56 protein-coding genes (2 of these 56 cut by a window edge) are annotated in these 57,671 nt (G+C 51.5%); 39 read left to right on the forward strand and 17 right to left on the reverse strand.

The features are described from left to right. The 7 genes from ACETK5_RS22425 to ACETK5_RS22455 form a co-directional block, all read left to right on the forward strand. Positions 1 to 630, forward strand: partial view of a helix-turn-helix domain-containing protein gene (locus ACETK5_RS22425; RefSeq protein ID WP_394057960.1) — the end only. Its footprint begins 1,611 nt before the window's first position; the window shows 630 of its 2,241 coding nt (coding positions 1,612-2,241); the start codon falls outside the window, past its left edge; the stop codon is at positions 628 to 630. Between the two features lie 21 nt (positions 631 to 651). Further along, positions 652 to 1,677: a zinc-dependent alcohol dehydrogenase gene (locus tag ACETK5_RS22430; protein ID WP_394057961.1), complete on the forward strand. Its 1,026-nt coding sequence runs from the start codon at positions 652 to 654 to the stop codon at positions 1,675 to 1,677. 324 nt (positions 1,678 to 2,001) lie between these two features. Then, positions 2,002 to 3,225 carry a glycosyl hydrolase family 8 gene (locus ACETK5_RS22435; protein WP_394057963.1) on the forward strand — a complete coding sequence of 408 codons (1,224 nt, stop codon included), beginning with the start codon at positions 2,002 to 2,004 and terminating at the stop codon, positions 3,223 to 3,225. A gap of 276 nt (positions 3,226 to 3,501) precedes the next feature. Further along, on the forward strand, positions 3,502 to 5,907 hold the full coding sequence (locus tag ACETK5_RS22440; RefSeq protein ID WP_394057965.1) for a LamG-like jellyroll fold domain-containing protein: 2,406 nt from the start codon (positions 3,502 to 3,504) through the stop codon (positions 5,905 to 5,907). 290 nt (positions 5,908 to 6,197) lie between these two features. Continuing rightward, positions 6,198 to 6,602, forward strand: coding sequence for a DoxX family protein (locus ACETK5_RS22445; RefSeq protein WP_090910112.1), 405 nt, complete (start codon positions 6,198 to 6,200; stop codon positions 6,600 to 6,602). A gap of 22 nt (positions 6,603 to 6,624) precedes the next feature. Next, complete coding sequence (locus tag ACETK5_RS22450) at positions 6,625 to 7,254, forward strand: nitroreductase family protein (protein WP_100539915.1); 630 nt, start codon at positions 6,625 to 6,627, stop codon at positions 7,252 to 7,254. A gap of 167 nt (positions 7,255 to 7,421) precedes the next feature. Next, positions 7,422 to 8,528: a hypothetical protein gene (locus ACETK5_RS22455; RefSeq protein ID WP_394057968.1), complete on the forward strand. Its 1,107-nt coding sequence runs from the start codon at positions 7,422 to 7,424 to the stop codon at positions 8,526 to 8,528. A gap of 84 nt (positions 8,529 to 8,612) precedes the next feature. On the opposite strand, the gene ACETK5_RS22460 is transcribed toward ACETK5_RS22455, so the two are convergent. From ACETK5_RS22460 to ACETK5_RS22485, 6 genes are all read right to left on the reverse strand, one after another. Continuing rightward, the gene (locus ACETK5_RS22460; RefSeq protein ID WP_100539916.1) at positions 8,613 to 9,047 is read right to left on the reverse strand and encodes a DUF6376 family protein; all 435 of its coding nucleotides are present in this window, start codon (positions 9,045 to 9,047) and stop codon (positions 8,613 to 8,615) included. A gap of 145 nt (positions 9,048 to 9,192) precedes the next feature. Further along, positions 9,193 to 9,690, reverse strand: coding sequence for a hypothetical protein (locus ACETK5_RS22465; RefSeq protein WP_394057970.1), 498 nt, complete (start codon positions 9,688 to 9,690; stop codon positions 9,193 to 9,195). A 264-nt stretch (positions 9,691 to 9,954) separates the two neighbouring features. Next, positions 9,955 to 10,605 (reverse strand): amino acid ABC transporter permease, encoded by a 651-nt coding sequence (locus ACETK5_RS22470; protein ID WP_076322351.1) that lies wholly within the window; start codon positions 10,603 to 10,605, stop codon positions 9,955 to 9,957. Between the two features lie 42 nt (positions 10,606 to 10,647). Continuing rightward, complete coding sequence (locus tag ACETK5_RS22475) at positions 10,648 to 11,307, reverse strand: amino acid ABC transporter permease (protein WP_394057972.1); 660 nt, start codon at positions 11,305 to 11,307, stop codon at positions 10,648 to 10,650. Between the two features lie 136 nt (positions 11,308 to 11,443). Further along, positions 11,444 to 12,253 carry a glutamate ABC transporter substrate-binding protein gene (locus ACETK5_RS22480; RefSeq protein ID WP_100539920.1) on the reverse strand — a complete coding sequence of 270 codons (810 nt, stop codon included), beginning with the start codon at positions 12,251 to 12,253 and terminating at the stop codon, positions 11,444 to 11,446. Between the two features lie 105 nt (positions 12,254 to 12,358). Then, the gene (locus ACETK5_RS22485) at positions 12,359 to 13,132 is read right to left on the reverse strand and encodes an amino acid ABC transporter ATP-binding protein (RefSeq protein ID WP_100539921.1); all 774 of its coding nucleotides are present in this window, start codon (positions 13,130 to 13,132) and stop codon (positions 12,359 to 12,361) included. A gap of 147 nt (positions 13,133 to 13,279) precedes the next feature. Between ACETK5_RS22485 and ACETK5_RS22490 the strand changes: the two genes are divergently transcribed. From ACETK5_RS22490 to ACETK5_RS22540, 11 genes are all read left to right on the forward strand, one after another. After that, a complete protein-coding gene (locus ACETK5_RS22490; protein ID WP_100539922.1) occupies positions 13,280 to 14,461 on the forward strand; it encodes an acyltransferase in 1,182 nt (393 codons plus the stop codon). Between the two features lie 225 nt (positions 14,462 to 14,686). Then, positions 14,687 to 16,327 (forward strand): glycoside hydrolase family 5 protein, encoded by a 1,641-nt coding sequence (locus tag ACETK5_RS22495; RefSeq protein WP_394057975.1) that lies wholly within the window; start codon positions 14,687 to 14,689, stop codon positions 16,325 to 16,327. Positions 16,328 to 16,355: 28 nt separating this feature from the next. Then, entirely contained in the window at positions 16,356 to 16,820 is a 465-nt protein-coding gene (locus tag ACETK5_RS22500; RefSeq protein WP_394057977.1) for a pyridoxamine 5'-phosphate oxidase family protein, read from the forward strand. Between the two features lie 303 nt (positions 16,821 to 17,123). Beyond that, positions 17,124 to 17,324, forward strand: coding sequence for a cold-shock protein CspD (cspD, locus tag ACETK5_RS22505; protein ID WP_006207896.1), 201 nt, complete (start codon positions 17,124 to 17,126; stop codon positions 17,322 to 17,324). A gap of 96 nt (positions 17,325 to 17,420) precedes the next feature. Then, positions 17,421 to 17,657 carry a cold-shock protein gene (locus ACETK5_RS22510; protein WP_071222231.1) on the forward strand — a complete coding sequence of 79 codons (237 nt, stop codon included), beginning with the start codon at positions 17,421 to 17,423 and terminating at the stop codon, positions 17,655 to 17,657. 188 nt (positions 17,658 to 17,845) lie between these two features. Next, positions 17,846 to 18,019, forward strand: a complete 174-nt coding sequence (locus ACETK5_RS22515; RefSeq protein ID WP_165789739.1) for a hypothetical protein — start codon at positions 17,846 to 17,848, stop codon at positions 18,017 to 18,019. Between the two features lie 338 nt (positions 18,020 to 18,357). After that, entirely contained in the window at positions 18,358 to 19,347 is a 990-nt protein-coding gene (locus ACETK5_RS22520) for an ABC transporter permease (RefSeq protein WP_394057980.1), read from the forward strand. A 31-nt stretch (positions 19,348 to 19,378) separates the two neighbouring features. Beyond that, on the forward strand, positions 19,379 to 20,260 hold the full coding sequence (locus ACETK5_RS22525) for a carbohydrate ABC transporter permease (protein ID WP_100539926.1): 882 nt from the start codon (positions 19,379 to 19,381) through the stop codon (positions 20,258 to 20,260). Between the two features lie 136 nt (positions 20,261 to 20,396). Then, positions 20,397 to 22,061: an extracellular solute-binding protein gene (locus ACETK5_RS22530; RefSeq protein ID WP_207797520.1), complete on the forward strand. Its 1,665-nt coding sequence runs from the start codon at positions 20,397 to 20,399 to the stop codon at positions 22,059 to 22,061. 183 nt (positions 22,062 to 22,244) lie between these two features. Next, complete coding sequence (locus ACETK5_RS22535) at positions 22,245 to 24,170, forward strand: cache domain-containing sensor histidine kinase (RefSeq protein ID WP_394057982.1); 1,926 nt, start codon at positions 22,245 to 22,247, stop codon at positions 24,168 to 24,170. Next, positions 24,145 to 25,728: a response regulator gene (locus ACETK5_RS22540; protein ID WP_394057984.1), complete on the forward strand. Its 1,584-nt coding sequence runs from the start codon at positions 24,145 to 24,147 to the stop codon at positions 25,726 to 25,728. The genes ACETK5_RS22535 and ACETK5_RS22540 overlap by 26 nt, the downstream gene beginning before the upstream one ends. A gap of 151 nt (positions 25,729 to 25,879) precedes the next feature. Here ACETK5_RS22540 and ACETK5_RS22545 read toward each other — a convergent pair whose 3' ends face one another. Then, a complete protein-coding gene (locus ACETK5_RS22545) occupies positions 25,880 to 26,647 on the reverse strand; it encodes an ArsR/SmtB family transcription factor (protein WP_326111447.1) in 768 nt (255 codons plus the stop codon). Between the two features lie 250 nt (positions 26,648 to 26,897). Here ACETK5_RS22545 and ACETK5_RS22550 point away from each other — a divergent pair, with 250 nt between their 5' ends. The 4 genes from ACETK5_RS22550 to ACETK5_RS22565 all read left to right on the forward strand — a co-directional run bounded on the left by ACETK5_RS22550 (position 26,898) and on the right by ACETK5_RS22565 (position 29,636). Then, positions 26,898 to 27,449: an NADPH-dependent FMN reductase gene (locus ACETK5_RS22550; protein ID WP_394057986.1), complete on the forward strand. Its 552-nt coding sequence runs from the start codon at positions 26,898 to 26,900 to the stop codon at positions 27,447 to 27,449. 126 nt (positions 27,450 to 27,575) lie between these two features. Beyond that, positions 27,576 to 28,769 carry an SGNH/GDSL hydrolase family protein gene (locus ACETK5_RS22555; protein ID WP_100539931.1) on the forward strand — a complete coding sequence of 398 codons (1,194 nt, stop codon included), beginning with the start codon at positions 27,576 to 27,578 and terminating at the stop codon, positions 28,767 to 28,769. Between the two features lie 49 nt (positions 28,770 to 28,818). Further along, a complete protein-coding gene (locus ACETK5_RS22560) occupies positions 28,819 to 29,166 on the forward strand; it encodes an ester cyclase (protein ID WP_326119056.1) in 348 nt (115 codons plus the stop codon). Positions 29,167 to 29,234: 68 nt separating this feature from the next. Continuing rightward, on the forward strand, positions 29,235 to 29,636 hold the full coding sequence (locus ACETK5_RS22565; RefSeq protein ID WP_100540248.1) for an ester cyclase: 402 nt from the start codon (positions 29,235 to 29,237) through the stop codon (positions 29,634 to 29,636). 143 nt (positions 29,637 to 29,779) lie between these two features. Here ACETK5_RS22565 and ACETK5_RS22570 read toward each other — a convergent pair whose 3' ends face one another. Both ACETK5_RS22570 and ACETK5_RS22575 read right to left on the reverse strand, forming a co-directional pair. Continuing rightward, positions 29,780 to 29,932: a hypothetical protein gene (locus tag ACETK5_RS22570; protein WP_164817478.1), complete on the reverse strand. Its 153-nt coding sequence runs from the start codon at positions 29,930 to 29,932 to the stop codon at positions 29,780 to 29,782. 183 nt (positions 29,933 to 30,115) lie between these two features. Beyond that, positions 30,116 to 30,985: an AraC family transcriptional regulator gene (locus ACETK5_RS22575; protein ID WP_127593753.1), complete on the reverse strand. Its 870-nt coding sequence runs from the start codon at positions 30,983 to 30,985 to the stop codon at positions 30,116 to 30,118. Positions 30,986 to 31,141: 156 nt separating this feature from the next. Between ACETK5_RS22575 and ACETK5_RS22580 the strand changes: the two genes are divergently transcribed. Further along, positions 31,142 to 32,533, forward strand: coding sequence for an MATE family efflux transporter (locus ACETK5_RS22580; protein ID WP_394057989.1), 1,392 nt, complete (start codon positions 31,142 to 31,144; stop codon positions 32,531 to 32,533). Between the two features lie 73 nt (positions 32,534 to 32,606). On the opposite strand, the gene ACETK5_RS22585 is transcribed toward ACETK5_RS22580, so the two are convergent. Continuing rightward, on the reverse strand, positions 32,607 to 32,945 hold the full coding sequence (locus tag ACETK5_RS22585; protein ID WP_394057991.1) for a TipAS antibiotic-recognition domain-containing protein: 339 nt from the start codon (positions 32,943 to 32,945) through the stop codon (positions 32,607 to 32,609). A gap of 25 nt (positions 32,946 to 32,970) precedes the next feature. Continuing rightward, positions 32,971 to 33,177, reverse strand: a complete 207-nt coding sequence (locus ACETK5_RS22590; protein ID WP_100539936.1) for a cation transporter — start codon at positions 33,175 to 33,177, stop codon at positions 32,971 to 32,973. Positions 33,178 to 33,405: 228 nt separating this feature from the next. Between ACETK5_RS22590 and ACETK5_RS22595 the strand changes: the two genes are divergently transcribed. The 13 genes from ACETK5_RS22595 (at position 33,406) to ACETK5_RS22655 (ending at position 48,604) form a co-directional block, all read left to right on the forward strand. Further along, positions 33,406 to 34,020 (forward strand): TetR/AcrR family transcriptional regulator, encoded by a 615-nt coding sequence (locus tag ACETK5_RS22595; protein ID WP_326111438.1) that lies wholly within the window; start codon positions 33,406 to 33,408, stop codon positions 34,018 to 34,020. Between the two features lie 159 nt (positions 34,021 to 34,179). Continuing rightward, positions 34,180 to 34,722, forward strand: a complete 543-nt coding sequence (locus ACETK5_RS22600; RefSeq protein ID WP_394057993.1) for an RNA polymerase sigma factor — start codon at positions 34,180 to 34,182, stop codon at positions 34,720 to 34,722. After that, entirely contained in the window at positions 34,712 to 35,527 is an 816-nt protein-coding gene (locus ACETK5_RS22605) for a hypothetical protein (protein WP_100539939.1), read from the forward strand. Before ACETK5_RS22600 ends, ACETK5_RS22605 begins: the two co-directional genes overlap by 11 nt. 471 nt (positions 35,528 to 35,998) lie before the next feature. Beyond that, positions 35,999 to 37,219: an asparaginase gene (locus tag ACETK5_RS22610; RefSeq protein WP_100539940.1), complete on the forward strand. Its 1,221-nt coding sequence runs from the start codon at positions 35,999 to 36,001 to the stop codon at positions 37,217 to 37,219. A 315-nt stretch (positions 37,220 to 37,534) separates the two neighbouring features. Then, positions 37,535 to 38,572, forward strand: coding sequence for a LacI family DNA-binding transcriptional regulator (locus ACETK5_RS22615; RefSeq protein ID WP_100539942.1), 1,038 nt, complete (start codon positions 37,535 to 37,537; stop codon positions 38,570 to 38,572). 334 nt (positions 38,573 to 38,906) lie between these two features. Continuing rightward, positions 38,907 to 40,220 (forward strand): ABC transporter substrate-binding protein, encoded by a 1,314-nt coding sequence (locus ACETK5_RS22620; protein WP_100539943.1) that lies wholly within the window; start codon positions 38,907 to 38,909, stop codon positions 40,218 to 40,220. Positions 40,221 to 40,299: 79 nt separating this feature from the next. Then, positions 40,300 to 41,181, forward strand: a complete 882-nt coding sequence (locus tag ACETK5_RS22625; RefSeq protein ID WP_394057996.1) for a carbohydrate ABC transporter permease — start codon at positions 40,300 to 40,302, stop codon at positions 41,179 to 41,181. Next, positions 41,174 to 42,004 (forward strand): carbohydrate ABC transporter permease, encoded by an 831-nt coding sequence (locus ACETK5_RS22630; RefSeq protein WP_009591862.1) that lies wholly within the window; start codon positions 41,174 to 41,176, stop codon positions 42,002 to 42,004. The genes ACETK5_RS22625 and ACETK5_RS22630 overlap by 8 nt, the downstream gene beginning before the upstream one ends. 16 nt (positions 42,005 to 42,020) lie before the next feature. Beyond that, the gene (locus ACETK5_RS22635) at positions 42,021 to 43,262 is read left to right on the forward strand and encodes a Gfo/Idh/MocA family protein (RefSeq protein WP_394057998.1); all 1,242 of its coding nucleotides are present in this window, start codon (positions 42,021 to 42,023) and stop codon (positions 43,260 to 43,262) included. After that, a complete protein-coding gene (locus ACETK5_RS22640; RefSeq protein WP_394058000.1) occupies positions 43,259 to 45,379 on the forward strand; it encodes an alpha/beta hydrolase family protein in 2,121 nt (706 codons plus the stop codon). Before ACETK5_RS22635 ends, ACETK5_RS22640 begins: the two co-directional genes overlap by 4 nt. Beyond that, a complete protein-coding gene (locus ACETK5_RS22645; protein ID WP_394058002.1) occupies positions 45,372 to 46,646 on the forward strand; it encodes a Gfo/Idh/MocA family protein in 1,275 nt (424 codons plus the stop codon). Before ACETK5_RS22640 ends, ACETK5_RS22645 begins: the two co-directional genes overlap by 8 nt. 45 nt (positions 46,647 to 46,691) lie before the next feature. After that, a complete protein-coding gene (locus tag ACETK5_RS22650; RefSeq protein WP_394058004.1) occupies positions 46,692 to 47,429 on the forward strand; it encodes a glucosamine-6-phosphate deaminase in 738 nt (245 codons plus the stop codon). A 14-nt stretch (positions 47,430 to 47,443) separates the two neighbouring features. Next, positions 47,444 to 48,604: an N-acetylglucosamine-6-phosphate deacetylase gene (locus ACETK5_RS22655; RefSeq protein ID WP_394058006.1), complete on the forward strand. Its 1,161-nt coding sequence runs from the start codon at positions 47,444 to 47,446 to the stop codon at positions 48,602 to 48,604. A 107-nt stretch (positions 48,605 to 48,711) separates the two neighbouring features. Here ACETK5_RS22655 and ACETK5_RS22660 read toward each other — a convergent pair whose 3' ends face one another. After that, positions 48,712 to 50,715 carry a prolyl oligopeptidase family serine peptidase gene (locus ACETK5_RS22660; RefSeq protein ID WP_394058008.1) on the reverse strand — a complete coding sequence of 668 codons (2,004 nt, stop codon included), beginning with the start codon at positions 50,713 to 50,715 and terminating at the stop codon, positions 48,712 to 48,714. 304 nt (positions 50,716 to 51,019) lie between these two features. On the opposite strand from ACETK5_RS22660, the gene ACETK5_RS22665 reads away from it, so the two are divergent. Together ACETK5_RS22665 and ACETK5_RS22670 are read left to right on the forward strand one after the other, a co-directional pair. Beyond that, the gene (locus ACETK5_RS22665) at positions 51,020 to 51,604 is read left to right on the forward strand and encodes a nitroreductase family protein (RefSeq protein WP_394058010.1); all 585 of its coding nucleotides are present in this window, start codon (positions 51,020 to 51,022) and stop codon (positions 51,602 to 51,604) included. A gap of 101 nt (positions 51,605 to 51,705) precedes the next feature. After that, complete coding sequence (locus ACETK5_RS22670) at positions 51,706 to 52,077, forward strand: hypothetical protein (protein ID WP_100539951.1); 372 nt, start codon at positions 51,706 to 51,708, stop codon at positions 52,075 to 52,077. A gap of 104 nt (positions 52,078 to 52,181) precedes the next feature. Here the strand turns inward: ACETK5_RS22670 and ACETK5_RS22675 are convergent, their stop codons facing one another. Further along, positions 52,182 to 52,373 (reverse strand): hypothetical protein, encoded by a 192-nt coding sequence (locus ACETK5_RS22675; RefSeq protein ID WP_100539952.1) that lies wholly within the window; start codon positions 52,371 to 52,373, stop codon positions 52,182 to 52,184. Between the two features lie 209 nt (positions 52,374 to 52,582). Between ACETK5_RS22675 and ACETK5_RS22680 the strand changes: the two genes are divergently transcribed. Next, entirely contained in the window at positions 52,583 to 53,413 is an 831-nt protein-coding gene (locus ACETK5_RS22680) for an aldo/keto reductase (protein ID WP_394058013.1), read from the forward strand. A 107-nt stretch (positions 53,414 to 53,520) separates the two neighbouring features. Here the strand turns inward: ACETK5_RS22680 and ACETK5_RS22685 are convergent, their stop codons facing one another. The 4 genes from ACETK5_RS22685 to ACETK5_RS22700 all read right to left on the reverse strand — a co-directional run. Then, positions 53,521 to 54,102: a PadR family transcriptional regulator gene (locus ACETK5_RS22685; RefSeq protein ID WP_394058015.1), complete on the reverse strand. Its 582-nt coding sequence runs from the start codon at positions 54,100 to 54,102 to the stop codon at positions 53,521 to 53,523. A 4-nt stretch (positions 54,103 to 54,106) separates the two neighbouring features. Continuing rightward, entirely contained in the window at positions 54,107 to 55,609 is a 1,503-nt protein-coding gene (locus ACETK5_RS22690; RefSeq protein ID WP_100539955.1) for an MDR family MFS transporter, read from the reverse strand. Between the two features lie 246 nt (positions 55,610 to 55,855). After that, the gene (locus ACETK5_RS22695) at positions 55,856 to 56,263 is read right to left on the reverse strand and encodes a VOC family protein (protein WP_394058017.1); all 408 of its coding nucleotides are present in this window, start codon (positions 56,261 to 56,263) and stop codon (positions 55,856 to 55,858) included. A 272-nt stretch (positions 56,264 to 56,535) separates the two neighbouring features. Beyond that, positions 56,536 to 57,671: the 3' portion of a UvrD-helicase domain-containing protein gene (locus ACETK5_RS22700; RefSeq protein ID WP_394058019.1), read on the reverse strand. Its footprint extends 1,333 nt past the window's final position; 1,136 of the gene's 2,469 nt are visible here — the last part of the coding sequence; the start codon falls outside the window, past its right edge — the gene reads right to left on this strand; the stop codon is at positions 56,536 to 56,538.

The raw sequence follows: 57,671 nt of genomic DNA on the forward strand, positions 1-57,671 counted from the left end.
ATTGAGAAGCTGAGCAACTGCATGCTGAGCGGCAAGGTAGATGAAGGCCTGCAGATCGTGAGTGACATTTTTCAGCAGAATGCGGATCTTCACATCCACCATCATCAGATGGTGCATATTGCCAAGAGCATGTTCTTTCTGGTCATGAAGCAGGCGGATTCGCCGTCCGTTGACCGCAACGAGCTGTTTTTGCAAGAGAGTGATTTCATCCGCAAGGTTGACCAAGCCTTTACCTATGAAGAGATTCAGAAGGCGCTGATGGAAGTGATGCGCGTGGTGGCCAACACGCGGAACCATGATCCGCGGAGCAAGCTGAATCCCGCCTTCATCTCGCAATACATCGAACTTCATTATATGGAGAATCTGTATTTGGACCATATGGCCGAGGTGCTGGATACAAGCTCCAAATATTTCTCGAATTATTTCAAGAAAACATTCGGCGTGAATTATGTGGAGTATTTGAACAAGGTCCGACTATCGCACGCACGTGAATATCTCCGGAACACGGATCTCAGCATTGCCGAAATCGGAGAGAAAACGGGGTATTCGAACTCTTCCACATTTACGACAACGTTTAAGAAGTATAGCGGCGTATCGCCGAGCGAATATCGAAAAGCATCAGGAAAATAAGGTGGAGCAGGAGGGTTCATATTGAAGGCTGTTGCCACGATTCATGGAAAAGTGATCGTTGATCAAATCGAGAAGCCGGCCGAATTGCCGGCAGGTCATGTGCTGATTCGTACCGAATACTCGGCGGTCAGCCCGGGCACGGAGATGATCTTTATACGAAGAGCATCGGATCAAAAAGTCATTATGGGTTACAGCGCCGCGGGGATCGTCGAAGACTTGGGAGAAGGCGTGAAGGGACTTGCCGTCGGTCAACGGGTGGCCTGCTATGGAGCACCTTACGTGCGCCATGCCCAGTGGCTTACCGTGCCTTCGAACCTGACGGCGATCGTTCCGGATGGAGTAGACCCGCAGGAAGCCGCGTTTGCGGGACTGGGAGCGATTGCGATCCATGCCCTGCGGATAGCGGATCTGCGCTTCGGCGAATCGGCCGTGGTGGTCGGGCTTGGCATCCTGGGGCAGATGATTGCCCAGATCGCTCACGCGGCGGCTTGTCCCGTTGCGGGATTTGATCTGAATCCGGAGCGGGTTCAGGGATTGAAGCGGCATATTCCTTATGCCTATGACAATCAGGAACGGCTTGAGGAGCAGATTGGCATAATGACGGGCGGGCATGGAGCCGACAGCGTCATTCTGTGCGCAAGCGGTCCCGGGGAAGAGCTCATCAACGCGTCGATGACATGGATTCGGGATAAGGGGAAAATCGTCATCGTTGGCGATTTATCCATGACGTACGCGCGGGACCGGATGTTTGGCAAGGAAGCGCAGGTGCTCATATCGCGGGCCGGCGGTCCGGGCCGGTACGACGCAAGTTATGAACTCCGTAACACGGATTATCCGATCGGCTTTGTGCGCTGGACGGAAGGTCGCAACATCGCGGAATATATCCGTTTATTGGCCGAGGGGAGAATCTCGGTCAAACCGCTGATCTCGCATGTGGTCCACGTGGATGAAGCGGGCAAGGCTTATGAGCGGTATGGCCCCGGATCAACGACGCTGGGGACGATATTTAGATACGATTCGGAGGCGGTCGGTGCGGGGACCGACTAGAGAGGCCAAGCGGAATAGTGATTGCCGTCTTTCCGGGCAGTGAATACTGCTAGCGGAAAGGCGGCTTTTTTGCTTGTGGACGAATCCTGTCTGCGAAACTATTAATTTACAATAATATACAATTCTATTATACTAGTAGTAGATATGGATAATATCTCATTTTATATGGAGACAGTTACATATCTATTCTTCTTGTTCATACATACAAGCGGCAGTTCCCTCGTTTCCATCGATCATTGGAAGGGTGGTGGTTTATTCGAAACCGGTTTACCAGACTGTAGTGGTAATGGCTTTCCAATTCGAAAAACAAAGGAGCGAAGCGTGATGAAAGTATTCCGAAATTCGATCATCCGTAAGTCGGCTGTGTTGTTCTGTGCTGTTCTACTGATCTTACCAGCCGGATTGTCTCTGGCGGCCAACAAGCCGTTTCCCCAACATACGTCGTATACGAGCGGTTCGATTAAACCAAACCATGTGACGCAGTCAGCGATGGACAATGCGGTCAAGAGCAAATGGAACAGCTGGAAAGGGTCTTTCTTGAAGCCTGCAGCGACAGGGCAATATTACGTAAAATACAATTCGGCGGGCGAGACGGTGTCCGAGGCTCATGGCTACGGGATGCTCTTCACTGTTCTGATGGCGGGTTACGACAGTAACGCACAGTCGTATTTCGACGGACTTTATCGCTATTACAAGGCGCATCCGAGTAATAACAATCCGTACCTGATGGCTTGGAAGCAGAACAGCAGCTTTCAGAATATAGGGGGAGCCAATTCGGCAACGGACGGCGATATGGACATTGCTTACGCACTCCTGCTGGCGGACAAGCAGTGGGGAAGCAGTGGATCGATTAATTACCTCCAAGCAGCTAAGGATATAATCAATGCGATCATGAGCAATGACGTGAATCAGTCGCAGTGGACGCTGCGCCTAGGCGATTGGGCAACCAGCGGCATTTTCGACACCGCCACGCGGCCATCGGATTTCATGCTGAACCATATGAAGGCATTCCGTGCGGTTACCGGCGATGCCCGTTGGGATAACGTCATTAACAAAACCTATACCATCATCAACTCCATTTATAACGGCTACAGCTCCAATACCGGCTTGCTTCCGGATTTCGTCGTCATGTCGGGCAGCAATTATCAGCCGGCGGAAGGGGGATTCCTGGAAGGGGCGAATGATGGAAAATACTATTACAATTCGTCCCGGACACCTTGGCGGATTACGACCGACTATCTGATGACCGGCGATACGCGCGCGCTGAATCAATTGAACAAGATGAACACATTCATTAAATCAGCCACAAGCAGTAATCCTGCCAACGTCAAGGCAGGGTATAACCTGAACGGCACCGCGCTGGTGACCTATAACAGTGGGGCGTTCTATGCTCCTTTTGGCGTAAGTGCGATGACTTCGTCCAGCCACCAGAGCTGGCTGAATTCGGTATGGAGTTACACGGCGAACGCATCTGCAGAGGGATATTATGAGGAAAGCATTAAGCTGTTCTCGATGATCGTCATGTCGGGTAACTGGTGGACATATTAAAACATTACGCTGTTTAACTTCATGTAAATATAAAATAAAACCCCGATCCGTATTGGATCGGGGTTTTTTAGGACTTTCCTACCAATAATTGATTTATAGCAATAAATGATAACAATTCGCATTGATATTTTATATTGAGCAGTGTTAATATCTTATCAAATATAAAACATTTTATATTATTCTAAATTAAACAACCAGAGGTTTTATCGAAATGAACATCTTGTTTTTTACTTATGAAAAGGTTTACAAAAAAGAGCGAAACGAAGGGAGAAGCGTATGAACAAGAGCATGCTGCGCAAGACGGCTGCGGCAGGGATAGCCGCAGTTTTGATGGCTGGGGGCTTAGGCACTGCAGGCCAAGGGCCCGCATCAAGCAGTCCGGACGTTTACGCGGAGGCAGCCCCGCTGAAGAAGGGGGAGAAGGCACCGGTATTCCGGGAGGCTTCCGTGCACGATCCGTCCGTGATCAAAACAGGAGATACATACTATGTGTTCGGTTCCCATCTGGCTGCGGCCAAATCGAAGGACCTGATGAGCTGGGATATGGTCGCGTCCGGAGTCGCAACCGGCAATCCACTGATTCCGAACGTAACGGAAGAGCTAAAAGAAACGCTGGAATGGGCGCAAAGCGATACGTTGTGGGCGGCCGACGTGATTCAGCTGGCAGATGGCAAATTCTATATGTACTATAACGCCTGCAAAGGGGATTCCCCGCGATCCGCCATGGGGATCGCCGTTGCCGATCAGATCGAAGGCCCGTATAAGGATACCGGCATCATTCTGAAATCCGGCATGTGGGACGAGATCAGTGAAGATGGAACCATCTATGATGCAACAAAGCACCCGAATGTCGTCGATCCGGATGTGTTCTTCGATAAGAACGGCAAGCTGTGGATGGTATATGGCTCCTATTCCGGCGGCATTTTCATTATGGAGATGGATCCCAAGACCGGAAAACCGCTGCCTGGGCAAGGATACGGCAAGAAGCTGCTGGGGGGGAACCACAGCCGGATCGAAGGGCCTTACATGCTTTATAACCCGGCCACGGACTATTATTACCTGTATCTGTCCTACGGGGGATTGGATGCAGTTGGCGGCTACAATATGCGGGTCGTCCGCTCCAAAAATCCGGATGGTCCTTTCTACGATGCGGAGGGCAACGATATGACAGAGGTGAAGGCCGATCCGTCCCTTCCGCTTTTTGATGACCGGTCGATTGAGCCGTATGGCGTAAAGCTGATGGGAAATTACTTGTTCAAGCGCTTGATTGGCGATCCGGGAACGGGGATCGGCACCGGGGCCGTGTCGCCGGGCCATAACTCCGTCTACTACGATGAGCGGAGCGGAAGGACATTCCTTATCTTTCACAGCCGCTTCCCGCAGCGGGGAGAAGAGCATGAAATCCGGGTGCATGAATTGTATATGAACCAGGACGGCTGGCCGGTATCGGCTCCATACCGCTATGCGGGCGAGGAGGCCAAGGAATCCAAGAAAATTACGCCGAATGATGCGGCTGGAGACTACAAGCTGATTCAACACGGAAAAGATATTTCGTCCGTCATCAAAGAATCAGTGCCGATTGAGCTTCATAAGAACGGTAAAGTGACGGGTGGGGCATCCGGGACATGGAAGATCAGCGGAAAGCGGGATGTAATGCTTAATCTGGATGGGAAGAGTTATAAAGGCGTACTGACTCTGCAGTGGGACCCGGAGGCGAAGCGGCAGGTGATGACCTTTACGGCCCTTTCGGCGGACGGTACAGCGGTGTGGGGTGCGCGTCAGCTTGATCGCAGCGACAGGGAACTCGTGGATGCCGTGAAGAAGGACCTGTCCCTCGGGGATGTGAGCGGAATTTTCTACGATCTGGCTTTGCCGTCCGAAGCTTCCGGCGGTGCCGTCATTCGCTGGACCCCCTCTCATCCCGAGGTCATATCGACGGAGGGTAAGCTTAATCGTCCTGCTGCCGGGGCGGGGGACGCGAAGGTTACGCTGATCGCCCAGATTACGAAAGGCAAAGCGAAAACTTCCAAAGCCTTTGACGTGACCGTGCTGCAGCAGTCGGCAGGGCCATTGCTGCTGAACTATCCATTCAGCGAGAATAAAGAAGGCACGGTGTTCGACACCTCGGATAACGGATTTCATGGGAAGGTTCTTGGTGGGGTCCAGTGGAATGAGAAGAGCTGGCAGGGAGGCGGAATGGACTTTAACGGCTCGGACGGCTATATTGAACTGCCGAATCGGGTTACGGATACAGAGGACTTTACCTTTGCTGCTTGGGTATATTGGAAGGGTGGAGCACCATGGCAGCGAGTGCTGGATGCCGGCAGCGGGCTCGCCAGGCATATGTTCCTGACGCCATCCCAGCACGCCGGCGTCCTCCAGTTTACGATTCACGGTAATGGCGGAGACCAGAGCCTCCTTAGCAGCGCGCCGCTTCCGGTAAATGCATGGACGCATGTAGCCGTGACCCTTCAAGGGGATACGGGCAAATTGTACGTGAACGGTCAAGTCGTGGCAGCCGGAGATCATATGAAGCTGAATCCGAATGAACTGCTGACAACGGAAGCTTATTTAGGTAAAAGCCGGTTTGCGGCCGACCCTTACTTTAACGGAAGCTTGGATGAGGTGCGGATGTATAACAAGGCGCTGACCGACAATGAAATCAGGAAGCTGGCGGAATGACTTTATAAAAAGCAATCATGAATTTTGCGTGTAGACTACGGTCTGCACGCTTTTTGTAATGGCGTTTAAAAATAACGGTTGACAGGAGAACCGATATCATATATCTTGATATTAAGTTAAGCGACTATATAAAAGTTAGTCAATTGAAAGGAGTAAGTATAAAGTGTATAAACGTTAGCAAAGTAAAGCAGGTTAATCATTCTACACCTATATATCTTTATATTAAGATATTAATGAACAGGGTCGATGAATTTCTATAAATAATGAACATGAATATGGAGGCGTACAAAATGGCTATAGATATTGGATTGTTGATACTTCGTTTGGTGGTTGGGTTGTCGTTCATGGCGCACGGCGCGCAGAAGCTGTTTGGATGGTTTGGCGGTTACGGGCCGAAAGGGACAGGCGGCTGGATGGAATCGGTGGGCATTAAGCCTGGGGTCGCGATCGCGGTGTTGTCAGGTTTGATGGAGCTGGTTGGCGGGCTGCTGCTGGCGGCCGGATTTCTCACGGTGCTCGGCGCCGCGCTGATCACGCTGACGATGCTGGGCGCAATTGTGAAGGTGCATGGCCGGAACGGGTATTGGTCCACAGCGAATGGATACGAGTATAATTTGCTGTTGATCGCAGTGGCCGTTGCACTGGCACTCACGGGTGCAGGCGCATATTCACTGGATGCGGTAATCTTTAACTAATCGATGATGGGGGCGTGCAGATATGAATGATCTGACAACATTAATTAAGAGCCGGAGATCGGCTAATCTGTTTATGGAAGGGATTGAAATCCCGGATCAGGATTTGAATGATATCTTTAATGAAGTTAAATATGCTCCTTCGGCATTTAATTTACAGCACACGCACTATGTGGTGGTTAAGGATCCCGATATCAAGCACAAGGTTTACGAAGCCGCCAACAAGCAGCATAAGATACTCACCGCGTCGGCCGTCATCGTGGTGCTGGGGAATAAGCAGGCCTACCAGGATATCGGAAGAATGAACGAGGGCTTTCTGAATTTGGGCGTGATCGACAAGCTTGAATATGACATGACGGTTGAATCGGTCACGAACTTTTATGAAGCGGGCGGAGAAACCTTTATGAGGGATGAAGCCATTCGGAATGCCAGTCTATCCGCCATGTTATTGATGATGGTAGCCAAGGACAAGGGATGGGATACCTGCCCGATGATCGGATTTGATCCCGAGGTTCTGCAGAAGGATCTGAGCATTCCGGACTCTTATGTGCCCGCCATGCTGATCGCGATTGGCAAGGAAGATGTAAGAAAACCTCGTCCCCGGGGCTATCGCAAGCCAGTATTGGAATTTGTAAGCTATAATCAATTTAATTAATGCATGATATGAGAAGGAGCTCCCGCTGCAGGTCTTTAGATCTGGCGGGAGCTTTTTTCATCCGCAATGATAAACATTCCTCACTATTATGACGATGATGAATATAAAGAGATCGGTGCAGCGCCAATCCTAAATACATTTGTACTCGTTATATGGGGGTGAACGAAATGAAGACGAGGAAGCAGCCGTATCAGCGATCCGGACAGATCTTGGCTCTGACTGTCATGACGATTATGCTAATGGTCGCATGCACGAAGGAGGTCCCGGGATCCATACAGCAAAATAGATCGACTGCCGCCGTGCCGAGTGTAGGAGAAGCCGGGAATCAATCGGAAATGCCAGCAGCAGCGGAAAGTTTGCGTACGGCATTCCAGCCGGAAGATCAAAGCAATCACCAGGTTAAGCAAGAATCGGAGCCGTCGGAGGGGGAGTCCAACCACAATCCGATTGAAGCGGTTCTCGACATGTATGAGGCGCTTCAGGCTAACGATTCCGCCACGTATTTCCGCCATGCTGACATTCCGAGCGTCCGTATGTCCCCTGCCAAGCTGGAGGTGTTATTCGAAGAGGCCGGCAAGCGTGAAGTGAGACCGGAACGATTCAAGCTTTTTGATCGAGAGGGGCTGGATCGGGAAAGCCGCCAGTTGTTATCTCTCACGTACGGCAGCCAAGCCGAGATTGTGCTGGAGGAGCTCAGTCAGGACGATCATAACCTGTGGTTTGTGACGGCGTTCACGGACGGACTTCAAGTGGTGGAGCAATCCACGGTTTATCCCGGGGCTTACGAGCTTGGAAGGGAAGCGACGATGGAAGAGCTTATCGCTATAGAGATTCAGCATACGGCTGAAGACCGGGCATTTCTTGCCGCAAAAGCGAAGCAGCCTGTATGGAAGCCGGTGCAGACCGTTTCTCTGCTGTATCAGGCAGCGCAGGCGGAGGATGCGGATACCTTTTACGCGATGTCGGGTGGGAGCGAGGGATACTTTTCGGGTCAGTACGCCCGGGACATGGTGGAATTTACGGAATGGATGAAGTCTTTTGAAAGCGTGCACCATATTCCAATCGAATCGGTTCCGCGGGAGAATATGGCCGCGAGTTATAGAGAAGAATATAATGAACGCTTTGGCGGCGCATGGCAATTCATTGTGGCTTGGGATCCGAAGGATGAAGCGGGCTACCAAGGGACATACTGGATTATGGCGCCTAGCGAAGACGGAACGCGATATGTCGTAAAGCAGACGCTTACCGCCAACCTCGAATCCTTTTTTAAATGAGGAATACATACATAGCAAAGACAAATATAGCAGCCCTGCTCATGAAGAGCAGGGCTGCTATATTGTCGGCAAGAGTTTGCCTGATTACGGCTGAAGATTTTGGAGCATATCCATCGTTTCGTTAATTTTATTGATGGTTTGAACGATGTTGGAATTCTGGAAGTCGGTCACTCCGTTCTGGATTTGATCCATATAGCCGTTGATGTCGGTCAGCAGCGTGTCGTTTAAAGCGACCAGCTGTTCATGGATGGTCTGTGCAAAAGCAGGGGCTTCGATGCCATTAAACTCCGAGATCCGGGTTTTCATCGCTTCGAGTTCTTGGGTCAGCGTTTCCTTGGCATCTGTATTCGTGGCGGCCTGTTGGGCCAGCTCCGGAATGGACTCGGCAAATTGGGATGCATCATTTATAAAAGTGGTGGCTTCTTTCGTATAATCCAAGGAATTGTTCACGCTGTCCACCAAGGAACAGCCGGAGAGAACTCCCAGAACAAGTGAAATCAACAATAATCTTTTGATCATTTCTCATCCTCCTGTCGTGTAAACGCAGTTCTTATACGTTGTATACGTATGGCATGGAGAATGGTTGTATTTTTTCACGCGAAGGAGCAGGTATTTTTAAGCAACCCTGAAACAGCCAACATTTCCTGAGAAGGCTGGGAAGGGATTAATATTTCCCCAGCAGGTAGCGAACAAGCTCAATCAAACCCGCCAGGATACCGCCGGACTTTGGGATTTCGGCTGCTCGAGCCGGCTTCTCAGGCTGGATGCCTTCCCCCAGCGAAGTCACGTCAACGGATGAGGAGGGACCGGTATTTCCGCATAGATGGGGTTTGAGCTTTTCCCCGCTTTTCTCGGCGAACACGATATATTCCTTGCCTGTATCAAAGGATTCCCAGCCATTGGAATAAAGGGTGACGGTTGGTGAATCCGAATCTCCTTTCCACCACGCGGAAACCTGGAATACATATTTGCTTTTGGATATATCGGCTTTAGGATTGGACGAGACCAACGTACCTCTGAATACTGCGTCCGAGGATTTTAACTCCTCGGTAACCTTTCGAGGCTCCGCGCAAGACAAGGCGGATACCGTGGATTGATCTGCGCCAAGCCATAGTCCAACAGTAAGGGAAAAAGCGATCATAGCGATAAAGCCTTTTTTCATATCGGCGTCTCCTTTCGGGATGATTATGTATTTAGACGAGGAGGGTTTCGCCATTGTTGCAGCGTACTTGGAAATAAATCCGATGCTCATATGGCTGCATTGCGGGAAGCTTGGGTTCTAGAATTCGCAGGTGCTGCAGAAACGCAAATACTCCGCAAGCCAAAATGGCTGCGGAGCAGATTGGACGTAAACGCTTATGGCGCCCGGTTGTTTTTTACGATAATGGTTAGTAGTCCAGGACAGGAGCGGGAACAGCAGACCAGGTTAGATCTGCTTTGCTTCCAGCCGTTTGGCGATGATGGACAGAAGATAATTCAGCGTGAAGTACAGCAACGACGCAAAAACAAGGGCGGGAATAACATAGTCATAGCTGGAACCGCTAAGAATTTGTACGTTGCGCATCAGCTCAGGCAGCGAAATGATCACGGCGAGCGAGGTGTCTTTAATGAGCGAGATGAACTGGCTCACCATGGGCGGGGACATCCGGCGCAGCGCTAGCGGGAGAATCACGTGCCGCAGTGTCTGCATATAAGAGAGACCCGACGCCCGGGCCGCTTCGATCTGGCCTTTATCCACCGATACGAGGCCGCTGCGGACAATTTCGGCGATCATGGCTCCTTCAAAAATGCTCAGGCCGACGACAGCCGCCCAGAAAGTGGGGATTCGAATCCCGGTCTGCGGCAGAACCATGCCGATGAAGAAAATGATCAGCAGCAGCGGCAGATTGCGGATTATATCCACCAAAAAGGCCGTTGTCCTCGACAGGAAGGGCGTTTTCGTATATCTCACGGTCCCGAGCACGGTTCCAATGATAAAGCTGAATACAATGGATAAGCCGGCAACCTGCACCGTGATCCAAAAGCCTTGAAGGAGATATCGCAGATTCGGCCAGGAGTACGCACCGATAAAATCCATCTCATGCCACCTCCTGTTTATTGGGCAAACTTGCTTTTAACGTCAATTGCTTCTCGCAAAGCGGCGCTCCATATAATGGACGGCCAGGCTGAGCGGTATGGTCAGGAGCAGGTAGAACAGGGCTACAAACGTATAGACGGGAATGCCTTTGAAGGTGCTCAGGTTAATCAGATCGGCATAATACATCAGGTCGAGTCCGGCGATAACGCCGAGAACCGAAGAATTCTTAACCAAATTGATCAATTGGTTGCCGATGGCCGGCAGTACGATTTTGATCGCCTGTGGAAGAATGATGTAGCGCATATTCTGGATATAACTCAGCCCGGAAGAGCGGGCCGCCTCCGACTGTCCGGAGGGCACCGCTTGGATCCCCGCCCGAATGCCTTCGGCAATGAAAGCAGCCGTGTACACCATCAGCCCAAGCGTACCCGATGTAAACGGGTCAACCGGTATGCCGAGAGAGGGCAGGCCCAGGAAAAAGAAAAAGACAACCACCAGGAGTGGAATGTTGCGGATAAACTCTACATAGATGGCGCCAATGGCTTTCAGTATGCGGAATGGGGCAATCCGCAGGATGGCGATCAAGGTGCCTAGCACCAAGCTGCCGATCAGCCCAAGCAGGCTGGCGAGAATGGTCTGGCCCAGGCCAGCCATAAATTGATCCCAATGCTGGACCAGGATGTTAAAATCCCACAAGGTCACTATGCTTCACCTCCAATGGGGGATGATGGTCGTTTAGCTGGTCGAAAGCAGCCAGGCAGTCCCGCCCGGGTAAAAGGGAGGAACCTGATTGGAGCCATGACGCCTTAGGACCGGCCCGACCATTACATGCTTGCGGTCATTCCGGTTTCACGCCCATCCATTGCTCATACAGTTTGTCGTATTCGCCGCTATCCTTCAGCTCCTTCAACAGCTCGTTGACGGTTTTCACAAACTCCGGATTTCCCTTTTTGATGGCCATGCCGTATGGTTCATCCGTAAAGTTGCCGCCGACCAGCTCAAAGCTCGGGTCCTGCTGCTGCATGCCGAGGAGGATGGAATTGTCGGTGGTCAGGGCGTCCCCCTGTCCCGCTTTAAGCGCGGTGAAGGCATCCTGATAATTCTCGAATTCGAGAATGACCGCGTCGGGCGCTTTCTCACGGATATTTTGCGCAGAGGTAGAGCCCTTTACCGTGAGCACCTTCGTATCCTTGTTCAGGCTTTCCAGACCCGTGATCGGGCTTCCCTTCTTCACCAGCAGCGATTGGCCGGCCTCAAAGTAAACATCGCTGAAGTCCACCTGCTCCTTGCGCTCCTCCGTTATGGTCATCGTGGCGATAATGATGTCGATGTCCCCGTTCTTCAGCATATCGATCCGGGTTTTGGAGGTAACTTCCTTCAGCTCGACCTTGGTTTCATCACCTAGAATCTTTTTGGCCAGCGCTTTGGCGATGTCGATATCGAAACCCTCCACATTGCCGGTGGCAGGGTCCTGCAGTCCAAACAGCTTGGTATCATATTTTACGCCGGCTACAAGCTTGCCCCGTTTCTTAATCGCCTCGAGGGTGTCCGTATTGCCGGAGCCCCCGCATCCGGATGCAATCAGCATGATCACTAACGCTAGCAAAGCGGCGCTCCACCTGAAGGTCCTCGTAAATTTTCTTTTCATATCCCCAGTTCCCCCTAAAAAGTATAGTTTCTCTTCATGAGCAAGCCCCTGAAGAGCAGCATTGCGGAAGTTCAATCCTTTCCGCCCCTACGCACCAAGTCCGGGTTAGTGATGCAGCAGACGACTCAGGAACGCCCGTGCTCTTTCTTCCCGCGGCTGATTGAAAAAATCGGAGGCGGGCGCATCCTCGATAATCCGGCCTTCGTCCATAAAGACGATTCGATCCGCGGCTTCGCGGGCGAAGCCCATCTCATGGGTAACCACGGCCATGGTCATGCCTTGGTGGGCGAGTGAGCGCATGACGTCGAGCACTTCGCCGATCATCTCCGGGTCGAGTGCGGACGTCGGTTCATCAAACAGCATAATCTTCGGGTTCATGGTCAATCCGCGGGCAATCGCAACCCGCTGCTGCTGGCCGCCCGAGAGCTGGGATGGATAGCTGTCCGCTTTGTCCGCGATGCCGACCCGCTGCAGGTACGTCATCGCTTTTTCCGTCGCCTCCGCTTTGGACATCCCCAGCACTTTCATGGGGGCGAGAATGATGTTGTCGATCACCTTTTTGTGCGGGTACAGGTTGAAATGCTGGAAGACCATCCCGATATTCCGCCTGAATGTATTAATGTCGATCTTTCTTTCATGCAGCTTGACGCCATTCACGACAAGCTCCCCATCCGTAATGCTTTCGAGCCGATTGATGCACCGCAGCAGCGTGCTTTTACCGGAGCCGGAAGGTCCAACGATGACAACGACTTCCCCCTGGGAAATGGTCAGGTCGATTTCTTTCAGAACATGGAAGGTTCCGAAAAATTTATTGACGCGGCTAAATTCAATCAGTAGAAATCCCCTCCTATTCACTTCGAATTGGACGCCTGCATGCATGTAAGCTATTGTCCTGTTTGGGTGCCAGGCCCTTTTTACACTGGTATGGCAAAGGGAGCTTGTTCCATGCCACTTTTAGGAAAATTTAGTATCCAAGCGTTGGGGAGTGAGATATAATAGGGGGCGTAATCATATGGAGGAGGCAACATGGAGAAACGTACAAAATTAACCGAAATCGACCTGGTTCGGGGCTTTGCGATGATGGGCGTGCTGATGGTGCATGCAACGTCGTTCGCCACAGTTCAGATGCGCGGGGACGATTTTTTTGGCTTGTATAACTTCCTGAACATATTTTCGAAGGTGGGAACGACGACCTTTATATTTCTGAGCAGCTTCGTGCTGTTCTATAATTATTATCACCGTCCGTTCAAGGGCCGTGACCTTGCGCGGTTCTTCAAAAACCGGCTGATGTATATCCTGGTGCCGTATTTGCTGTTCTCGGTTTTGTTCTTTACGGTGGCCTGGTATCATCGCGGGGGCGAGCCCGATCTGGCGGCGATGCTGGAGAGCTTCTGGCCCAAGCTGGCAACGGGGAAATCCTACACGCACTTATATTTCATCTTCATTAACATTCAGTTCTACGTGCTGTTCCCGCTCGTGCTGATGCTGCTGAAGCGATTCCGCGGCTTCGCGGCGGTCTGCGTGCTGGTGGGCATTGCATTGCAGTGGCTCTTCTATTTCGGCAATGACGCCTGGTGGGACGTAACGAACCGAAACAGCTGGTCGCTGTCGTTTCTGTCGTATTATTTTCTCGGAGCATGGACCGGCATTTATTATGACCGGGTCAAGGATTGGCTGACATCAGCGCAGCATGCTGCAAGACCGGCGCTGCGCAAGCTGGGCTGGATCTCGCTCTGGGCGGTATGGCTGGGCGCCGCGCTGGTGCATATCGGCCTTCGATATAATCAGCGGCTGCTGGGGACGGAATATCATCCGCTGCTCTACGATGCTTTTTGGAATGTGCATACGTTAACCACCGCCCTGGTCATGCTTCAGGTCGCGCTGCTCTTCGGAAATAAGAGAGTTTGGTGGTTAAACGGGTTCCGGCGGCTCGGGGTGTATTCCTTCGGCGTTTATCTAGTGCATCCGCTGGTGCTGCTCCTCTACCGGGATTTTCCTCCGCAGACGGAGAACTCCTGGCTGCTGCTCGCGTGGTATGCCGGCGGTCTTGTCAGCGCGGTGGCGGTTTCTTATATAGTGGTCTACAGCATGAGCCGCCTGGGAGGCTGGACCTGGATCTTCTTCGGTAAACTGCCGGGCAGCTTGCAGAAGGGTAAAGCATCAAGTCCTTCAGTTCCGGCCAAGCCGGTTGCGGAGGTATCATCATAATCTTGGTAGACGGGAAAGGCGTTATCCTCGATAAGAGGAGAGCGCCTTTTTCTTTTGGCCGGTGGCCGATATTTCAGAATGGTTCCCTGATTTTCGGAATGAGGTTTATTGCCCGGCATGACATGTTATATTTTGTTTGATGTTTGGCCTGTAGGACGCATGTCGTCATTGGTATGGACAGGTCAATTACATTCGTTACAGACATGGAAGCGAGGGAATGCCAATATGAATGATAGCAGAAATCCTTTGGTAAGCGGTTTTGTTAAGGCTGACGGCAAACGCGTGGTGAATGGGGACGGGCAGGAAATTCTGCTGCAGGGAGTCGGACTTGGCAGCTGGCTGCTGCCGGAAGGATACATGTGGAAAATGCCGGAGCAGGGGGACCGCCCGCGGCGCATCGAAGGCATGATCAGGGATCTGATCGGCGAGGAGAAGGCATCCGTGTTCTGGGAGACCTATTACGAGCGGTATATCGCAGAAGCCGACATCCGGCAGATCGCTGCTGAGGGCTTTAACTCCATTCGGGTACCGATCAATGCCAGGTTTATGATGGAGGAAGGACAGCAGCCACCTTTTGTATTCCACGAAGGACATTTGAAGCTCATCGATCAGGTGATCGATTGGTGCAGGACGTATTCGCTGTATGTTATTCTGGATTTGCATGGCGCGCCCGGCGGACAGACCGGCGCCAATATCGACGATTCCGAGCGGGATTTGCCGGAGCTGTTCACGGATCGGCTGAACGCGGAGCGGACCGTGGCGCTGTGGCGTATGCTGGCGGAACGATATAAAGACGAGTGGATCGTTGCTGGTTACGACCTGCTTAACGAACCGCTGCCTGACTGGTTCAGCAAGTATAATGACCGGGTGATGCCGCTGTATAAGGAAATCACCGCGGCTATACGCGAAGTGGACAAGCGTCATATGATCATTCTGGAAGGCGTGCACTGGTCTACGGACTGGAGCATTTTTGACGATACATTCGATGATAACCTGATGCTGCAGTTCCATAAGTATTGGAACAATCCCGACACGGAGAGCATTCAGAAGTATATCGATCTCCGCGAGGAGTGGAATGTGCCGATCTTCATGGGAGAAGGCGGGGAGAACAATCTGCAGTGGTATACGGGGGCCTTCCGGATGTTCGAGGACCACAACATATCCTGGAACTTCTGGACCTGGAAGAAGATGAACACCCAGAATTCGCCGTTCTCGATCCGCATGCCGGAAGGCTGGGATAAACTGACGGGTTACCTGGAAGGCGGTGAGAAGCCGTCTTCAGCCGAAGCCGAAGCGATTCTTGACGAATACCTGGACCGTCTTCCGCTGGCAGCCTGCGATGCTTACCCGAACGTATCCCGGTCGCTGCTGCGCCGGCTGCCCATTCAGATTCCGGCGGAGTTTTACGGATATCGGGGCGAGGGCATTTCTTATCATATTGAAACGAAGGCCAGCCAGGATATCGGCTTCCGGATTTCTGACGGCGTTCCGATGCGGATGATGACGGGCAAGGCGGAGAAACCAAGCTACGCTCCGGAAGGCGGCAAGCCATGGATAGAGGATAACCTGGTATGCGTACAGCTCCGGGAGGGCGATTGGCTTGCTTATGATGCGTATTGCGCTTCTGTAGATGTCTTTCATCTGGACATTCGGGCCCTGATTCCCGAGGGAACGGTGGATATTATGCTCCAGATCGGGGACCGGGAGCCTGAGCTTATCTCCTTGTCCGACTCTGGCGAAGGGCAGTGGGACGTCCATAGGGTGGCTGAGGCTATGCCGATGGAGGAAGGCCCTGTGGATCTGGTGTTGATGGTGAATAAGGGCCGAATCGAGCTGGATTGGCTGGAATTTACCGAAGCGCGTTAAATTTATTAGTTGAAGGGGAGAGGGCGCTGTGACGGAACAGGCGGCAATATCAGAAGGGTTGTGCCAATGGCTGGATGGCTCGGATCTGGAGTCGAAACAGTATGAAGCGATGATGCTATTGAGCGTAACCGAGGATGGATGGCCGAATACGGCCATGCTCAGCGTGGGGGAGGTGCTGGCTTTAGACCGGAGCCGGCTTCGACTTGCATTATGGCAGGGAACGGTTACGACTGGCAATCTTCTTCGCACCGGACAGGGCACGTTGGTGGCGATCCATGATGGAGCGGCCCATTATGTTCGGATGCGTCTTCAAGCGCTTCCCGATCTGCCGGACGCCCGGCATCCGCTGCAGCGTTTTGATGCCGAGGTAGTGGCTGTTCGCGAGGATATCGCGAAGTATGCGGATATTATATCGGCCGTGAAGTTTCAGCTGCACGACCCGGATGAAGCCCTGCAGCGCTGGAAGGAAACGCTGGAGGAATTGCGAAAGTAAACGTTTACGCGTAAAAAACCTGCTCCGGATCCAGCTCCCGGCATATGCCGGGAGTTGTATATGCCTGCTTGTGCTTAATCGGAATGATGCCGAATAAAATAACTTTAATTTTTCCGCAGAATCTTTTGCTTTGGTATTTGCTATCGGCAGTCAAATGTGTTAAGATATGAATATCGAAATCGACCTGAATTCACATATTGTAGAGGGTTGTCATTTCTGGTAACCTTGTGCAATATGTGAATTTTTTTATTCCGTCTGCGAAGAAAAAAGGTCATGTAAATATATATCAAGGAGGATTCCCCCATGCAAACAGGAACTGTTAAATGGTTTAATGCTGAAAAGGGCTTTGGTTTCATCGAAGTTGAAGGCGGTAACGATGTATTCGTTCACTTCAGCGCGATCCAAGGCGACGGCTTCAAAACGCTTGACGAAGGCCAACGCGTTGAATTCAACATCGTTGAAGGAAACCGTGGACCACAAGCTGAGAACGTTGTTAAATTGTAATTACAATTGAAAACTGCCCTTAATGTGTGACATTAAGGGCAGTTTTCTTTTATACGGCGTTTCTATTTTCTAAGACGAGAATAAGGAGGAGCGTTCATGTATTCGCGTAAAAACTCGATGGAGAGTATTCCTGAAGAAATAACGGAAGTTTGGGCATGCACTAAGGAAGACTGCAAAGGGTGGATGCGGGACGATTTTGCGTTCGACACGGAACCGGTATGCCATTTGTGTCAATCCCCCATGGTCAAGGAAACGAGAAGCCTGCCGCAGCTAGTTAATACCAATAAACAACAGAAGTCTCTGGCTAAGGGGATTCAGATCGAGCGCAAATAGCAGCTAATACCTAGAGAAAGCGCTGGGCAAACACAAATTCTTCTTGAAGCTACCTTCGGATTTTATGGTAAATCCGTCTATTTCTGTTTCATTGGAAGGAGAATGGTTAGTAATACGTGTACCCTTTCATTCTGATTCAGAATGATGTTACATCATAAGGGACGCAAAATTCAAAGGAGTGAAATGTATTGAACACGCAAACCGAGGTACTGAAGCGAAACATTGACAACATGATCATCCAGGATAACCAAGGCGGCTTGAACGATCAGGAGAAATTCATCATGCAGAAGCTGATGCGTGAGAAATACCAACAGGAACACGAAAGCAAACAGGAACAACACGGGGAAGACAAAGGGGAATAACGGGGAAACCGTTTGATATACGTAAGGAAAAAAATGATACCGCCGTGAGACGATCCGATGGATCGCTTGTGGCGAAAGATCGTTAGTAAGAGGGAAGGCATGAATGGCAGCTATGGAGGCTGCTGTTCATGCCTTTTTTTTGTGCCTTTGAATGAGCGCAGGGCGCAATATTTCGCTTTTGGGGAAATATTTTTTCGTAAATGCCGGAGTCTACCCGAAAAATGAGCCCCTTGAAACGAAATCTGAAACCTTTCGTGCAGAGAAAGGACGATCTACAATATAAACATAGAGAATGTAAAGGTTTTCAAAATGATAGGATCAACCTGGAGGTCATAACCATGCAAAATCAACTTCATGCCGACGTTTCCGAAACCGGTGTCGGTCCCTCAATGGAGCCTTCTGTACAGAAGAAGCTTGACAGAAAAAGATGGCTCAGAAAGCTCTACGGCCAACGACATCTCCAAATTATGGCGCTGCTCGGCGTTGCGTGGATGATCATTTTTAACTACATTCCCATGTACGGTGTCATCATTGCATTTAAAGAATTCAATATCGTGAAGTCCATTGGCGAAGCTCCATGGGTAGGGCTTGCGCACTTCAAGGAGTTTTTCTCGGACGAGGACTTTACAAACGTCATGCGGAACACGCTCGGGATCAGCTTGCTGAGGCTGTTTATCGGATTTCCGCTTCCGATCGTTTTTGCACTCTTTCTGAACGAAATCCGGTCCGTTCGCTACAAGCGGACCATTCAAACGATTTCTTATCTGCCTCACTTCCTGTCATGGGTCATTCTTGGCGGCATTCTGATGACCTGGCTTGCGGATATTGGGATTATCAACAATATCTTGCTGGCTCTACATGTTATCGATGAGCCGATCACCTATCTGGCCGAACCGAAATACTTCTGGGGAATTATTATCACTTCGGATATATGGAAGGAGCTTGGCTGGTCCGCGATTATCTATCTGGCAGCCATTGCCAGCATTTCGCCTGAAATGTACGAGGCGTCGACGATTGATGGCGCAGGCCGGTTTCAGAAAATGTGGTATATCACGCTGCCAAGCATCAAATCGACCATATCCATCCTCTTCATTCTTGCGGTTGGTGGTGTGCTGAACTCCAACTTCGATCAGATTTTGGTGCTCCGAAACTCGCTGAACGAAAGCGCGAGCAACGTCATCGATATTTTTGTGTACCACACCGGGATGCAGAACGGACGGTACTCTTATGCGCAAGCCGTCGCATTGTTCAAATCCGTCATTGCGATTATCCTGCTGTTGATCGCGAACAAGGTAACCAAAAAACTGAATGACACATCACTATTCTAGCGAGAGCAGCGAGAAGGGAGACGAATAATCCATGTTTAAGCGCAGAACCAAAGGCGAAGCCTTCTTCGATATATTCAATAATTTCGGTATGCTGATCGTATGCTTTCTGACCATCTACCCGATCTGGTACGTGCTGGTGAATGCCTTCAATGACGGGCAGGACGCCATGCGCGGAGGGATTTATTGGTGGCCGCGGATGTTCAGTCTCGAGAATTTCAGCGCGGTGTTTCAGAGCTCCGGCATCATGACGGCGATGGGCATTACCGTAGCCAAAACCGTGATCGGCGTGTTCATTCACGTCCTCTTCACCGCCATGGTGGCTTATGCATTTTCGCGGAAGGGTCTGATCGGCGGCAAATTCTATATTTTGCTCGGAACGGTAACGATGTTTTTCGGCGGCGGGCTGATTCCTACGTATCTGTTGATCAAGGATTTGAATATGCTCGACAGTTTCCTGGTTTACATCATACCGGCCATGTTCAGTTTCTTTGACCTCATCATCTTCATGACCTTCTTCCGGGAAATTCCGGACGGTCTGGAGGAGGCGGCGAAGATTGACGGGGCTAATGACTGGTCCATCTTCCTCCGGGTCGTGCTGCCTGTATCCATGCCGGTTATCGCGACGATTGCCTTGTTTCATGGGGTGTTTCAGTGGAACGACTATTTCACTGGCGTCATCTATATCAACAATACGGATCTGCAGCCGATTCAGACGTATCTGTATAAGGTCGTCGCTCAATCCAGCTCCAATCAGATGATGGCCCAGGTGCCGGGCGGCGTGGCCAAGACGGTCACCTCCCAATCGATCAAGATGGCAACCATGGTCGTAACGACGGCGCCGATTGTCTTCGTCTATCCGTTCCTGCAGCGGTACTTTGTCAAAGGGATGATGATCGGCTCCATTAAAGGTTGATTCTCGGTCTCTGATAACGCAGCTTCCCTCTCCCGGGAACATCCGGGAGAGGGGATATTTTACAGGTAGCTTCTCTTGCCTAATCCGGCGGGAGTTCTATATAATCATATTTCTAAATAAGAAAAGGGGTACACACATGAGCAAGATGCTTAAGCCAAAGAGCCTTCTGTTGTTGATGTTCGCACTGGTCATGGCCTTTACAACAGCATGCTCGTCCGGCGGTGATAATAACGCGTCGGAAAAAGAGGAAGACAAACCGGCAGAAGAAGTAAAATTGACTCAGGATCAGCCGGGATGGGAAGTCGACACATCCCCGATTACATTTGACTGGTACATCAACTTTGCCTGGTTCCCGAACAAATGGGGCGAGGACATTACTTCCCAATACGTAACGAAGAAGACGGGAGTGAATGTCAACTTCATCGTACCGGCAGGGAACGAAGCTGAGAAGATGAATACGATGATTGCTTCCGGTACACTGCCTGATTTTATTACGCTGGGATGGTATGAAGACGCTGTCAAAAAAATGATCGAAGGAGACCTCGTTCTGCCGCTGAACGAACTGGCCGACCAATACGATCCGTATTTCTATAAAGTAACCGACCCTGCGAAGGTGTCGTGGTACACCAAGGATGACGGCAACATTTACGGTTACCCGAATGCCTCCTCTTCACCGAAGGACTATGAGAAGTTTGGCGATAACATTACCTCCAACCAAACGTTCCTGGTCCGTAAAGACATGTATGAGGCGCTCGGAAGCCCGGATATGCGTACGCCGGAAGGTTTCCTGAAAGCGCTTGAGGACGCCAAGAAAATGTTCCCGGACGTGAACGGACAGCCGCTCATTCCGTTTGGATTGCATGATTTCCATGAAAAAGGCAACAGCTCCCTCGAGGGCTACCTGCAGAACTTCCTCGCCATTCCGCAGGATAAAGACGGAAAGCTGTATGACCGCAGCACGGATCCGGAATATGTAAGATGGTTGAAGACGTTCCGTATGGCGAATGAAAAAGGATTGATGTCCAAGGATATTTTCGTGGATAAACGTCCGCAGATGGAAGAAAAAATCGCACAGGGCCGCTATTTCGCCATGCTATATCAACGCAGCGATATGGCGAACCAGCAGAACGCGCTGTATGCAAACGATCCGAACTCCGTGTACATCGCAGTGGACGGACCGGCTAACTCCAATCTGGATCAGCCGACATTGTCGGGTCCTTCAATCTCCGGCTGGACGGTTACCCTGATCTCCAAGAACGTCAAAGACAAAGCGCGCGCCATCCGCTTCCTGGATTACCTGATCTCCGAAGAAGGTCAGCGTGATACCTATCTTGGTGAAAAAGGCGTGACATGGGACACGATTGACGGCAAGGATCAATTCCTGCCTGAGGTTGCAGAACTGCTGAACAGCGACCGCGGCGCGTTCGACAAGAAGTATGGCGCATCCCATACCTTCTGGATGATGATGGATACCAACATTACACCGGCTTGGGCGCCTCCGGCCGTGGAGCCGTTCAAGCAGATGGAAGACTGGACTCGCGGCAAGACCCAGAGCTTCTCGCAATTCGATCAGCTGGATCCGGATGCAAGCTCCGAGGAAGGCATCATTAACGACAAGGTATTGAACGAGTGGGGTAAAATCCTGCCGAAGCTGATCTTTGCCAAAACCGATGCCGAGTTCGACCAAATTTGGAACGATTACCAAGCGAAGCGTGAATCCCTCGGATTCGCGAAGGTTCAGGAATACAGACAGAAAGAATACGAAGAGAACGTCAAGAAGCTTGAGGAGTTCCTGAAGTAAGGATTTTCGCTCGAGCGTGAAAAAAACAGAATGCAGGCGTAAGGTACCCTATGATCGATTTTGTCGAAATAGGGTGCCTTTTGTCGCATCACGAGCTAATATAGGATGGTATCCGATCAGCTATGCTGCCTTTCCATCCAGGACTCGGTTACGGTCATTTCATGAAAACGGGATGTGACAGTCATGATCACGCGAATGAGATCGCTTATTCAATCGTTTACGTATTGGTTTGGTCGCAGGTCGATGCAGAGCCGTTTGGTTGCTGCCTATATTTTGATTTTGCTCATTCCGAGCATGATCGTGTCGAACTATTTTTTCAAGCAGATTCGGGATACCTATATCAGCGATGCGCTCAACCAGAACTCATTCCTACTGGAAATCGAGAAGATGAACATGCTGAATCAGATTGAGGCGATTGAAATGGCGGCACAGCTGGCGATCTCGGATGACGGCATCAAGGATTATCTCCGAATCCATGAAGAACCCGAGCCGGCGTGGCTGATGAATTTGGCCTGGGGGCCTTTTAAGGATATCCAGCGGATCCAAACCAACAATCCGAATATTACGCACCTTCGGTTATATACAAACAACTCAAACGTGACGGAAATGTGGCCGATTATTTTCCAGGAGAAACGGATCGCTAAAGAGCCTTGGTTCCCTAAAGTCAAGGATTTGGATGGCGGAGAACTGTGGGTGTTCAACCACCGCGATCCTGATATCCTGCAGCGCTATGCAGCGGACGTGTCGGAGGAGCTGCCGAAGGTGTCCTTGATTCGCCAAGTCCTTAACGGGAGTTACAGTGGCGTGATCCAGGTGGATATGCTGCTCAAGTATTTTGCTCCGAAGACCTTTGCCGGTATCGTGGATGACAGCTCGCAGATGGTCATTGTCGATCAGGAAGGGCAGCTGTTCATGGACCGAAGCCAATCGTTCATGACCAGTCACGAGGGACTCCGGGACGAGGTGGAGCTTCAATTCGCAAAGCTGAAGTTGCAGGGGGGCGATACGGAGAAGACCATACATGCCAGATTCAGCCTGGACGGTTCCTCGTTCCTGCTGATTGCGACGCCGATGGAGCGGCTTCATGCCCACGTGCTGAATGTCGTTTCCCTGGAGGGGGCACTGAATAACGTATCCAAGGCCCAGTGGCAGATTATAGCGGCGAACATTGTATTGATTTTTCTGCTGTCGATCATTACTTATTATCTAAATTCCATTATCCTGAAGAGCCTGCGTCGTTTAACGGAAACGATGAAGAGAGTCCGCAAGGGAGAAGTGACCGCGACTATTGCCATTCGAGGCGGCGGCGAGGTGGGAGAACTGGCGCATCATTTTAACAAACTGATCCGAACCATTAATGAACTGATTGCCCAAGGGATCCGCAAGCAAGCGGTGACCAAGGAAGCGGAGCTGCGAACGCTGCACAGCCAGATTGACTCCCATTTCCTATACAATACGCTTGAAAATATTAAGATGCTGGCCGAAATCGAAGGGCAGCGCACGATTTCGGACGCGCTGACCTCCCTTGGCGGGATGATGCGCTACAACTTCAAATGGTCGGGGGAGTATGTCAAGCTTAGGGATGAACTTCGCCATATTCGCAACTATATCGATGTGATGAATATCCGGTTCGATGAGCCGATTCGGCTTGAACTCAACATTCCGTCCGAATTCATGGAGCTCGAGGTATTGAAAATGTCGCTGCAGCCCATCGTGGAAAATGCCGTCAAGCATGCCTGGCCCGAGTTCCCGGATCAGGAGAAGCGAATCAAGATTGATGCCATTGCATGGGAAGAGAACCGGATCACGATTAACGTCACGGATAACGGCATCGGGATCGAGCCATATCGACTGGGCAGGCTGGGCGAGATTCTGAGAACGGCGGACAATGAGGAACTCCCCTCCGTAGATTACGGGCGCGGCGGCGTGCAGGCTGGAGGAATCGGGCTTCGGAATGTGCACCAGCGAATCCGGTTGTTCTACGGGAATGAATATGGAATCGAAGTGAAGAGTCAAGAGGGGGAGTTCACGCAGGTGACCATGACATTCCCTAAAGTTCTGTTAACAGGAGGAGGCAGTGGACATGAGAAGTCTGATGATCGTGGATGATGAGAAGAATATCCGATATGGATTGAAAACGATGATTGAACGGGAATTCCCGGATCAGTACGAGATCCGCATGGCTGCCCAGGGGCAGGAAGCTCTGGATTCCTTCCGCGAGGCACCGGCCGATATCGTCATTACGGACATCCGGATGCCGGTCATGGACGGAATCCGCCTCATTGAGGCACTTGCTGAACTGGAAGGAACACTGGAGATGAAACCCGTCGTTCTGATCCTGAGCGGATATGACGATTTTGAATATGCGAAAGCGGCGATCCGCTACCAGGTGAAGGAGTACCTGCTTAAACCGATTCGACGGGATGAGCTGTTCGCTGCCCTCCGAAAGACAGAAGAAGTTTTGATCCGGCAAGCGGAAGTGCACAACCGGGTGGCTGCCAGCGAGGTGTATCTTCAGCAGCTGCAGACCCATCGGCTGAAGGAGCTGCTGGAGCTGCCCCAAGGGCAGGGGATGGACATGGGGGCTGCTGCGAACGAAATCGGGTTTGATTCGTTCGTGAAGCCATTCCGAGTCGCTGTGATGAAATATAAGTACGAAGACGGCAATCCCATGAACAAGGATGAGCTGAAGCAATTGATTGATAACATGAGGGCTTCAGTGGAGGGACGGATCAACGCTTGCTTTCTGGACAGCAAGGGGAGGGTCGTGCTCATCGGCAGTCCGGACGGACAATTCGAGGAGTTGGCACGGCAGTTTACCGAACGGGAGATGGACGGGCTCTTCGTGGGCATTAGCCGGGAAGGCTTCCGGATCGAAGATATTCGGATCTGTTACATTCAGGCGCTGACCGCTCTGAGCTATACGTTCATCCATCCCAACGTCAGGCTGATGAGCCATGATGATATTCAGGGGGAGCTGCGCACGTATCCAGTGCCGGAAGAGAGCATCCGCAAGCTGGGCAACATGCTCGGCACGGAGCGGGAGCGGGAGATCAAGGCGCTGCTGCTGGATATTTTTCATATCGGGGATATGCCGCATGTGGCCATCGATTATTTGGAACATGTCAGCAAGCGGATCAATGAGCAGGTGCTGGATGAGGTGTTCCGCGTGTACGGGGAATCCATGGTAGAAGTGTTGAAGTTGTACCGCAAGGTAGGGACGATGGACAATTACCGTCATTTTCACACTTACTTCAGAAATTTGGAGCATCTGCTGCTGCATGTGAATGAATATGTTAAAGGGATTCGTTCCGCCCACAGTGAGCATTCCGAGATCAAGGCAGCGGTAAGTTACATGGAGGAGAATTATCACAGGCCGCTGAACATGGCGATGGTCAGCAATTATGTGTCTTTGAATTATTCTTATTTCAGTGAAGCGTTTAAGGCCCATACGGGTGAGAACTTTGTGGTTTATCTTAAAAAGCTGCGGATTACGAAGGCCAAGGATCTGCTCCTGGACGGTACCATGAAACTTGCGGACATTGGCAAAGCGGTCGGCTTCGAGAACACCAAGCAATTCTCGCGCGTATTCAAAGAGCTGGAAGGGATCTCGCCGCATGAATACCGGATCAAGGTACAAACGGGTGCGGGATTGCAGCAGGGGTAGTTTGGAAAACGCCGGGAGGACATGGCAGCAATAATCATATTGTCTTATACAAGGAGGGAGAATCTTGACCGTCAAGCGGCAGGGTTCTCCCTCTAATATGAAATGGCGTCTATTATTTTACATTCGAATCCGTTTTTCACCGTTGATGCCATTATGGACTAGTAAGCGTTGAACCCGTTTCAAGTAAGGTTTTCAATCCCGACAGTACAATCGGCAAGCCTAGCTTGAGCGTATTCGCCGTATGTTTGGCCTGCTCAAACTCATCATGAATAACCGTTACAAGGGTCACACCGTCAAGCTCAGCATGGGGATCAATTTCCCACGTAATGCGTGAGGGATTCTCGCTGGCAGTATCATCGTTTATTAACATCCTCCAGCTCAGGACCAGCTTATGCGGAGGATCTAAGCTTATAATGCTCCCTTCTGCTTGTACCTTGCCCTCGGGGTTCTTAAGTTCGAAAGGAGAACCGATTTCCCAGGTGGATTGGATGGAGCAGTTGTACCAGAACTTTGATGTCTTGGCCGGATCGGTAATGGCGCGCCATACTTGCGCGGGTGCTGCTTTAATAGCAATCTGGTTTACATGCCGGGGTTTCTGTTCCATATTCGGCTCACGCTCCAATTCATTTTTAAGGGATGTTAATTCCAGGGCCCAGGGCTCAGCGTATTTGCTGACCCACCGGTCGTATATTTGACGGATCGGCACGGAGTTCAGATAATGCAGCTTCTCCCTGCCGACCTTTCTCGTTGTGATAAGACCGGCTTCCTCCAGTATATGAAGATGTTTCATGACACCGAATCGGGTCATCTCCAGGGGAACACACAGTTCGCTTAAACTTTGCCCATCTGATTTATACAGCAGATCCAAGAGAATTCGCCGGCTGGGATCCGCCAGTGCTTTAAAGATTTCATTTTCCAATCGTGACATCTCCTTCTTAACAGCATGCTAAAAAAATTTAAATGGCTATTGACACGTGACTAAATGGTAACGTATTATAAACGTGACAGTATAGTCACATATTATCATACACCGAATCATTTGTCAGCTTAAGGCATTTGAATGGACTAAGGGGAGGTATGAAAGTGACGAAGCAGAATAGCAAATTGCATAGGTCTGGATGATTAAGAATCCATATGGGTTAAAAAGTACAGGGAGGATGAGGAAACATATGAAAATTGTTATGATCGCGGGCAGTAATCGCGCAGGAGCCACAAGTACGTTTTTACTTCGCTATATCGGGAGGCTGCTGCAAGGTCGCCAAATTTCAGTCACATGTATTGAATTGAAGGAATTGGAGTTACCGTTATATTCGCCTGACACCGAGGAACTGAACCCCAACGTCCAGTATGTATTGGAAATGGTCAAAAGCGCGGATGGGTTGATCCTCGCAACACCGGAATATCATGGCTCGATTTCAGGGGTGCTCAAAAATGCCCTGGATTACATGAATGCAAGTCATGTATCGGGTAAGCCGGTGCTTTCCGTGAGCTCTGCGGGCGGACCGGTCGGAGTGAGTTCGCTGACTCATCTACAGAGTATTATACGCAATTTGCACGGGGTTAACAGTCCGGAGTGGATCTCTATCGGAGCGGGCTCCCACGGTTTTGATCCGGATGGTGTTCCGTTAGATGCGGGGATGAGGGAGAGGGTTGAAGGTGCTGTGGAGAAGCTCCTGGACCTGACCCGGATGCTTACTGTTGATGTCATGTCACTACGGTAAAGCGACTTGGCGGATTCCAAATCCGCGAATCGTGCTGAGGGTAGCTGCGCATTTACAGGTAATTTTATAACGACGCGCCCGATACGTGACTATATGGTAACGTATCAAGCGGAAAGGAGGATTCATTTGGAGGTTATTCAACCAAGCATAAGGAAGACGGGAGCAGCCATTGTAGAGTCGGGCAATCGTTGGTTGGGCTCTTGGTTTGCAAGTCAGACCTACTACGATGCAAGATTCGCCATCGACACATTTGATAACCAGACCATCCGCATGATTGTACACCCCCATTCAGCCGGCTCGACCATACGATTAAAGCTATCCAATTTGTATGGTTCCGAACAGGTTTTATTCGGCAGTGTTAACGTAGCGCTTTCCATTAAAGATGGGCATACGGTTCCAGGCAGCAATAGACATGTCACAATCGATGGGAAAGCCACAATCATCATTCCGGCCGGTCAAGAAATCTATACCGACCCCGTGGATCTTAACGTGAGCGGAGCTGTGGATGTGGCCATAAGTATATATGTACCTAAACCAACTAAAACTTCCACGTGGCATTTTTCTCCACCTCAATCCACCTATATTGCCGATGGGGACCACGCTTCGGATAGCAGTGCCGATTTCTTTAAGCAAAAGACCCACTCCTGCTACTGGATATCCGGTATGGAGGTTTTGTCACAGGAATGGAATTCACGTGTGATTGTTGCCCTGGGCGACTCGATTACAGAAGGGAGCACGTCCACCTCAAATGCTAACCACCGTTGGCCCGACTTTTTTTACGATCGTCTTGTTCAGGAATGGTCTGACCGGGGAATTTCGGTCCTTAATTCCGGCATCGTCGGGAATCAGATTCTAAAGAGCGGTCCAGACGTTGGTCTACCCGTAGCTGGAGAACATGTGCTTTCACGCTTGGATCGCGACGTATTCTCTCATCCGGGAATTACAGACATGATCTTTTTTGAGGGCATTAACGATATCGGCTCTGGGGATGCGACTGCAGATCAAATTGTGGCAGGCATGACAGAGGTGGCTATTGTAGCGAAAAGGAAGGGGGTGCGCATTTATATAGGTACCCTCACTCCGTTTGGCAAAGCAGAGTATTACTCGGAGGAAAAGGAACGGGTTCGCCGAGAAGTGAACCAGTGGATCCGTACTCAACATGTATTCGATGGAATGCTTGACTTTGACAAGGCATTAGCTAATCCCGAAGCTCCCAACGAACTGCTTCCCGCCTATGATTTTGGCGACCATCTGCATCTTAGCGATGAAGGATATAAGGCATTAGCTGATAGTATCCCATTGTCTCTGTTTGAGGGATAAAGAGCAGCCTGCTTCATAATGCAAATAACCAACAAAGGAGATGTTTTTCATGAAGACCATAGAGCAGAACAATATCGAAATGGTGACCGCAAAGATTGAGGAGATGTGGAATAAAGGGGATATTTATCATACGGATCAGTTTTTTGCTGAACAGATGGCAGAAGCCTTCGAGAATCAACACTATATACTAGCCGAGACCTTAGCCCAAGGGGAGAAGGTCATAGCAAGGATCGTTATTACAGGAACGCATAACGGCAACTTTGCAGGAAACCCGCCGACGGGCAAATCCGTTCAGATTACCCAGTTCCGGGAATTTCATATCGTAGATGGGAAGATTGCAGATCAAAGCGGTTGGTTCGATACAGGGACGCTGCTGCCCCAAATCCAGGCAAAGTAGCTGCGGATGTTAACGGCATAGCAGGCATAGCAATCGGAAAGCCCAACGAACAAAGGAGATGTTATATGATGAAAACAATAGAACAGAACAATATGGAAACGGTATCCGCGTTTATCGAGAGTTTCTGGAATCAGAGTGATATGGACAGCACGGATCAATTTTTATCGGCCGATTATCAAGAGCATTCTTATCAATCGAAAGAAGGTCTGAAACAATTTGCCTTAACCATACTGGGGGCATTTCCGGATAAACACTATAACGTGGAACAGATGATCGCCCAAGGGGATAAGGTATTAGTCAGAATGGGTGTAAAAGGTACGCATACCGGCATGTTTTTTGGCAGCTCTCCAACAGGGAATACCATTGATGTCACGCTGTACCGTCAATATCGGGTATCCGATGGTAAAATAACCGAACATCGCGGTTGGATCGATATGGTGACGATGTGGCGCCAAATTCGAGGCAGCTAAAGAACCGGCGATCCAGTCCCGTGACTGGATCGTTTATTCTATTCGCAGAAAAAAGACACCGGATCGGCTTTCCTGGGACATGCCTGGAATTCGCGATCGGGTGTCTTCCTATATGCAGGATTATGTAATCCCTATGATATTATTTATTGAGTTGCAGTCTCCAGCGTAGACAGCGTCATTTCCATTTTGCGGGTGATTTCTTTCTGCCATTTCACGTCTCCAAGCTGGATGGCGAGGTTCAGCAGGTCCAAATAATCATCGATTTGCAGAGAACAGCGGCGGGAAGTCGTCTTCATAAGTCAATCGGCTCTCCTTTATATATAAACTCTCCAAGCGAAGCGTGTAGGAGCTTAAACGTCCATTCTCAACACATTCTCACTTGTCCGGTAATGATAATCATTATCATATGGTTAATTCTCATTATAAAGACTTCCCGCACAGGTTGCAAGCCACTTTCTAAGATTTTGCGTAAAAATGAATTAATTCATGAAGAACCGCTGCCTGTATTTACGCGGTGAGATCCCTTCCTGCTTTGTGAAACAGGAGGTAAAGTACGCTGCATGATTGAAACCAACCTCTTCAGCAACCCGGCTGATGCTGAAGTCGGTCTGCATGAGGAGCATTTTGGCCTGCTCGATCCGGTAACGCTGCAAATATTCAACGGGCGAACAGCCGAATTCCTTCTGCATACAGCGTGCGATATAAACAGGGTGGAAGTTAATACGTTCACCCAGCTCCTGCACCTTGAACTCTTCGCGATAATGCTTCCGCAGATAAGCCGCGGCCCGCTCGGCACAAGCGGAGGAAGGGGAGGACACCGGCGTATCCAGTGCGGCGGCCAGCTGCTCGATGAGCTCTTGGAACACCACCTGCTGCCGCCACAGAAATTTGGCCTGGTGACCGTACTGAACCAACGAAGACATGGTAGCCAGAAGCTCCAAGGCCTTTTCCGGTTGAGGCAGGGTACCGAATTGGGGGATGTTGACGGAAAAATAGTTCGGCGTCATCGCCTTCAGTTCCGGAGCCTCTTCTCTTCTAGGCGATTGGCAGGCTTCGTCCGCGTGCCAGTCCCCGGAGGTTTGGAAATGAAGCCAGTAATAATCGGTCTCCTCCGTACATCCCTTCGTGCCGAAATGATGCGTATCGGGACGCAGGATGAGGAACATGCCAGGTTTGATTTCATAAGGATTGCCATTCTCCGTGACATGGAGCTGCCCCTTCATGACCACGAGCAGATCAAAGATGCCAATGTTCTTGCGGTTGGGATGTCCACTGTGAATGGGGGCCCGGGTAAGCCCGCTATTGATGTATTCCGGCAGCGGCGGAACGGTAAAATTCAGGATCGTCATAAGAAAGCCCTTTCGTGATTCGTGAGGTTTGAATTTTGATAGTTTTCGTTCGGAAAATGATATTATAACTCCAGTATACCATCTATAATTTGAGAAGGTTAAAGACCGTTTCATCATGAATTGTGTTTAACCCTTACATCATGGGTGGAGGTTGGAATGTTGGATAAAAACACAAACAAATTTACATTATGGGTTCTTGCATGGCCCATATTCATCGAGCTGTTCCTGCAGTTTTTGCTGGGAGCGGTGGATACATTGATGGTCAGCCGGATTTCCGATGATGCGGTTGCGGTGGTCGGATTCTCCAATCAGCTGTTTCAAGCCATGACAACGCTGTTCATGACGGTTGCCAGCGGTGCCGGCATTCTCATCGCCCAGAAGATCGGTTCGCATAAAACGGGCGATGCCCGAACGATCGGCATCATGGCGGTGAGTGCCACCACGATCATCGGATTGGTGTGCAGCGTCATATTGTTTGCGATGCCGGAGGCCATCGCTTCGATTCTCCAGCTGCCGGATCACCTGCTTCCGCTAGCCGGAACGTATATCTCCATTGTCGGCGGCGGGATGGTGCTGATTGCCATGATGGCTACGATGAGCACCGTCATCCGGAACACCGGCAACACGCGTGCGCCGATGTATGTAGCGATCGGAATGAATATCATTCACGTCATTATGAACTATGGGTTTATTTTCGGCGCTTTCGGCTTCCCGCAGTGGGGACTTACCGGCGTCGCCATTTCGACGGTGGTCAGCCGGCTGCTCGCTGTGCTCTTACTGCTGTATATATTCCTTCGTTCATTTGAATACCGGATCAAATGGAACGAATTCCGGGTGTTTGACCGTCCGCTGTTCGGCGAAATCCTTAAGATTGGATGGCCGCTCGGCATCAATATGTCTTGCTGGGTGTTTACGCAGCTGATCATTTATTCCTTCATTGCAACGCTGGGCGCTGCCGAGCTGGCAGCACGTACGTATATGAATACCCTGGAATCCTTCTGTTTCTTGCTGGGCTCATCGATCGCGATGGCTGCCCAGATTCAGATCGCGCATCTGTTCGGCGCAGGCCGGATCAAGGAGGCTTATCGGAGCGCGTACCGCGCGTTGGGCATCGGGGCTATTTACGTTGTCGTCAATGCCTTCCTGCTGTATGTGTTCGGGAAGCAGCTGCTGGGGCTGTTTACGGACGATAAAACCATCATTGCGATCGGTGCATCGCTCCTGGGCATGAATCTGATTCTCCAGCCTGGCAAAATGCTCAACATGGCACTCGGCAACTCGCTGAATGCGGTCGGAGACACAAGGTTTACGATGTATATTTCCCTTGGCTCGATGTGGCTGGTCGCGACCGTGCTCTCTTATGTACTCGGTATTCACATGGGGTGGGGGCTCATCGGCATATACTCCTGCATGATTGCCGACGAGTATTTGCGGGGCGTGCTGTCCTTCTTCCGCTGGCGCGGGCAGAAGCACTTGAGAAAGGCAGAGCAGGTCGAGCCGGTGAGCCATCAGGCACAGCCGATGGAACCTGCCCCAGTCCATGCTTGAGTATTAACCATCTATACGAAACAACAAAGGGATATCCGAGTTTTGGCTCGAGATATCCCTTTGTTTCACAACGTTACCGGGCTGATGCGGCCTTTTGAATATATTGATAAAACCTTAAGTCGATTCCGTGATCTTCCTGATGGGGGTGTTCTAGATGAAAACGTTCAATGGCTCGTTCATATTCAGGATCATGATCATGAAAGAGCGCTTTCTGCTCCTCAAGAAGCCGAGCGAATGAGACGATAGCTGGGTCGGTTGGCGGTATCTCTGCTTCCAATCCGGCTCGCAGCTTACCAAGGATTTCATTGGATTCTTTTCTCATTCGCTTCAGCTGCTCCGGGTCGAATTGCTCGAACTTCTGTTTTAATTTGTTCTGCTGCTCCGGCGTAAAGTATTCCCACGGACTGCTCATCCGGGTCACCTCCATTGGACTGATTTCATGACTGCAGGACTTTATATCCGTGCTCTTCAATCGCTTCTTTTATCTTCTCCAGGGATTGTTGGCTTTCATCATATTCTACCGTTACTGTACCGCTTGCCAAATCTGCAGAACCTTTGCTCCCTAGCTCCCGCAGCGCGGATTCGATCGACATGACACACAGTTCACAGCTCATACCTTCAATTTGTAATGCAGCTTTTTTCATAACCTGCCCCTCCTTCATCGAAGATTTGGACATTCGAACATTCAGGTTTTTGCTTTTTCTAATCGAATTAATCGACATTGATGTTGATTATTGACTACAATGGGATCATATAATAGGGAATACATGGGATCAATCCGCAATCTTTTTCAATGTGTTGCATAGTAGATACATTCATCCGGAACTGTCTAATTTCTTATAAATGACTTTTTTAAAAGAGGAGATTGCGCCATGTCAGAGAAACTGGATCGCCGTAAAGCAAGGACAAGGGAGCAGCTGCGTAAAGCATTAATTGAGATCATGGAGGAGAAGGGGCCGGACCGTGTCACCGTAAGCGATTTGACTGAAAAAGCCAACATTAACCGCAGCACCTTTTATTTGCATTATACGGATGCAGTCGATCTGCTCTCACAGGTTAAAGGTGAAGTGTGGGAGGGATTGAGGAGTAGAATGGAAAAGCTGAATCCTTATGAATATTTGTCCTATGCAGCGAGGAGCGAGCCGGATCCCGCCATGGTGAACGTGATCGAATATTATGCGGAACATGCCGATTTTTTTCGGGTGATTCTCGGTCCTAAGGGCGACCCTGCTTTTGCGGTACAAATCAAGGAGTTTTTGCAGACCCAGCATATTTCTAAAATACTTGATCTCAGGCCCGATTTAGCGGAGACGATTGTGCCGAAGGATTTTATGATCGCTTATTTTGCTGCCTCGAACCTTAGCATTCTCCTGCATTGGATAGAAAGCGGGATGCAACAGTCTCCAAGCAGCATTGCCCTGATGATTACCCATATTCTTGGCAGTGCAGTAAGGCAGTTGTATGGCATTGAAGCGGGGAAGGTTTAATCTGTATAAGGATCGATATGGTGTAGAGGATATTCCGAACAGCGTGTAATCGGGGTATCCTTTTTTTGCCATACTATAAAAATGACGCATTCGAAAACTTTTTACCCGCATGGCGGGGTATTGTAAGTGATTGGCCAAGTGAAAGGAGGAAAGCGCGGTTTGGTACACGACCTTATACAACGACTAAAGACGGAATACAGTGACGAATGGTTCGAAGAACTTTACCGGTTATACGCGGATCGGGCGATTCGAACGGCTACCGCAGTAACCGGAAGTCCGGCAAACGCTGCCGACGTGGTCCAGGAAACGTTTATCCGGGTTTACCGAAACCTCGGTGCCTATGATGGAAGCAAACCCTTTGACCCGTGGTTCAACCGGATTCTCTATAACGAGTGCAACCGATATTTGAAGAAACATGCGAGAGTGGTGCCTTCCGAGATATCGGAGGAGAGGGATCTTCCCGCGGAAACCGACACCTACGATTTTGACCGGCACGGCGAGATATATGAGATGGTACAGCGGCTGGATGACCAGCACCGGATTCCCGTGATCTTGAAATATTTGAATGATTTTGCCGAGAAGGATATCGCGGACATGATGGAGCTGAATGTTAACACGGTGAAGTCCAGATTGTTCAAAGCCCGAAAGAAGTTGAAGGAATGGATGCTGCAGAATAGGGGAGGGAATCAGCATGGGACGTGATCCATTGGATCAAGAGATTAAAGACGGCTTGAAAAAGGGTACGGATGACGCGATGCGACAAAAAGACGAAATTTGGACGGCGATTAAGGAGCGGATTCATAGCGAGCAAGCCCAGCGGCCAGTGGAAGCCGAAACAGCCTTTGCTCCGCGGGAATCGAAAGGACGCCGCCGTTCCGGTCGAAGATCGGCAGGATGGATTGCGGGAACCGCCGCTGCGGCAGCCATTGTGCTGACCGTCAGCTTCCAGACGGCACCGGTTCAGGCGTTTATTGATCAGGTGAAGGAATGGTTTGCTCCTCAGAAAACGGTCGAGCAGGAGCTTGAGGGTACGCCGGAAACGAGCGTAGATCAGCTGCATGAGGGTGCGGATTATGTGATTTATATTGATGAGAGCCGGTTTAAAATGGTCCATGAATCGGGCGTGGACCGCATCGAATTGAAGGAGAAACCGACGGATGACCGCTATCCGGACGTGTTCATGGAAATTTCGCAGGCGGGCATGGATCCGAAGACCGCTGCGGAGCAGATCCAGGCGGAACTGCAAGAGTATCCGAAGGTCGAGACGAATCTGGTGGATGAACCGATTCAAGGCTGGGAGGTGCGTGCAGTAGGCGGAACCGGCGGTAAAGCGTGGGATGATCCGGTGATACGATATTACGTTTTTGATAACGGGCAGGGCGGCAGCTTTGTCGTGAAGCAGCAGTATTTCCTGGAGGCCGCCGAAGGCTTCGGTGCACGCTTCCATAACATGATGAAGGAATTCCATATAACGACCCATACCAATGCAGAGTCTGACGGTGCGTAGGGAGCTTAAGTTCATTGATTTCTTTTAAGAGAACGCGCGGTAGCGAGCTCCTATTCGATCAATCACATCGTGGTTGATAACATTATGGCCTATGACGCATGATGATGCCGGTATGAACTTAGATCGATAACCAACGACAGTATGTACAAGGATAGTCCAGTCGTATGATGAGGGGCTATCCTTTTTTTGTGTTCAAAGGATCGGTTTAAAAAGTTGAGCGGCTAATCCATATGTAATGTTATGTTACACAATCCGCATCTATCATATCATTTAAGCACTCCCTTATTCTGGAATATAATATTTTAAATTCATTGAAAAAGTGTGAAAATTCAATGATATTGATGTTTATCTTTAATTGTAAACGATTTCTCTATCATATGTTCAATTTGTTATATTAAATAACATTAAATAGAATAACTCTAACAAATACATATTTATATGTAATATATTATAACATTAAGGGAGAGTGCCATGATGAAACCAAAGTCCAAACGTCCTTTAGCGGTCTGGAGTACCGCTGCATTCACCGCTTTTGTTATTTCCTTATCTCCTCTTGGAACCTATGCGGCACATGCTGCCACGGTGACGGAAGTGAAAGGCACGGTTAGTACGGCTGCACCCGTACAGACCTCTGCAGCGCCGGGAAGGAATACGACGGTACCTCCTCTATCGGAAGTTTCCAAGCAATCGACCAAGCCCAACGTGCTGGTGGTTGCGACTGGCGGCACGTTGGCGGGCCAATCGACGGATGCCACCAGCTTCCAATCTTATCGGGCAGGTACGCTGAAGATCGAAGATATGGTGGGCGAGCTTCCCAATACGGACAAGATCGCGGATATCAGCACGCTCCAGTTCGGCAATTCCGGATCAAGCGCGTATACGATGGCGGACCTGTATGATCTGTCCCAGACGGTGGACCATGCGCTTGAGGTCTATGACAGTGTCGTGGTAACGACGGGGACGGATACGATGGAAGAGATTGCGTACTTCCTTGATCTGACGGTGCAAAGCGACAAGCCTGTAGTCATTACCGGCTCCATGCGGCCTTGGACGGTAATCGGCTCCGATGCGCAGGCGAACTTGTACAATGCCATCAAGCTGGCTGGAAGCGGCCGCACGGAATCCTTCGGCACGGTGCTTATGCTGAATGATACGATTCATCTGGCGCGCGGCGTAACCAAGACCAATGACTACCGTACCGACACGTTTGAAACGCCTATGCTGGGCGCCGTCGGATATATCGATGATGAGAATATTCGAATATACCGTGCTCCCCTTCGAGCGATGAAGGCGGAAGGGGAAGGCAAACCGGTATTTGATCTGAGCAAAATCACGAAAGAGGACCTGGCGAAGGTTGAAATTGCAATCTCCTATCAGGAAGCCGGCGGTGGTGCGATTAGAGGCTTTGTGGCAGACGGAGCTAAAGGCATTGTTACTTCCGGTACCGGTGCAGGCGGCATCTCGAGAGAGATGAGCGCGGCCCGCAAGGAAGCCATTGAGAAGGGGGTGGTTTTCGTAACAACGACCCGTACAGGCTCCGGCAGCGTATACGGCGGCGGTGAAGGCATCATTTCAGGTGACAACCTGAGTCCTCAGCAAGCCCGCGTTCTGCTGCTGCTCTCCCTGTCCTTTACGGATGATTTCAATACCATTAAGGGTTGGTTTGCAACCTACGGAACACCTGAAGTGTAATCTCAGTCTTAGTCATTTTTTAGCTGCTCCTTATTCCTACTGAACCATGAAATTCCTTCCACCAATATATTTGCCGCCGGGGATGACCCGGCGGTCTTTTTTTGTTTGCAAGCGGCACGGAAAACTAATCGATATTGGCGTTCGTCACATTCAGCGGCTAAATATAACGTTTCTGCCAATGGGATTATAGCCGAGAAATGCGGGATCTGCGGATCGGGCATGAGCGTTAAGGATATTTTCATCGGTTTATTGCTTTCTATGTCAGCTATTTGTATACTTTACAATAGTAAACGATTACTATAAGTGAGGGATCCTATGAAGAAGCCGACCACGATACATGATATAGCGAAGATGGCAAATGTTTCTTCGGCGACGGTTTCGCGCGTGTTAAGCAACAGCAGTTATCCTGTCAGCAAGGAGCTTAAAGAGCGCATCCAGAAAATCGCGAAGGAGTCCAATTATATTCCGAATATGCTTGGCAAGCAGCTGAAGAAGAATAGCAGTAATACGATCGGAGTCATCATTCCTTCTATTGTGAACCCATTTTATTCTTCCGTCATTTTCGGGATCGAAGAGGTGGCTCGGCAGAATAGTTTTACGGTAATCGTATGCAATTCCCTGCAAGATCCATCGCTGGAAGACGAGTATCTAAGGACGATCATGGAGAAACAGGTCAAAGGCCTGATCATCTCCTCGATCTCCAAGGATAAGAGCCAGTTGATCCAGTTGATGAAGCTTGGCCTGAACGTCATCGCCATCGATCAGAAGATCGATGAGGACAACATTAACCAGATTGAGTTCGACTACCACAAAGCTGGTTACATCGCAACCAAGCATCTGCAGGAGAAGGGGCATGCGCGCATCGGTTACGTCACTTCCAAGCTGGATCGCCCAAGCCGCCGAAGCATTCATCAGGGCTATATGTCGGCGATGAAGGACGCGGGTCTCAAGCCGCTGGTGGTCGAGTCCCCGACCGAGGAAGTGTATAATGCTATCACCGAATTCGACACGGGTAAGCAGCTCACGCAGAGACTACTGGAACATTCGCCGCAGCCGACGGCGATATTTGCGTGCAACGACATGATGGCCTTTGGGGTGATCAACGAATTGTCGCAGCGCGACATCCAGGTGCCCGAGCAAATTTCAGTGATGGGCTTTGACGGCATTGATGTGGGACAGATGATTCATCCGCCGCTCACAACGATGAAGCAGCCCGATTACGAGATGGGGAAGATGGCCTGCAAAATGCTGCTGGATATGATGCAGGGCGACGATAGTCCGATGTTTGATGTGATGCTGCAGCCTAAATTGCTGGAGAGAAAATCGGTCCGGGATATCCGGGAGATCAAGTAAATACAAGGATGGCATAAAGCCCGGGCATAACACAACTGCTCGGGCTTTATTTGTTTGTAGTAAAAGATATCGATTACTAACTTTTTTCCTATCTGTTTCTTGATTTAGCGAATGGAAAACAATTCGTGCTGAACCTTGGAATGCCTTATATAGCGCTTGAATTCAGACTTTTATTGTAAAAATAATCGTTGGGAGCATAGAAAACGCTATTCAAGAAAGGGCTTCCATGCTATACTCGTTACAGAAATCGATTACTATAAAATGGATACCTTTGGAATGAGCTGGAGCAGAAAACACGCAATCTCTATTTGTAACTCAAAAAGGAGGGTTTTCAATGTCAAAAAAGGTAAAGGTATTCACCCTGATGCTTGCGTTTATGATGGTGTTCACCGCGTGCTCCTCATCCGGCGGGTCAACCGACGGGGAAACTCCGCCGGGCGAACCGGGAGGCAGCAAGGACAAAGTGACGCTCAAAATTGGGCTACCCGGCAGCTACGAGGTGACGAGTAAGGAGATTATCGACGGCTTTATTGCGTCCCATCCCCACATCAACGTTGAAATCCAAGAGGCGCCTTGGGGGGACTTTACGTCCAAGATCGCCACGCAAATTGCAGGCAACACGATGCCGGACGTCTGGTTCCAGGAGAACGCCACCATACTTAGCTACGGGGAACGAGGCGTGGCAGAGGACTTGTCCTCCTACATTGATGCCGACCTGAAAGCGGACGAATACATCGACGGCCTGTTCTCCGCCAAAACGCCGGAAGGGAAGATCTGGGGTGTCCCCCACGGCATTAACCCGATTGCGCTGGCGTATAACCAGGATGTCTTCGAGAAGGCCGACGTGCCGGTACCGACCGACGACTGGACCTATGACGACCTCATTAAGGCCTCCAAGCAGTTGACGATCAAGGAAGGAGACCAAACCAGCCAATTCGGATTCATCGGTTCCTTTTCCATAACCAACGGCTGGTTTCCTTGGATCAAGCAGGCAGGCGGCTCCGCCTTGGACGACACCCTGACGAAATCGCGGTTTGACGACCCCAAAACCGCGGCCGGATTACAGCAGCTGTATGACGGTTTGGATCAAGGCTATTTTGCCGATATCGATTTCCTGAAAGCGAACGGCGGCGAGCTCGAAGTATTCGCGAGCGGCAAGGCCGCGATGTATTTCCTTCAATACAGCCTGCAGGTGAATATGAACGAGAGCTTTGCCGATACGAACTGGGATGTCGTCAAAATTCCGAAAGGGGTTGACGGCAAGCGCTATGTTCCGATGGTAGCCAACACGTGGCTGGTCTCCTCCAGAGCGAAGCAGGAATCGAAGGATGCCGCCTGGGAGTTCCTGAAATATTACCTCAGCGATGAAGTGCAGGATATCATCGTCAAGACGGGATCCACGCTGCCCGTAAAAAAGTCGGCGCTGGATCAATTGAAGGACAGCACCGCCAAACCTCTGAACAAAGCGGCTTTCACGGACGGCATTAACGAAGGCGGCGTTACCCTGGATGAGAATGCTACCTGGAGCGAATGGCGCATTCTGGTGCAGCAGGTGGTCAATGAAATCATGGTAGGCAATGTTTCGGTGGAAGACGGCGTGAAGGATATTCATGCCAAGGTTCAGGATGTACTGGACTCCGGTAAATAACTTTCATGGATCAGGGAGATGCAGTCTTGGCGACGTATCGGACTGCATCCCTGCTCCGTTAACGAAAGGCAGGTGTGTCATGCAGAAACAAGGATACTGGGGTTATATCTTCACATTGCCGTTTGTCATCAATGTCGTGGTGTTTCTCTTATTTCCGATCCTCTTCTCCACGTATATTTCATTCACGGAGTGGGATTTGTTTAACCCGCCGCGGTGGATCGGGCTGGACAACTGGGTGCGGGTCCTGAACAAGCACGAGTTCTGGGTGTCCATCCGGAACGTGTTTGTGTTTGCGCTCATCTTCGTGCCGATTCAGACGTTAATGGCGTTCGTGATCGCTTTTATGCTGAATCAGGCCATCCGGGGCAAGGGCTTGTTCCGGCTGTTCTATTTCCTGCCCGTTGTGACTCCGTGGATCGCCGGCGGCGTGGTCTGGGTGTGGATGTTCAACTATCAATACGGCGTGATCAACTGGGTGCTGGAGTCTGTCGGGCTTGCCCCCGTCAAATGGATTGACAGCAGCCATTGGCTGATGGTCATCTCCAGCATCGCAATCGTTCAGGTATGGAAGGGCGTGGGCCAATCCATGATCATGATTCTGGCCGGCATGCAGAACGTTCCGAAAGAGGTGCTGGAAGCCTCGCAGATCGATGGCGCCAATGGCTGGAAGCAGCTGACGAAGGTGGTATTCCCGATGGTAACGCCGATGGTGTATCTCGTCATGATTTTGTCTACCATCTCGGCATTCCAGGCGTTCGACGTGTTCCTCGGTCTGTTCGGTTCCATCACCACGGGCATACCGGAGAGAAATATGGTGCCGAATCTGCTGGTGTACCGGGACGCGTTCCTGCTCTTCAAAATGGGACCGGCATCGGCAACGGCCTGGCTGCTGTTTGTCATCATCCTGAGCTTCACGTTGTTTCAGAAGTATTTCGAGAAAAAGTGGGTGCACTATGACTAAGACGACTCACCCCTTGCTTAAGGTGCTGATGTACCTGCTGCTGATTGCCGGTGCGGTTTTCATGGTGTTCCCGTTCATATGGATGCTGTCCACATCGCTGAAGACGGTTGGCGCCATCTCGCAGATGCCGCCGCAGCTCATCCCGAATCCACTGAATTGGGATAACTATGTGACGATATGGAATAAAGTCGACTTCGGTCGATATACCTTGAACAGCTTTTTCATCGTTTCGATCGAGATGGTGGGATCCTTGGTCTCCAGCGCTTTCGTGGCCTTCGGGCTGGCGATGTTTACCTTTCGGCTGCGGGGGCTCATTTATATGATCATGCTGGCTACCCTGATGATTCCGTCGCAAGTGACCATGATCCCGACCTATTTCATCTGGAAGGAATTCGGGGCGTTAAATTCGTATTACCCTTTGATCGTCCCCAGCTTTCTGGGCGGGGCGTTCGGTATTTTCCTGATGCATCAGTTCATTAAATCCTTGCCCAAAGAGCTGTATGAATCTGCTACGATCGACGGCTGCAGCCCGCCGGGCATATTCTTCAAAATTTATCTGCCGCTGTGCAAGCCGGCGCTGGCGGCGCTGGGCGTATTCACCTTCATGGGCGCGTGGAACAACACGCTGGGCCCGCTGATTTACCTGCAAGACAAGGAATTGTACACTTTGCCGCTCGGCTTGCTCTACCTGAAATCGGAGAACGTCAATCAAGCGCTGCTGATGGCGGGGGCCGTTATTACGACGCTGCCGGTCGTTATCGTCTATCTGTTCGCGCAGAAGCAATTTGTTCAAGGCATCGCTTCGACAGGGATGAAAGGCTGAAGGAGGAACTTACGACATGAAGAAGTATGTGCTGGTCGGCGCTGGATCGAGAGCGCTGTATATGTTTGCTAAGCCGATGGTTACTGACTGGAGAGGCGTCCTTGCCTTTGAAGGCGTGTATGATGCCAATCCCATGCGGGCGCGCTTTCTGAGCGAGGAGTGCGGGGGAATACCCGTGTATGATGATTTTGACGAAATGATCGCCGCCGCGAAGCCGGATGTCGTAATCGTGGCGAGTACGGATTACACGCATCATACCTATATCGTGCAAGCCTTGAGGGCAGGCTGCGACGTCATTAGTGAGAAGCCGATGACGATTGACGAGGACAAGTGCCGAGAGATCCTGCAGGCGGAGTCGGAGAGCGGGAAGAAGGTGACGGTCACGTTCAACCTTCGGTTTGCGCCTTATTTTGCGACCGTGAAGGAACTGCTGCTGCAAGGAGTCATCGGAGATGTTTACCATATTGATCTGGAGTGGTTTCTGGACCGCCGGCATGGCGCGGACTATTTCCGCAGATGGCACGCCGAGATGAAGAACAGCGGCGGGCTGCTGGTTCACAAGTCCACGCATCACTTCGACATCGTAAACTGGTGGATGAACAGCCGTCCCGCGGAAGTTCATGCGTTCGGGACGAGACGGGTGTACGGGGACGACCGGCAGGATCATGGAGAACGGTGCCTGACTTGCCACCGGAAAGGCGAGTGCGAGTTCTATATGGATATCGAAAAGGATCCGTTTCTTGAAAAATACTATCGCCAGGCGGAAGAAGCCGACGGCTATTGGCGGGACCGGTGCCTGTTTGACGGCCGTATCGACATTTATGACACGATGTCGGTCAATGTCCGGTATGACAATGATGCGATGCTGACCTATTCTCTCGTCGCCTATAGCCCGTATGAGGGTTGGCGCGCCGCGATCAACGGCAGCAAAGGCCGGATCGAGGTTTCGAATGTATACAGCAACGCGGATATGAAGCAAGGGGAAGCGAGCCGGATCCATATCTTCAGAGCCGATGGCACGGAAGAACTGGTCGAGGTCAATACATCGGCCACCGGTCATGGCGGCGGGGATGCGAAGCTGCGCAAGGCACTGTTCGAAGGCGGGATCGAGGATCCGCTAGGCCAACAAGCCGACAGCTCGGTAGGCGCGGAATCCCTTCTGATTGGCGCCACAGCCAATCGCTCCATTGCCGAAGGCCGGGCGATGAAGCTTCCGGACGTTTCGCCGACGTTTGTCAACGGGAGTTCATCGAGATGAACAGCGTTCAGGAACTGGAGCAGTATATCTGCACGTTATACGACACGCGGGATCAATTGAAGGCGCATGTGTTCGAGCGTTCCGATGCCGCATTTGCCGCCGGGGATACCATTCGGGACGCCATCGTCACGGCCGAGGCGGCAAGAAAGCGGCAGGAGGACATAAGGGCGGCCTTCCTGGGATCCATCGGTGGTCTTCCCAATGCATTCGCGAACCCGGAAAGGGAGGAAGGGCCGGTTTTCGGGGAGGAAACATCCCCTGACAACTCTCCGCTTAAGGAGTGTTCGCACTGGTTCGCCGGGAACGCCGGTAACATGTCAGGTGGTAGAACCGATTCCCTTCGTAACGGACGCACGACGGGAAGTATTCGCGGAACCGGCTTTCAAGTAGAGAAGGTCATGTTCGAGTCCCTTCCGGGGTATGATGTCACGTCGAATCTGTATCTGCCCGATCACCGGGAAGAACGCTCCGCGGCCGTCCTGTTTCTGAGCGGGCACGAGCTGGGGGCGAAGCATGATGCCTATTATCAGCGCGTCATCCAGCACTTCGTCCGGGCAGGCATCATCGTGCTGGCCATTGATCCGATCGGGCAGGGCGAGCGCCTTAGCCTTCATGATTTCGAGGATCGGGAAGGGGGCTTCGTATGGGGAACGAAGGAGCATCAGCAGTACGGCGTTCAGTGCCATATGCTCGGCGACAGCGTAGCCCGTTATTTCGTTCACGATGCCATGCGTGCCATCGACTACTTGTGCGAGCGGCCCGAGGTCGATTCATCGCGGATCGGCGTAACGGGAAACTCCGGCGGCGGAACGCAGACGGCCATGCTGATGGTCAGCGATGAACGTATTGCGGCAGCGGCTCCGGCCACCTTCATCATGAACCGGCAGCTGTACATGCATGCTGGCGGCGTGCAGGATGCCGAGCAGGTATGGCCGGGCCTGTCCGGGCTGGGTTACGACCATGAGGATCTGCTCATCGCTTTTGCGCCGAAGCCGTTAATCGTGCTGGCGGCGGAATACGATTTTTTCCCGATCGAAGGCACGCGGCGCACCGTTGATCGCTGCAGGCGCTTTTGGGAGCTGCTCGGTCACCCGAATGACCTGCAGCTTGTGACCGATGCCTCGACGCACCGCTATACGGACCGGCTGGCCGCGGCGGCGGCGGAATTCTTCGTCCGGCATCTTGAGGTGAAGGCTGCTCCCAACGATGCCATGAAGATAGAGGCGCTGCCTCCGGAACAACTGTGGTGCAGTCCCAGCGGTCAGGTGTATCGGGATAATGCTGATGCAAGGACGATCCGGGACTTCAATGCCGATCGCTACGACCAACTGGCAGCAGCCCGTTCGCTGCTGCCGACGCAGCAAAGACAGGATCAAGCAAGGCAGTGGCTGCTGGAGAAAATCTGTGCCTTCCGCAAGCCTTGCGAATTGAACCCGCGCATTATTGGATTGGGCGCAGTGGAGGGCCTTGAGGCCGATTATCGCTTGTGGTGGTCGCAGGAAGGCATCATGAACAGCGGTTATGTATTCCGACTGGCCGGGGTTACAGTCGAACGAAGGCAGCCGCTGACCGTTGCGGTTTGGCGTGGTGGAACCCGCCGCTTGAAGGATCACTGGGCCTGGATTCGGGAGACCTGCCGATCCGGCCGTGCGGTACTGGTGCTGAATACGTCCGGCGTCGGTCCCCATGAGCCTTATCCGATATACGGGAAACCAGCGCATTCCTACTTTGGCGTGCTGCATAAGCTTGCCGATGATTTGATCTGGCTCGGGGACAGTTTGGCCGCGCTGCGCACACACGATGTCCTCCGGTGTATGGAGGTCATCTCGCATTTTGATGAGTGGCAGGCGGGAGCGATCCCGTTCTATACCGTGGGTCGGGAAGGTCTGTATGTGCAGCTTGCCGCGGAGGTTGACCGAAGAATCGGGAAGATTACGGCCGTTCATCCTGTGAGCAGCGCGGCTGATCTGGTCAGGGCACGGCAGCTTGAGGATGAGGAAGCGATGAGCGTCGTGTTTCCCGGTATTTTCAAGGTGCTTGATCCCTCCGAGCTGAACCCATCGCGGGGAGAAAATCGCAGGCGACTAGAGGGAAAGGAAGTGGAAGAACATGAGTAAACCAAAACCATTGACGGTCACGCTGGTCGGGGCCGGCCTTCGCGGCATGATCTACAGTGGTTATGCGATCCAGCGGCCGGAGGAAATGCAGATTGTTGCCGTTGCCGATCCGGATGAGGTGCGGCGAAGCCGCTGCCAAGCGAAGTTCGGGATAGCGGATGAGAAATGCTTCACGAGCTGGGATGACCTGTTTGCCGGACCCCGTCAATCGGATGCGGTCTTCATCTGTACGAGGGACCGTGACCACTATGAGCCGACCATGAAGGCGCTGGCAGCCGGGTACCATGTGCTGCTGGAAAAACCGATGTCGCCGGAATGGCAGGAATGCATCGATATGGGCCGGCAGGCGGAAGCCTACGAATGTACCTTAACGATTTGCCATGTTCTCCGGTATGCGCCTTTTTTCCAAGAGCTTAAACGTCTGCTTGATGAGGGAAGGATCGGCCGCTTGATGTCGATCCAGCACAATGAGAACGTCGGCTATTGGCACCAGGCCCACTCGTATGTGCGGGGATATTTCAATAACAGCGAGTCATCCAGCCCGATGATTCTGGCCAAGTCCTGCCATGACCTTGACATTATGCAATGGCTGGCGGGGGGCCAATGCCTAAGCGTGGCCTCTTATGGACATCTGTCCCATTTTCGACCGGAATCGGCTCCGCCGGGCGCGCCGAAGCGCTGCCTGGATGGATGCCCGGTATCCCATGAATGCCAGTATTATGCACCGAATACGTATTTGATCGAGAATGCGGGCTGGAAAGGCGAGGCCGCGAGCAACGACCCGAGTTACGAAGCGCGTTACCAAGCGATGCTGGAGGGCCCTTTTGGCCGGTGCGTCTACCACTGCGATAACGATGTCGTGGATCATCAGGTCGTCAGTATGGAATTCGAGCATGACATAACGGCGGTGTTCACGATGAGCGCGTTCACGGAGAAATGTAACCGTACCATCAAGCTAATGGGGACCGAGGGCGAGATTCGGGCCACAATGGAAACCAACGAGATCGAGATCCGCCGCTTCGGCAGCGGGAAGCAGGAAGTCATCCGACTCGTCGATCCCGAAGGTCATGTAGGACATGGCGGCGGGGATATGCGTTTGATTGCGGATTTTGTGAAGTCGGTCCAATCTCAGGGACGGCATAACAGTTCAACCTCTGCCCAAGCGTCGATAAAGAGTCATTTGATGGCCTTTGCCGCCGAGCGTTCCCGTGTAGAGAAGCGCATGGTGAGGCTGGAGGAGTTTCTGAATAGCAGCGTTCTCGCTTAAGGCTTGCCGTTCGATAACGCTGTACAACAAGGAGGAATTATCATTATGCAGTTGAACATCTTGGAACATGCGGATCAAGCAGGTTTGGAGGCGGCCCGCGCTTGCGAGGCCATTCTCCGCGATACGATCGCGGACAAAGGAAAAGCGCGCATCGTCCTGTCGACGGGCGCGTCGCAATTCGAGTTTTTGTCGCACTTCGTGAAGCTGAATCTGGAATGGGAAAGAATCGAAATGTTCCATTTGGACGAATATATCGCGCTGCCGGAATCTCATCCTGCGAGCTTTCGCAAGTACTTGAAGGAGCGCTTCCTGAAATATGTGAGCGTCGGCCAAGCTTGGCTCATCAACGGGGAGGGCGATCCCGAGGAAACGGTGAAGCGGCTGAATGAGGAGATCGTCGAAGCGCCCGTGGATTTGGCCCTGATCGGAATCGGGGAGAATGCGCACATTGCCTTTAATGATCCGCCGGCTGATTTTGATAACGATTCGCCTTATACGATCGTGAATCTCAGCGATACATGCAAGAGCCAGCAGGTAAGGGAAGGCTGGTTTGCATCGAATGAGGACGTGCCTAAACAGGCGATTACGATGACGGTCAAACAGATTTTGAAGAGCCGGCATATCGTATCGGTCGTGCCCCATCAGGCGAAAGCGGCAGCCATTCAGAATACGATTCAAGGCGTGGTGGATAACCGGGTGCCGGCTACCATCCTGAAGACGCATCCCAGCTGGATGCTATATCTGGATAAAGCATCGGCAGCGCCGATTTATCAATGGGCTTAGTTAGGGGGATGCCTATGATGTGGCGTGGAAAGCTCCCGCATACCGGTGAGCCGGTAGAGGTAGAAGCGTTAGACGGTCGGATTACGGCTATCCGGCGGTTGGGGCAAGACGAGAAGACGGCGGCGCTGCCCTGGATCAGCAGCGGCTGGATCGATGTGCAGGTTAACGGCTTCGGCGGATACGATTTGAATGGAACCGTGACGTCGCCGAGCGATATTGAAGGCGTTACGCGGGCGCTGCACCGCAGAGGGGTTGCCACATACTTGCCGACGGTTATCACGGGCAGCTATGACCGGATGCGTCAGGCATTTCGAGGATTGTACAAGTATGCCGAGTCCAAACAGCTCGGAAGCGCCTCGATTGCCGGCATTCATATGGAAGGCCCCTATCTATCCGGTGAAGATGGAAGTCGAGGGGCGCATCCGAGGGAGTATATCCGGAATCCGGATTGGGACGAGTTTCAGCGGCTGCAGGATGCGGCCGGCGGGCTTATCCGGATGGTGACCCTCGCGCCGGAGCGCGAAGGCTCGGTTCCTTTTATAGAGAAGCTGGTCCAGGCGGGCGTGGTCGTGGCGATCGGGCATACGATGGCTGCAGGGGAACAGATCGATCAAGCGGTGCGGGCGGGGGCGACGGTTTCGACGCACCTGGGAAACGGTTCGCAGCCCGTTATGCCGCGCCACCCCAATTATATCTGGCATCAGTTGGCGGACGACCGGTTATGGGCCACCTTTATACCGGACGGCCACCATCTGGTGCCCCCTGTGCTGAAAGCGATGCTGCGGGCGAAACGGGACAAAGCGGTGCTTGTCAGCGATGCCGTCATGTTCGGCGGCATGGCTCCCGGTCGCTACAGCAGCCTCATCGGAGGCGAAGTGGAGCTGACGGCAGACGGGCGCCTGCATACGGTAGCGAATCCGGCGATACTGGCCGGATCCGCTTCTTCGCTGGACGTTGGCATTGCGAATGCGATCCGCTATACGGATATGACGCTGGCGGAAGCGGTAAGCGCGGTCACGGACCGCCCGGCTATGGTATTGGATATGCCGCAGTTGGGCGGTCTTGCGATCGGGAACCCGGCGAACCTGACGCTGTTCGACTGCGGTGCGGACGGTTCGGGCATGTTGGTCAGGGAGACCGTTGTAGCGGGCGAGACGGTGTACGGTCCTGTTTGATGAAAGGTCAAGAGGAGCTTGGTTTTGCGCAAAACCAATATAAAAAAACCATCCTGATGCGAGCATTCATTGCGCCAGCTCGCACAGGGATGGTTTTTCTTTTTATGTTATTTTTCGATATGCTCCACAAACCAACGGACGATATGACTCAAGCGTTTAACCCGCAGATGAGGATGGCCGCTTCGGGACAAGTTATGATCCGCGCCAGGGAAGCGAATCAGCTGGGTTTCCCGGCCCAGTCGCTTCAACGCGATAAACAGCTGTTCTCCCTGCTCGATCGGGCAGCGGAGGTCCTGTTCGCCGTGAAGGATGAGCAGCGGTGTATTGACGTCCTTCACATAAGCGAGCGGGGAGTGCTTCCACAGCTTCTCGAGATCGTCCCAAGGATTGCCCCAGATTTGATCCTGTGTAAAGGTATAGCCGATATCGCTGACGCCGTAGAAGGAGATCCAGTTCGATATCGAGCGCTGGGTTACCGCAGCCTGGAACCGGTCGGTATGACCGACGATCCAGTTGGTCATGAAGCCGCCGTAGCTGCCGCCGGTTACGCCAAGACGGGAGGCATCGACATAGGTGTAGGTATCCAGAACATAATCTACCGCTTCCATCAGATCCTGGTAATCCCGACCGCCGTAATCACCTCTAACGGTATTGACGTGTACCTGACCGTACCCGTGGCCACCCCGAGGGTTGGTGTAGAATACCGCATAGCCGGCTGCAGCAAGCAGCTGGAACTCATGCATGAACGTATGTCCGTACATGGCTTGCGGACCGCCGTGAATTTCCAGCACGGCCGGGACTTTCGCGCCTTCCGTGAAGCCGGCTGGCTTCATGATCCACCCTTGGATCGGCCAGCCGTCCGACGTCCGGAACGTAAAGGACTCCGGCGTGCTTAACGTAAGCTCGTTCCACAGCTCCTCGTTGCAGTTTGTCAGACGTTTCTCCTCGTTCTTGGCGATAGAGAAGCTGAACAGATCGCCGGGCTGCAGCGGGTCGGCAGCGGCGAACACCACGTTCTCCTCCGATGTCAGAGCAAATTGGTACACCTCACGTTCACCCGATACCACCAGTTCGTAAGAAGAACCGTCCAGGGCAAAACGTCCAATATGGACGCCGCCATCCTGGCTGAGCTGGATGTATACGGATTGACCGTCCTTACTGAACAGAGGAGGCGTTCCGGCTCCGGCTCTCATGTCGCTGACCGCGGCGTGCCCCAGCTGAATATCCATGTCCGTGAAGAGGACGCGGGATGCTCCGCCCGAGAGCGGGACCAGGTGGATTTTGGTCAGCGTGGCAAAACCGCAGCTGAGATCGCTGGCAAGCATGAGCATATACTGCCCGTCCGGGGTGAATGCAATGGAGCCGATCGAGAGGGTTCCATCCGTCAATTCGGTTACGGATCCGCTGGCAAGGTCCATGACGAACACATCGCCGGTCAAACGAAGATCCGGATCCGGGAATTGCTCCGTGGCAAGGCTGCTGCTGTATGCGATGCGGGCACCGTCCGGTGACCAGGCGAAGGCATATACGTCAAAATCTCCTTCTGTAATTTGCTTGGACTCTTCCGTTGCCGGATTCACGAGGTATAGATGATGTCGACGTTCATTCCACAATCCGGCGCCATCGGCTTTATATTTAATGCGATTAATGATCTTTTCCTCAGGCAGCTTGTTGTTACCGTCTTTGTCTGATTCTTGGCTTTCCGTAGGTTCTGCAGCAGCTTCCACCTCGCTTCTAACAAGCAGGCGTGCGCTGTCCGGAGACCATCTGAAGGCGCTGACTCCGTGCTTCAAGTCGGTAACCGGTCTTGCTTCCCCTCCGTTGGCAGGCATGATCCATATCTGTGGTTTATCGCCCTTTTTGCGCAAGAAAGCAAGCTCCGACCCGTCCGGGGACCAAGCGGGTGCGGCATCCGCTTCGCCCGACGTGAAGGGAACGTCCTGGTTTCCTTCTGCAGGAAGCAATCGGATATGGGAACGGTAACCGTCGAACTTTTCGCTGACGGATTTATGTACATAAGCTATGGCTCCGCTAGCTGGAGATACGACAGGGTCATTTACCCAATGCATCCGGTACAAATCCTCTGGCGTTATGAGTGGCTTATCAGTCATGAATCATCCTCCTAATCTTCTTGTATGAGTTAAACATCATTATCCCAGATAATGGCATGGAAATCTAGAAGAAAAATGAGAGGGGAAATGCGGACGTTTCGTACCAAATGCTAGTAAAATAGAGGGGGGATTACAATAATTATAGGGTGTAATACGGAGGTTGTAGAACTGAAAACAGCTCATTAATTTTCAACTGGTCAATTTAGAAGCGATACGGTGCGCTTTTTGTTATAATTGAGACAGACTCTCAATTAGGAGTGTGTAAAATAAATCCAACTATATATAGCTCAGGAGGAAATCAGATATGAATGTAAGTGAAGCGATCCGCACGCGCCGCAGCCTTGGCAAGGTCAAGCCTGATGCCGTACCGCAGGAATGGATTGAACAAATCGTAGAAGCAGGTACCTGGGCGCCGAATCACAAGCTCACGGAGCCGTGGAAATTTTTTGTTATGCAAGGTGAGGGCCGTGATGTGCTCGGCAACGCGCTTGGTGACATTCAGGCGGCAGGCGGGGATGATACGAGTGAAGAGGCTGTAAATGCAGCACGCGAGTCGGGACGTACGAAGGCATACCGGGCTCCGGTTGTCATCGGTGTGGCGGTTGAACCGTCCCCGGATCCCAAGGTGATCGAGCTTGAAGAGTACGGAGCGGTATTCGCCGGCATTCAGAATATGCTCCTGCAAATTCATGAGCTGGGTCTGGGTGCCGTATGGAGAACGGGCGAGCCGTGTTTCCATACGCTGATGAATCAAGCGTTCGGATTGAAGCCTGAAGATAAGATGCTAGGTTTCCTGTACATCGGATATCCGGATATGGAACCTAAGCAGGGGAAACGTCAACCGGCAGCGAACAAAACGGTATGGCTGAATAGTGCTGCAGACCTGTAGTTGATCTACCCTCAGCCGCAAAAATCCGGTATAATGAACCCTAAGTTTGTTTAAAGGATGTTATGGCATCCGGGCGATTGACACTAGGGGAGTGTACATGGATGAAATTTCGGTTCAAGCAGTGGGATCTGGGGAGCAAGTTGATTTTTATAGCCACCTGTTTAGCGATGGCCTCTTTCTTTTTTAAATGGCTGGATATCGGCGTGGCTGCAGAGAATGGTTTTTTGCAGGGCGGCGTGTTTTTTATCGTATGTTTCATCTATCCATTTTTGAAAGTGGTTCGCGAGAAAAAGATGAATAAAATCATAGCATACGCCTTTGCGCTGGTCGCAATTTTTTTGACGATGATGTACGTGTCATCCAAGACCGTAGAATTCTTTGGCCAGACGATAAGAGGGGCGGCCGCGGGGCCGTATCTGTTCTTGGCGTCATGCGGACTGCTGAGCTTCGGTATTTTTAGACGCAAGTACTAGACTCGCGGCGCATTGCTTTTGCATATGGAGTGATAGGGATGAAGGGCTGAACCCGGAGGCGACATACCTCTGACAGGGACGGCCCTTTTTCTATTGGAGACGGATCACCACCGGGTGAGAAGGACAAAGCCGCTGATCGACACCGCGTACATGATTAACAGCACCACGGCGTACTTTTTGGCACGGATGTTCAGGTTGAAGGCGGCGGAGAGTCCGTTGTTGATGATATTACCGATGAATAGAATGAGGATGAGAGCGAGTGCGGTGATCGCAACGATGAGCGTAACGGTTTCCATGTGTTTGTGAATCCTCCTGTTTAAGCTGCTAATGGTGTATAAGATAGATTCCATTGTAACGGACGAAGTTTAAACCCCGGTTAAAAGTAGTTAAAAAATGAAAGCAACCTTGTTAAGTAGTCTAACGTTGAGCGGGATACTGGGATTTTGATATACTGGAGAAAGCGGCTTTACAACCGCTGCATTACATAAACAGGAGGGATTTCAGAATGGCCAATCAAACTTTTACCGATGGACCTACTTTGAATGACGGCGTAAAAATGCCATGGCTGGGCCTTGGCGTATGGAAGACCAAAGAAGGCGAAGAGGTTATTCAGTCCGTAAAATCAGCAATCGCTGCAGGGTACCGCAGCATTGATACTGCTGCCATCTACGGCAATGAAGAGGGCGTAGGGCAAGCCATTCGCGAATCCGGAGTTTCGCGGGACGAGCTGTTCATCACCACCAAGGTGTGGAACGATGACCAGGGGTATGAGAAGACGCTGCAAGCGTTTAAGACGAGCCGCAAGAAGCTCGGGCTGGATATCGTTGATTTGTATCTCGTGCACTGGCCGGGAAAAGATAAATACCTCGACACGTGGAAAGCATTGATTCATCTGCAAAAAGAAGGACTCGTTCGTTCCATCGGCGTCAGCAACTTCCAGATTCGCCACCTGCAGCATATCATCGAGGAAACCGGTGTCGTACCGGTTGTCAACCAAGTCGAATTGCATCCGCTGCTCTCCCAGAAGGAGCTGCTGGGGTATGCACGTGAGAACCGTATCGTCCTGGAGGCGTGGAGTCCGTTGATGCAGGGCAATCTTGATCAACCGGTGCTCGCGCAGATCGCGGAGAAATACGGAAAAACCACGGCGCAAGTCATTCTGCGCTGGGATATTCAAAACGGTGTCATCGTCATTCCGAAATCGATTAAAGAGCATCGTATTCGCGAAAATGCAGGCATCTTCGATTTTGAGCTTTCGGCGGAGGATATGGCAGCTATTGACGGCTTGAACCAAAACAAACGTTTTGGCTCCAATCCGGATGAAGTCCTGTTCTAAATTTCGTTTCCCTATAAAAAGAGCGAGCACAACCCGGAATGAGGGAAGTGCCCGCTCTTTTTTTACGCATTCAGAGATTTGATTATCAGGATGGAGAACTCTTACCGTTATCTATCTTCGGGCCCGTCCTCCGGAAACAATGGTTCACCAATCGTACCGAGCTTTCCCTGTACTAGATCTTCGTGCAATCTTTTCAGCCAGTTCAGGTCGGTCTTGGCATGTTCATACATCCCGATCATCAGATGCTGGGCGCTGCGGGGGACGATATGTTGGTGTTCCACGTATAATTGATATGACTGGTTCACCCGATGCTCTGCCTCCCGGATACGGGACTGCAGGATCGGGGCCAGAACGGCCGGGTCCGCGTGCCGCGAGAACGGCAGCGCAATATAGAGCGGGTGGTGCACGGGCTCGATGTCCCTGAATTTTTTGAGCAGCAGCTGCTCAAAAAGCTTTCGTCCGGCATCCGTGATCCGGTAGATGGTTTTGTCCGGGCGGCTATCGCTCTGTATGGTTTCCACTGCCTCAATATATCCGTCCTCGGCAAGCCGGTCTACCGCGTAATAGAGAGAGCCCATCTGGAGCTTCGTATACTGATCCATGCCGCGATCCTTCATCTTGATCCGGATCTCGTACGGATGATGGTCTCCTTCCAGCAGCAAGCCCAGGATGGCCAGCTTCATTGACATGCCATTAGGCTCCCTTGGCCTTGGCAGGAACGGTCACCCGTTCGTTGCCCATCATGAGCACGAACACCAGAGCCAGCACCGCCGGCACAAGCGCCCACAAGAACGTATTCGCAATGGAATCCGCCAAGGAAGCCGTGATCTGTTCACGCACGTTCGGCGGGAGCTGCCCCATCACTTCAGGTGAAAGGACGGCATCCGCATTTAACTCGGCACCGGCCGGCGCGTTTCCTCCGGCTTCCGCGAGCCGGTTGTTCAGGCCGTTGCGCTGGATGATCCCGAAGATCGTAATCCCCACCGTCATGCCGAAGGAGCGAAGGAAGGAGTTCGTCGATGTTGCCGCGCCGCGCTGTCTGGCATCAAAGTTATGGATGGAGGCCATGCTGAGCGTGGAGAACGAGAACCCGACGCCAAAGCCGGTCAGGACCATGAAGAGCGTTAACAGGTAGCGCGGCGTATCCGGGCTGATCGTGCTCAGGCAGAAAATGCCAGTGATAAAGCACAAGACGGACAGAATCATGATGTTTCTAAACGAAGTCCGGGTCGTCAGCATACCGCCGCCTTGGCTGCCGAATACGCTGCCGAGCATCATCGGCATCAGAATGAGGCCTGAATTGGTTGCCGATCCACCGTACACTCCGCTCACAAAAATCGGAATGTAGATGGTTGCCACGATAAAGGTTGCTCCATAGAACAAGGCAACGATATTGCTCGAAGCAAACAGGCGTTTACGGAACATTTGGAACGAAATAATAGGTTCGGCTGCTCGGGTCTCTGCGAATAGAAACACGATAAACAAAGCAATGAATCCCCCGAACAAGCCCAGAATTTGCGGTGAATCCCATGGATAGGTTTGCCCGCCCAGCTCCAGACCGAACATCAGGCAGATGATCGCGCCTACAAGCGTTGCAGCCCCCGTCCAGTCAATCTTTTGCTTGGCATGGGAACGGGACTCCTTGTAGGAAGTCATGATGAAGATAAAGGATACGATCCCGATCGGAACATTGACATAGAATATCCATTCCCAGCCGATGCTGTCGGTAATAAAAGCACCCAGCAGCGGTCCCATAATGCTGGAGGTACCGAATACGGCACCGAGCAATCCCGTCATTTTACCGCGCTTCTCCGGCGGGAAGAGGTCAAAGACGATGGTAAACGCAATCGGCATAAGAGCACCGCCGCCGATTCCTTGAATCGCCCGGTAAATAATAAGCTCTGTCATGTTGTTTGCCATCCCGCAGAGGGCGGAACCAATCAGGAAGACAACCAGCCCGAATATAAAGAACCGCTTCCGTCCGTACATATCGGACAGCTTACCGAAGATCGGCGTGCCGGCCATAACGGCAACCATGTAGATCGAGGTTACCCAGACGACTTGGTCGAAGCCCTGGAGATCGCGGATAATCGTCGATAACGCGGTCGCTACAATCGTGTTATCGATGGCGGCCATGAAAATGCCGAGCAGCAGACCAGCCACAACCAATTTGATGTTGCTTTGTTGTGCATTCATGTTAAGGATACTCCTTTTCCATATTCAACTATGTACATATTATTCAAATTTGAATAATTCGGTGGTTATATTGTAGCCGGATTAACAGATGTTGGCAAGATGTTTAATGACACAGCCTTTCTCTACATTCTGGACAAGAAAAAACAAGGCCAACCCAAAGCTTACGGGATGACCTTGCGATCATAAAGAGTCAGCTGCCGGAAAGCCTTCGCGCCAAACGCGCTGCTAGCTGTGCCAATTAAGGCTCTAACTGTTCATCTGCGGCGATTTGGGATCCAACTGCATGAATTCGATCCGGTTGCCGTCAGGATCCCTTGCCCAGCACTGCCAGTTGAAGTCTTTTCCTTGGACCGGCGGGACGTCCAGCTTCACACCCTGATTGCGGAGATGCTCGGCGATACGCTCGATATGTTCCACCTCGAGGCAGAGATGGGAGAATCCGACGGGCCGCTCCACTTGCTCCGGTTTCTTTTGCCCACCGTAAAACAATTCGATAAACTGTCCTTCACGCACCTTAATGTATTCGATCCAGGGCTCGCCCTGATCGTTAGGAATATCAAAAGCACGGGTGAATCCAAGAATATCACAGTAAAAATGCAGAGACTTCTCCATATCGGCGACATCGAACGCCAGATGGGCGATACCTTTAATCATGACGGCATTCCTCCTTGGTATGTATTGAAGCTTAAGGATCAGACGTATTCATAAGTCTATTGTAGCTTATTCTGTATACGCTTCCATATATATTTACAAAATCGGGGTAATAAAACAATGAAGTAAAAGGATCGACCTGATACGTTCGATGAAGAACGAAAAGGGTCGGTCCTTATTTGTATATTGGATAGCAATCTACTAGGATACGAATTCATGATTGCAGAAAAATGATCGATGTCATGATTTTCGGTAATTCCAGGAACTACTGGTCCCTAACGCCTCTGATGCACTGGAACTTCTTTACGCCCATGTTTCATAGGCGACTGGCATAAAGGACAGGCCTTGCTCTCCCGATCCCGTGTACCAGCAGGGATTCTCTGGTTGACTCGCTGCCAGCCTTTGCAATTGGCGCTGGTGCATAACCACACGTCGACGATCTCCGTCGCAGCGGGTGCAGCCTGATGCTGTGAGCTGGGAGAGGAGCCTGTACCGATGGGTTGGCTCCTCTGACTGGCTGCGCTCACCGTTGCCCGCCCAGCAGATGAAGGCAGGGATGAGCGCTTGGCTGAGGTTGAGGCTGAGGTAGGGGTCTCTATGCGGATTGTGCGTTTTGGCGTAAACGACGAGCGGGCCTTTGACCCGCCGCCCTTGCTTTGTATGCTGTTGCCTTGTTTGCTTTGCTCGTCCGTGACAAACACATCGCGGAAGAAGCGGGAAACCTCCGCTTTTCGCCCCCGATAAAAGCCCGGCGAACTGACAATCAGTTCATCCCGTGCCCTCGTGATAGCGACATAAGCCAATCTGCGCTCCTCTTCCAGCGCATCCAGTGCCTTATCCTCTTTGTCCGACAGCGGACGCTGATCGTCCCTGCGCTCGGCGTCCAAAGCGGACGTATGCGGCAGAATGCCCTCGCTTGCCCCGATCAGGCATACCGAGGGAAACTCCAGCCCTTTGGATTTATGGATCGTCATTAACCGGACGGCATCGGCCTGCTCGTCCCGTTTCATAGCCGCCATTTCCTTATGAATGATGATCAGTCGATCAACAAATTCGACGAACTCAGCTATATTGCCAAAGCGCTTCGCCGAAGCCTCCAACTCATCCAGTCCTTCCTGTATGAATTCTTTATGGAGGGTGATTTCCTGCCGCTCGTCTGCTTCCAGAAACTTGTCATAGAATTGCCGTCTCATCTCCTGTATAGCCTGAAGGGGCTCCATCGCCTTTAGTCCCTTAATGAGCTTTGTGCGATCTCTAATATTCTCGACCTGGAAATCCTTCAGGCCAGGAAAGGATAGAAGATGAGATAGAGGGCCCTTCTTGGGACGCGGAGCATCCTGCTGCCGGATGAAAGCCATGCCTTTGTCCCGGTTCATGTACAGCGTATGGAGCATGCCCTCCATTGCCGTGA

This window comes from Paenibacillus ilasis (assembly GCF_043195395.1).
In the GTDB taxonomy this organism is placed as follows: domain Bacteria; phylum Bacillota; class Bacilli; order Paenibacillales; family Paenibacillaceae; genus Paenibacillus_AQ; species Paenibacillus_AQ lautus.

Coding starts and splice junctions, on each gene's coding strand:
- ACETK5_RS22435 (WP_394057963.1), top strand. CDS start 2,002: ATGAAAGTATTCCGAAATTCGATCATCCGTAAGTCGGCTGTGTTGTTC.
- ACETK5_RS22440 (WP_394057965.1), top strand. CDS start 3,502: ATGAACAAGAGCATGCTGCGCAAGACGGCTGCGGCAGGGATAGCCGCA.
- ACETK5_RS22445 (WP_090910112.1), top strand. CDS start 6,198: ATGGCTATAGATATTGGATTGTTGATACTTCGTTTGGTGGTTGGGTTG.
- ACETK5_RS22450 (WP_100539915.1), top strand. CDS start 6,625: ATGAATGATCTGACAACATTAATTAAGAGCCGGAGATCGGCTAATCTG.
- ACETK5_RS22455 (WP_394057968.1), top strand. CDS start 7,422: ATGAAGACGAGGAAGCAGCCGTATCAGCGATCCGGACAGATCTTGGCT.
- ACETK5_RS22460 (WP_100539916.1), bottom strand. CDS start 9,047: ATGATCAAAAGATTATTGTTGATTTCACTTGTTCTGGGAGTTCTCTCC.
- ACETK5_RS22465 (WP_394057970.1), bottom strand. CDS start 9,690: ATGAAAAAAGGCTTTATCGCTATGATCGCTTTTTCCCTTACTGTTGGA.
- ACETK5_RS22470 (WP_076322351.1), bottom strand. CDS start 10,605: ATGGATTTTATCGGTGCGTACTCCTGGCCGAATCTGCGATATCTCCTT.
- ACETK5_RS22480 (WP_100539920.1), bottom strand. CDS start 12,253: ATGAAAAGAAAATTTACGAGGACCTTCAGGTGGAGCGCCGCTTTGCTA.
- ACETK5_RS22485 (WP_100539921.1), bottom strand. CDS start 13,132: ATGCATGCAGGCGTCCAATTCGAAGTGAATAGGAGGGGATTTCTACTG.
- ACETK5_RS22490 (WP_100539922.1), top strand. CDS start 13,280: ATGGAGAAACGTACAAAATTAACCGAAATCGACCTGGTTCGGGGCTTT.
- ACETK5_RS22495 (WP_394057975.1), top strand. CDS start 14,687: ATGAATGATAGCAGAAATCCTTTGGTAAGCGGTTTTGTTAAGGCTGAC.
- cspD (WP_006207896.1), top strand. CDS start 17,124: ATGCAAACAGGAACTGTTAAATGGTTTAATGCTGAAAAGGGCTTTGGT.
- ACETK5_RS22510 (WP_071222231.1), top strand. CDS start 17,421: ATGTATTCGCGTAAAAACTCGATGGAGAGTATTCCTGAAGAAATAACG.
- ACETK5_RS22520 (WP_394057980.1), top strand. CDS start 18,358: ATGCAAAATCAACTTCATGCCGACGTTTCCGAAACCGGTGTCGGTCCC.
- ACETK5_RS22525 (WP_100539926.1), top strand. CDS start 19,379: ATGTTTAAGCGCAGAACCAAAGGCGAAGCCTTCTTCGATATATTCAAT.
- ACETK5_RS22530 (WP_207797520.1), top strand. CDS start 20,397: ATGAGCAAGATGCTTAAGCCAAAGAGCCTTCTGTTGTTGATGTTCGCA.
- ACETK5_RS22535 (WP_394057982.1), top strand. CDS start 22,245: ATGATCACGCGAATGAGATCGCTTATTCAATCGTTTACGTATTGGTTT.
- ACETK5_RS22540 (WP_394057984.1), top strand. CDS start 24,145: ATGAGAAGTCTGATGATCGTGGATGATGAGAAGAATATCCGATATGGA.
- ACETK5_RS22550 (WP_394057986.1), top strand. CDS start 26,898: ATGAAAATTGTTATGATCGCGGGCAGTAATCGCGCAGGAGCCACAAGT.
- ACETK5_RS22560 (WP_326119056.1), top strand. CDS start 28,819: ATGAAGACCATAGAGCAGAACAATATCGAAATGGTGACCGCAAAGATT.
- ACETK5_RS22565 (WP_100540248.1), top strand. CDS start 29,235: ATGAAAACAATAGAACAGAACAATATGGAAACGGTATCCGCGTTTATC.
- ACETK5_RS22570 (WP_164817478.1), bottom strand. CDS start 29,932: ATGAAGACGACTTCCCGCCGCTGTTCTCTGCAAATCGATGATTATTTG.
- ACETK5_RS22575 (WP_127593753.1), bottom strand. CDS start 30,985: ATGACGATCCTGAATTTTACCGTTCCGCCGCTGCCGGAATACATCAAT.
- ACETK5_RS22580 (WP_394057989.1), top strand. CDS start 31,142: ATGTTGGATAAAAACACAAACAAATTTACATTATGGGTTCTTGCATGG.
- ACETK5_RS22585 (WP_394057991.1), bottom strand. CDS start 32,945: ATGAGCAGTCCGTGGGAATACTTTACGCCGGAGCAGCAGAACAAATTA.
- ACETK5_RS22590 (WP_100539936.1), bottom strand. CDS start 33,177: ATGAAAAAAGCTGCATTACAAATTGAAGGTATGAGCTGTGAACTGTGT.
- ACETK5_RS22595 (WP_326111438.1), top strand. CDS start 33,406: ATGTCAGAGAAACTGGATCGCCGTAAAGCAAGGACAAGGGAGCAGCTG.
- ACETK5_RS22605 (WP_100539939.1), top strand. CDS start 34,712: ATGGGACGTGATCCATTGGATCAAGAGATTAAAGACGGCTTGAAAAAG.
- ACETK5_RS22610 (WP_100539940.1), top strand. CDS start 35,999: ATGATGAAACCAAAGTCCAAACGTCCTTTAGCGGTCTGGAGTACCGCT.
- ACETK5_RS22615 (WP_100539942.1), top strand. CDS start 37,535: ATGAAGAAGCCGACCACGATACATGATATAGCGAAGATGGCAAATGTT.
- ACETK5_RS22620 (WP_100539943.1), top strand. CDS start 38,907: ATGTCAAAAAAGGTAAAGGTATTCACCCTGATGCTTGCGTTTATGATG.
- ACETK5_RS22625 (WP_394057996.1), top strand. CDS start 40,300: ATGCAGAAACAAGGATACTGGGGTTATATCTTCACATTGCCGTTTGTC.
- ACETK5_RS22630 (WP_009591862.1), top strand. CDS start 41,174: ATGACTAAGACGACTCACCCCTTGCTTAAGGTGCTGATGTACCTGCTG.
- ACETK5_RS22635 (WP_394057998.1), top strand. CDS start 42,021: ATGAAGAAGTATGTGCTGGTCGGCGCTGGATCGAGAGCGCTGTATATG.
- ACETK5_RS22640 (WP_394058000.1), top strand. CDS start 43,259: ATGAACAGCGTTCAGGAACTGGAGCAGTATATCTGCACGTTATACGAC.
- ACETK5_RS22645 (WP_394058002.1), top strand. CDS start 45,372: ATGAGTAAACCAAAACCATTGACGGTCACGCTGGTCGGGGCCGGCCTT.
- ACETK5_RS22650 (WP_394058004.1), top strand. CDS start 46,692: ATGCAGTTGAACATCTTGGAACATGCGGATCAAGCAGGTTTGGAGGCG.
- ACETK5_RS22655 (WP_394058006.1), top strand. CDS start 47,444: ATGATGTGGCGTGGAAAGCTCCCGCATACCGGTGAGCCGGTAGAGGTA.
- ACETK5_RS22660 (WP_394058008.1), bottom strand. CDS start 50,715: ATGACTGATAAGCCACTCATAACGCCAGAGGATTTGTACCGGATGCAT.
- ACETK5_RS22665 (WP_394058010.1), top strand. CDS start 51,020: ATGAATGTAAGTGAAGCGATCCGCACGCGCCGCAGCCTTGGCAAGGTC.
- ACETK5_RS22670 (WP_100539951.1), top strand. CDS start 51,706: ATGAAATTTCGGTTCAAGCAGTGGGATCTGGGGAGCAAGTTGATTTTT.
- ACETK5_RS22675 (WP_100539952.1), bottom strand. CDS start 52,373: ATGGAAACCGTTACGCTCATCGTTGCGATCACCGCACTCGCTCTCATC.
- ACETK5_RS22680 (WP_394058013.1), top strand. CDS start 52,583: ATGGCCAATCAAACTTTTACCGATGGACCTACTTTGAATGACGGCGTA.
- ACETK5_RS22685 (WP_394058015.1), bottom strand. CDS start 54,102: ATGTCAATGAAGCTGGCCATCCTGGGCTTGCTGCTGGAAGGAGACCAT.
- ACETK5_RS22690 (WP_100539955.1), bottom strand. CDS start 55,609: ATGAATGCACAACAAAGCAACATCAAATTGGTTGTGGCTGGTCTGCTG.
- ACETK5_RS22695 (WP_394058017.1), bottom strand. CDS start 56,263: ATGATTAAAGGTATCGCCCATCTGGCGTTCGATGTCGCCGATATGGAG.